Genomic DNA, 57671 nt, shown 5'->3' with positions numbered 1-57671 from the left:
GCGCCAAAAGCCCTTTTTCATCCATTTCTTTTTCCAGCAGATCGACAACCTGAATTAAGGTTTTCTTTCCATCCATCGCCCGCTCTGCAGCCTCTAAAAGGAGCGCCGCCAGTCCGGAGAGCTGCTCGGAATCCGTGAGTTGTTCCACGGCCCGCAGGTCAGTCAGGGATTTATTAACCAGAATGGATTCCTGTCCCATCACTTTGACTTTTGTGCGGTCGCTGCCGGTTAAGACTTTATCCGGCAGTGGATGACGCTGGAAAGACGGGAGTGCAAACGGACGCACAGAAGCCGTAAACGGCGGGAATTCCGCGGCAATGGCTTTGGCACGTTCTGTGATGTCATACGGAACATATTCTTTCATCTGAATGACCGTATCGGCAACATGAAAATAGGAGCCGGAACTTCCTGCGACGAGAATGGAAGAAATCTCAAGCTTTTCATACAGGTCACGCACGCGGCTGATAAACGGAGTGATTGGCTCTTCGCTGTCGGCCACCACGCGCTGCATCAGTTCATCGCGTACCATGAAATTCGTGGCGGAAGTATCCTCGTCAATCAGGAAAAGTCCGGTGCCGGATTCCATTCCTTCGATTACATTGGCGGCCTGTGAGGTGCTTCCGCTGGCATCCGCGGTTGAGAAAGCGGTCGTATCACTCTTTCCCGGGAGATCGTGGATGAAAAGGGAGATATCGACATTGCTGATGCTGCGGGAGTCCTCGGAGCGGAGCTTTACAGCGCTTGCATCGGTGATAACATATTCCCTTCCGTCTCCGGCGATGTGGTTGTATACACCCATTTCCAGCGCCTGCAGCAGGGTGGACTTTCCATGAAAGCCGCCACCGACAATCAGAGTAACGCCAAGGGGAATGCCCATGCCGGAAATCGGTCCGTGATTGGGAAGATCCAGCGTAACACGTAAGGTGTCGGGAGAAGAAAATGGAACCGCATGCCTCATCGGAAGATCAGAAACACCCGTTTCGCGCGGGAGAATGGCGCCATCGGCAACAAAAGCCGTCAGGTGCTTTTCTTTTAACTGCTGCCGAATGGCCTGCTGATCCTCAGAAAGAGCAGCAACCGCGGCACAGGCTTTCGGATTCAGAAAACGGTACAAAAGCGATTTTTCCACGCAGCCCGGCAGAAAGTCGAAGAGAATGCGGATCAGCTCCTGGGCGGCGATGGTGCGGCCGTTGGCGGGAAAACCGATTTCCATGTTGAGAACCAGACTGCCGTTTGCTGCATTGAAAACACAGGCGGTGCGCTCGAGAATCTCCTGACCGCAGCGGCTTACGCCAAGCAGTCCGCTTTTGCCGGATCCCTTTGCACGGAAGGAATACGGTGCGATTGCGCGTGCAAACTGGCGCAGCAGGTAATCCTGAAGAGCGATGCGCTTCTCGTACGTGTCGTACAGGGACGGCGGAAATGCGGCAGTTTTTCCGGTGACATGGATGCTGACGCGCGATGGTGCGGCAAAGGGATCGCCCTGGACGTGGTCGATGGAGAGGATATAGTTTGGAAACTGGTAAGCACCGCGGGCAGACTTATAGGCGGGATAACTTTTGTGGTTGATATTAAATAAAAGCTGTTTCAGGTCATTTGCAGACTGCATAAAAAAAACTCCTTTCAAAATGAAGATTCTTTGTATAGATCATTTGTGATAACTATAGCATAGCAGAACGGAAAAATCCAAAGCAAAATGGTGCAGAGCAAAAAAGAGCGAAAAGCCTCTCCACAGAGGGAGGACTTTTCGCTCTTTTTTGCTGTGGCAATGCAGGGAAGGAGACAGCATGGAATATCAGGATGCCTGCTTTGCACGCCGTGTGCGTTCGAAGTGAATCAGATAAATAAGAAATACAGGAAATTTCGCGAAATGTCAACGTTTGGAAACGCTCTGGCGTTTTACCAGTTTGGTTGCCATGCACATTTTCAGACACTCGCGTTTCGGGTCAGATACGCGGTCAAGAAGGCGCTGGACAGCGGTTGCGCCGAGTTCCCGTTTTCTGACTTTCATGGTGGAAAGCGGCGGAACCATCATATCGCACATCGGAACATCGTCGAAACCGATGATGGAGACATCCTCCGGGATGCGGTAGCCGTTTTCGCGCAGCGCGCGCATGGCAGCAGCAGCGATGATGTCATTGTCGGCGAAATAAGCATCGGCGATCGGCGCTTTCGACTCAAGGAGACGCAGCATGTCGCGGTAGCCATCGTCAGAGGTCGGGGAAACGGCGTGTACATAGGGATGGGAGGTGCTTATGCCGTTTGCGCGGAGTGCCTTGTAATAGCCGTCGGCGCGCTCGGAGAAGTTGCTGATGTCGAGGCTCGAATGAAGGTAGCCCACGTTTTTGTGACCGCACTGGATCAGATAACTGGTGGCGTTGAAAGCGCCCTGGATGTTGTTAATCAGAACGCAGTCGTAATCCAGCTCGTCGTAATAGCAGTCCACCACAACAATCGGGACAGAAAAATCGCGGAACTTGCGGAAATCGGACGGCGCCATCTCGGTTGCGAGAAGGAGAATCCCCTCACAGTCCACAGCACGGAGCGCGTCAAGCTGGCTGTCGATGTCCATCGTCTCATAAAAATAGGAGATATGGAGTGCACAGCCCTGACGGGTGCATTCGGTGGAAATTCCCTCGGTCAGCTGGGAGAAGAACGGTGTGTCGGCAGCGACTTTTCCATGCTTTTTATAATTGACCAGCTGGATAATGCGGGAAGATGCGCCGGAAGATTCGTTCTTTTTGGGCTCATAGCCATACTCGGCTGCAGTCTTTAAAACCAGTTCCCTGGTGGCATCGCTGATGCCGGGTTTATTATTGAAAACCATCGAAACGGTGGCAGGCGATACGTTAATCAACTTTGCCAGTTCTTTTGCAGAAATATTCATAAGATTTTACTCCTGTTCCATAAATTCGGGATGCCAGAAATCTGTAAAACAGCGGCCAGATTTCTGAAAAAGTATTAAACTCATGGTCTGATTTTAATATGAATTAAAAAGGAAGTCAACTTCTGAGCGGAAAAATTTAAAAATATGAAGGAATGCATAAAAAACGGGTGCTGTTTTTGTGTAAATTACTAAAAGATATTTAATATAACTAAAACAAGATTGACAAATTCAATTATATTTAGTAATATAATGGCTATAGAAAAGAAGATGATTCAATCGTGAATTTAACAAAATTCAACGAAAAATTAAATGGAGGAAATGAATATGAAATCAGTCAAAATCGGATTTGCCCCTACGAGAAGAAGCATTTTCAGTGCGCCGGATGCCGTAAAATACGCCAACTTGACGAGAGAGCGTTTGAAAGAGCTTGGCGTTGAATTTGTGGACATCACCGATATCAACGAGGAAGGCCTGTTTTACGATGAAGCGGACCGTGAAAAGATCCAGGAAAAATTCAAAAGAGAAAATGTAAAAGGAATTTTCTTCCCGCACGGCAACTTCGGTACCGAGTATGTCTGTGCAAGACTGGCAAAAGAGATGGGACTGCCGGTACTCCTTTGGGGACCGCGCGATGAGCGCCCGGATGAAAATGGTGTTCGTCTCCGCGACAGCCAGTGTGGACTTTTCGCAACCGGAAAAGTGCTCAGAAGATTCCAGGTCCCCTTTACCTATATGACGAACTGCCGCCTGACCGATCCGGAATTTGAACGCGGCATCAAAGATTTCCTTGCCGTCTGCAACGTCGTCGATACGTTCCGCCATACCAGAATCCTGCAGATCGGACCGCGTCCGTTCGATTTCTGGTCCACGATGTGCAACGAAGGCGAACTGCTGGAGAAGTTTAATATTCAGCTTTCTCCGATTCCGTTGCCGGAACTGACCGAAGAGATGAAAAAAGTAAAAGCAGAAGGAACCGAGGTAGCAAACGTCGTTTCTTACTGCAATACCAATATGTGCGTAAAGATTAAACCGGAAGAACTGGAAAATGTAGCAGCTCTGAAGGTTGCGATGAAAAATCTGGCTGCAAAATATTCCTGCAATGCCATCGCGATCCAGTGCTGGAACGCGCTGCAGGGTGAGATCGGCATCATGCCGTGTGCGGCAAACTCCCTGCTGAACGAAGAGGGAATTCCGGTTGTCTGTGAGACCGATATCCATGGCGCCATCACCGCTCTGATGGTAGAGGCTGCCGGCAGAAACGATAAGAGAAGCTTCTTTGCCGACTGGACGGTACGCCACCCGGACAACGAGAACGGCGAGCTGCTGCAGCACTGCGGACCGTGGCCAATCTCGGTAGCACAGGAAAAACCGACCATCGGTTATCCTCTGGCATTCAGTCATCCGGGAGCTGTAGAGGCACAGGCAAAATTAGGCGAAATGACACTGGCGCGTTTCGACGGAGACAACGGAGAGTACTCCCTGCTGCTTGGAAATGCAAAAGGTGTCGAGGGACCTTACACGAAGGGAACCTACGTATGGGTTGAGGTACAGAACCTGAAACGCCTCGAGGCAAAAATCGTGGAAGGACCGTACATCCACCACTGTGTCGGTATCCACGAGAACGTTGTGCCGGTTCTGTATGAAGCATGCAAATACATCGGCATTGCCCCGGATTTATATGATCCGATCGAGGAAGATGTCAAAGCATATTTAAGAGGAGAATGAAAATCATGAGTGAATACAAGGAATTGAGTTGTCTGGCGTATGATCTGCGGAAGAAAGTAGTGGAAATGGTAGTTTCCGGCAAGGGCGGCCACATCGGCGGTGACATGAGTGTCATTGATGTGCTTGTAGCGCTGTATTTTAAAGAGATGAACATCAGCCCTAAGAACATGGACGACCCGGACCGCGACCGTTTTGTAATGAGTAAAGGTCATTCCGTTGAGGCATATTATGCAGTACTTGCAGCAAAGGGATTCTTCCCGATGGAAGAGGTCATCGAAAAATTCTCCAAATTCGGCAGCCCGTACATCGGCCATCCGAACAATAAACTGCCGGGCATCGAGATGAATTCCGGTTCTCTCGGCCACGGACTTCCGGTCTGCGTGGGAATGGCGCTGGCAGGAAAAATGGATAAAAAAGATTACCGTGTCTACACCGTTATGGGTGACGGCGAGCTGGCAGAAGGCTCTGTCTGGGAGGGCGCAATGTCCGCAGGAAACTACAAGCTGGACAACCTCTGTGCGATCGTAGACCGCAACCGTCTGCAGATCTCCGGAAATACCGAGGATGTCATGAAACAGGACAGCCAGGAGGAGAGATGGGCAGCGTTCGGATGGAATGTTCTTTCCGTACCGGGCAACGATATGGACGCGCTCGTTCATGCGTTTGAGCTGGCGAAACACTGCAAGGGAAAACCGACGGTTATTATTGCAAACACAACGAAGGGCTGTGGTTCTTCCGTGATGGAAAATAAGGCGGAGTGGCATCATAAAGTGCCGACACCGGAGGAAGTAGAACAGATTATGAAGGATCTGGATGAGAGAAAGGAGGCACTGTCATGAATAAGATTCCAAACAGACAGGCCATTTGCGAGGTTTTAATGAAACATGCCGAAACGGATAAAGATATCGTGGTGCTCTGCAGCGATTCCAGGGGAAGTGCTTCCCTGACACCGTTTGCAAATGCGTATCCGGAGCAGTTTGTGGAGATGGGTATTGCGGAGCAGGATCTGGTCAGCGTTTCTGCCGGTCTTGCAAAATGCGGCAAGAAAGCATTTGCGGCATCTCCGGCGTGCTTCCTCTCCACCAGAAGCTATGAGCAGGCGAAAATTGACTGTGCATACTCCAACACCAATGTAAAGCTGATCGGTATCAGCGGCGGTGTGAGCTACGGTGCGCTTGGCATGAGCCATCATTCTGCACAGGATATCGCAGCAATGGCAGCCATTCCGAATATGCGTGTGTATCTGCCAAGCGACCGTTTCCAGACAGCAAAACTGGTTGAGGCGCTCCTTACCGATGAAAAACCGGCTTATATCCGAGTGGGAAGAAATGCCGTTGCGGATATTTACAGCGAAGAAAATACCCCGTTTGAGATGGATAAGGCAACGGCTCTCTCGGAAGGCACCGATGTTTTACTGGTAGCCTGCGGTGAGATGGTCCGCCCGGCGCTCGATGCAGCTGCTATGCTGAAAGAAGAGGGAATCAGCGTAGGACTGCTCGATATGTACTGTGTGAAGCCGTTGGACAAAGAGGGTCTGGTAGAGGCTGCAAAGAAGGCAAAAGTTGTCATTTCGATCGAAGAGCACGCTCCATTCGGCGGTCTTGGATCGATGGTGAGCCAGGTGGTCGGTGCGGAGTGCCCGCGCAAAGTCGTTCCTATGTCTCTGCCGGATGCGCCGGTGATCACGGGAACTTCCAAAGAAGTATTTGACTATTATGGACTGAATGCCGAGGGCATTGCAAAAAAAGCGAAAGAATTACTGGCTTAACCAGAAATGGAATCAGCGGTGAATGTGATAGCCCGCAGGGAACTGTAAACTGCCGCAGGTCTGCGTATGCCATGTTCCTGCGTGCCCGGGCGGAAGAAAATCCGGGAACGCAGGAACTTTTTCTATATAATCAGGAATAAATCGTTCTGCGGAAGATGTTGGAATGTGTGGTAATCGCCAAAGATCTTGCCTATAGGGGCAGGGTGAATGCTGCGACAATAGAAAATGACGCATGGTGTGTTGAAAAACAGGGTGTATTCAGCGTTATTCGAGATGGGGATCTGGATATTTATAAAATTTTAGGAATGGAGCTGGAAAAATGGAGAAAAGGTATATTATCGGAATTGATCAGAGCACGCAGGGAACGAAAGCGCTGCTCTTTGATGGGGAGGGACATTTACTCCGCCGTACCGACTTGCCGCACCGGCAGATTGTCAATGAAAAGGGATGGGTGTCCCATGATCTGAATGAGATTTACCGGAATACAGTACAGACGGTAAAAACGCTGGTGGCAGAGTCCGGTGTTGCACCGGAAGAAATCGCCGGAATCGGCATCAGCAATCAGCGTGAGACGACAGCGATCTGGGACAAGGCGACCGGGGAACCGCTGGAAGAGGCAATTGTATGGCAGTGCGGCCGCGCAAGCGGCATTGCGCAGGAGATTGCGGAGCAGGGGCACGCAGAGGAGATCCGCGAGGCGACGGGTCTGCAGCTTTCGGCTTATTTTCCTGCTGCAAAGATGGCGTGGCTGCTTCGAAACGGCGGAGAAGAAAGACAGAAACGTGCTGCAGACGGGAAACTCTGCCTGGGTACGATTGACAGCTGGCTGGTTTACAAGCTGACGGGGGATCATGCATTTAAAACAGATTTTTCAAATGCGTCGAGAACGCAGTTGTTTAATTTGAAAACACTGGCATGGGATGAGAAGATCTGTGAGATGTTCAGGATTCCGGTCTGTGCGCTGGCCAGGGTGTGCGATTCCGATGCGGTGTATGGAACCACGACGATGGAAGGATTGTTTTCCGAGCCGGTTCCGATCTGTGGTGTATTAGGCGACTCTCATGCGGCTCTGTTCGGACAGGGCTGCTAAAACCGGGTATGATCAAGGCAACGTACGGAACGGGTTCTTCGCTGATGATGAACATTGGGGACAAGCCGATTCAGAGCAGCCACGGCGTTGTGACTTCGCTTGCGTGGGGAAGAGGCGGCAAGGTGGACTATGTGCTGGAAGGCAACCTGAACTACACCGGAGCTGTGATTACCTGGCTGAAGGATGATCTGAAGCTGATTTCTTCGGCAAAAGAGACGGAAGGACTGGCAAGGGAGGCAAATCCGGCAGACCGCACGTATCTGGTTCCGGCATTTACCGGGCTTGGCGCGCCGTACTGGGATGAGAAAGCAACGGCATCGATCAGCGGAATTACCCGCACCACAGGAAAAGCTGAGGTGGTAAAAGCGGCACTCGATTGCATTGCCTACCAGATCACGGATCTTGTCCGTGCGATGGAGCAGGATACCGGCATGCGGATTGAAGAGCTCCGCGTGGACGGCGGCCCGACACGAAACGGATATCTGATGCAGTTCCAGAGTGATATTACGAATAAACGCGTAAATATTCCGGACGCGGAGGAGCTTTCCGGCATCGGGGCGGCTTATATGGCCGGTATTTCAGCCGGGGTCTACGATCTGGAAAAACTCGCGGGAAATATGAAACGAAGTGTGTATGAACCGAAGATGGACGATGAAATCCGGGAGAAAAAATATGCCGGATGGAAAAAGGCTGTCGACGGGGTATTAAGTAAATAGGGGACGGACGGTGTAAAAGGCCTCCCGCCCCACAGAGCACAAATCCCCGGACAGGCACTGTTTCGGAAGGCAAGAGGCTCTAAGAAACTTGAATTTTGCTAAAAGCGTCGCAGAAAAAGGCAAACTCGCTGTCGCTCAAACAGTGCCTTTTTCTGTGACAACGCAAAATCCAACTTTCTAAGATCTTTAGCCCTCCTGCAAATGTGTCTGCCCGGGGACTTGTGCTCTGTGCGGCGGGAGGGTTTTTGCGCCTGATGATGAGGAATCTCTTAGAGAGAACCATTAAGAACCATTGCCAAAGCAAATAAAACCCGTTAAAATAGAGAGCAGATTATAAGCACAGCCGCTGGTGCCAAAAGCCGCAAATGTTGGAAAGGATGGCTTCAAGATGAGAAAATCAAAACTCCCGACAGGTACTTGGGAAAAAATAGAATCTAAACTGTGATTGAAAAGAATACAAAAGCGAACGGAAGATAGGGCTGTATGAAAGATACAAACAACAGAAATGAGAGAGGAGACTGCGGAATATGAAGGTTCTGAACTTTGAGGACAGTGTTTATAAGGCAAATGCAATTCGAAAAATATTAGGTAACCGCTGTAGTGTGGCATCGGTTGAGCAGGTGTCTAATGTAGAAGATGGTCTGAAGATGTTGAAAGATGCAGAAAACGCAGGAGAGCCGTTCAATCTGATCATAACAGATATGCATTTTCCAATGAGGTCAGGAGCTATCAGCGATACAGAAGCGGGAGAAAAGTTAGTTCAGATTCTGCAGGAGCAGGGAAATCAAACCAAGATTATCGTATGTTCCTCAAGAAATATGAAACTTCCAGGTGTGTATGGATGCATCTGGTATTCGGAAATCAGTGACTGGGAAGAAGAACTTTGTGATCTTGTAAGAGAGATGGAAAAAAGTAAATGATTTACGCGGTGCATGATCCGTACGAACCCTGCTACACTGAAGTTGCAAAGGATTCCGGCTTTCGTTGTGAGTGTCTTTGATTTTATACAGAAACGGTGCTGGGTAATGTAAGAGGAAACATGCGGATATTTTGTTTAGAAAAGAGGACACTATGGCATCAAGCATGATTCACTTGGCAATTGTACAGGAGATGAGAAAAAAAGTCTCGTTTCGAGATATCAACGCCTGTTTCTTGGGGTGATTCTGCCGGATGGGGCGGTGGCGGGAAATAGCCATTTAAAGAAGAAAATCTGCGAAAATACCAGATACACATACGATCTCGAATTTTTCCGCGACAGATACGGGAAATACATGGAGAAGGATGATTTATATCTCGGCTATTATCTTCATCTGATCCAGGATATGCTATATCGGAGATTTATGTATGGGGAGCATGGCTGGAATTCGAGCGCTCCTGGAAATGTAGAAAAACTGCATCGGGACTACGAGATATTAAATGAATATGTTTCGAAAAAATATGGCCTTTCCCAGAAAATGCTCCAGGAGCTGGATCTTACAGAAGAGCCATTGGCACAGCTTGCTGAATTCGATGTGAAAGGTCTTATAAAAGAAGTCCGCGGGGAATTCGTCCAGAGAAAAGAAGAGAAATTGTCCATCCTTACCAGACAAATGGCCAACGAGTACATCGTACGCGCGACGGAATTCTGCGTGGAAGAGCTAAAGGCACTGTCCAAAGGGAAATCAGGTCTGGACAGTACTGTGTGGAGCTGGGAAAAACCAGAAAACATATCACATGAAAAATTAAACCAGAAGTTAAATGCAAAAATCGAAAATATGTAATATAGTATATACAGAACAAAGCACGGACATTCACAAAAAGAACAGAGACGTGCAGAAAGCAGGAATGCAGCAGACACATTTATGAGTGCAGACCGCAGGCATACAATGTGGGATGTATGAAGCCATGGATGAATTATGAACCAAGGTCTCTGAAGGAAATCCTGAGCTTTAGAGAGAAGGCTGAGGCAGGAAAATAGCATCTCCACCGATGATATAAAGCAAGTCAGAGTGGAACAGCATTTGATACACATCAGTATCCACAAAAAATGTGGCTGAAAATAAGGCGGTAGTTTAACCGAATCAAGTAAGTCCCCTGTTTCCAGTGCGAAAAGCAATAAGCAGTGGGTGGGGACTTGCTTGTATCAGGAGGAGTGTAAGCTCCTTCTGATAAACTGCGGAGCAGTTATTCGGTTATGAGCAAGTAGCGAAGCGGATTGCGAATATCCGCTTGACCGGGCAAAACCTGTGCAGAAAAATGTTTCATGTTTGTGGAACGTACAGCAAATTTTTCGTAGAGGATAAGGCACAGAATGCAGGTTCAAGTCCTGCCCGCCTTATGCGATTGAGATAGCTCAAAAGAAAGGAGCGGCAGCGATGGAACAGATCATCGAAAGCGAGCGGTATGCGTGTGTCAGAACAGGGATGTGGAAGAAAAGATGTAAAGTTGTGATTGGAAAACAGGATGTAGGAGAATAAAAGAAAAACGGACGCTGTGTTTCAAAGATGAAGCAGTGTCCGTTTTTTACTATATGTAAGATACCGGGGTCAAAGGGGTCAAAAAGCCTTTTGACCCAACATCTATTTAAGAAAAGTTGACAGTTGAAAAATTATCCAAAATACTCTCCCGCCAGTTCCTTAAACGCCGGCAGTGCCCGCTCAATTTGTGCAGTGGTAACGCAGTACGCGATCCGTACGAATCCCGGTGCACCGAAGTCATCGCCGGGTACAAGAAGAAGTTCGTGTTTTTTCGCTTTCTCACAGAATGCATACGCGTCCGGTTCCGGAGTTTTCATGAAGAGATAGAAAGCGCCGTCCGGGTGAACGCAGGTGAAGCCGTAGGCGGTTAATGAATCATACAGCAGATCGCGGTTTTTCTTGTAGACCGAAAGATCCGAAACCTGTCCTGCGCATTTGGCGATGACGTGTTGGATCAGGCTTGGTGCGCAGACGAAGCCGAGGGCGCGTCCGGCACCGCAGACGGCTGCGTAGATGGTTCTTGCATCATCGACCTCATCCGGAACGAGAACGTAGCCGATACGCTCGCCCGGCAGGGAGAGGGATTTGCTGTAGGAGTAGCAGACCAGCGTGTTTTTGTAATATTTTGTCAGATACGGAACTTCCACGTCTCCGTAGACAAGCTCGCGGTACGGTTCATCAACGATCAGATAAATCGGATGGCCGTATTCGGCAGATTTTGCTTCCAGAAAAGCAGCGAGCTTCTGAATGCTTTCTTCTGTGTAGACAACGCCGGACGGATTGTTCGGGGAATTGACGAAAACACCTTTGGTGTGCGCTGTGACAGTGGCCGAGAGGCGGTCAAAGTCGATCTGGAACGTGGAAGAATCAGCCGGCGTTTCGATCATGGCTGCGCCTGCAGATTCGATGAAAACACGGTATTCCGGAAAGTACGGGGTAAATACGATATACTCGTCGCCCGGAACGGTTAAAGCGCCAAGGACGATGCGGAGCGAAGCGGCTGCACCGCAGGTCATATAGAAGTTGTCAGCGTGGAACGTGGTACCAAAGCGTTTGTTCAGGTCGGCTGCAACGGCGGCGCGGGTATCGGCATCGCCCTGCGCGGAGGTGTAGCCGAAGAGATAGTAATCGTCTTTGGAATCGAGCAGCTCCTTGATGGTCTCATGAACGGAGGCCGGAGCCGGCACGTTTGGGTTTCCGATACTGAAATCAAAGACGTTTTCTGTGCCGATCTCGGCAGCGCGTTTTTTACTGTATTCGAAAATCTCGCGGATTACCGATTTTTTTGTGCCGAGAGTTACCATTTTTTCTGAAATCATGTGTCAATCCTCCTGAAGTAAATTGTTTGCCGCTGTTTTAAATGAACTGTAAATATTATTCTTTTTTCTGCTTTTTCCTTATTTTAGCAGACAAAGACTGAATTGTAAATGCAGCATTTTCGGTCTCATGCTCCCGCAGGCTGAAAAGATGGCGGAAGCAGACCACGAGCGATACCAGCAGACTGCCGAGCCGCACGGACGGAAGAAATCGGGAAATTTGTGCGGCGACGGCAAACCCGGAGAACGAAACGATCGAGCGCAGATTGTGTGGCTGGATAATGAGAATCAACGAAAACGTCAGATAAAACGCCGCCAGAAGAAGCGCCGGCCGCAGATCCGGCAGGAGGCCGAGCAGCACGCCGAACGAGACAGAGATCGCCTTTCCGCCTTTCGCAGGCTGCAGAAACGGCCATGCGTGTCCGGCCACCGGGGCGAGCAGAATCAGGGCGAAAATCCAGGAACCCATCGAAACAGCGGAACTGTGCGCCGCCAGAAATACCGGCAGAAATCCCTTCCCGATATCGCACAGGACGCAGAGCAGTCCAATCCGCGGTCCGGCCACTGAAAAGGCGTTGAAGGCACCGGGATTCTGATCTTCATTCACAGTTCGGACATCCACGTGGCAGAAGTATTTTGGAATCAGGTACGAATACAGTACGCTGCCCGAGAGGTACCCGAAGAAACTATAAAACAAATAAGCAGTAAGCATCATAAGCAGTTACTCCGAAACTAATTTTTCCAAAAGGTGTGTAATTGACGTTCCCGCCTGCGGATGGCTGTTTTTTCGCTGGGCATCGCGCATCGCAATCTGACGTGCATCATCGCAGGCAAGCGAAATACCGGCCTCTGCCAGCTCTTTCTGATGTGCGCCGGTCACGGACATTCCGCGTGAGACAAAAAAAGCACGGTTTTTTGTTTCGCAACCCGGAATCGGATCAGTGTGGACGAGCGGAACGCGCCGCACAGCGGCCTCGGTACTGCTTAAGCCACCGGGCTTTGTAAACAGCACATCGGCAGCGGCCATATATTCCGCAACGTGGCGTGTAAAACCGATGATATGTACATTTGGGTTCTTATGGAACTGCAGCCGGAGCGAACGCATCCGTTTTTTATTATTTCCGCAGATGATCACAGCCTGTTCGCCGTTTTCCAGCCGGGAAACAAGTTCATGTGCGAGCAGATGCACTTTGCCGAATCCCATACTGCCGCTCATGACGAGAAACAGCGGAGCATTCTCGGGAAGACCGAGATGGCGGCGCACATCCTCTTTGGATGCAGGGCGCGCAAATGCGGGCCGCACCGGAATACCGAGAGGAAGCAGTTTTTCTTCCGGGATACCGCAGGATGCAAACTCCGGGATCAGATCCTTGTGCGGAACCACATAGTAATCGCAGTTCGTCTCTTCCCAGAACGGAATGCACGCGTAATCGGTGGCAACGGCAACGCAGGGAATCGTCAGCCGCCCTTTCTGTTTCATCCAGGTCAGTGTTTCCGCCGGATAAAGATGTGTGGTGACAACGGCATTAAAATGGTTTTGATCAATATAATCTGCAAGCACATTTCCAAGCCGCGCATTTGCATAGTAAACGGGGGATTTCCAGGGAAATTTCCGTACCAGCTCACCAAGCTGATAGAGTGCGCCGAAGCCGGCCGGAAAAACGGAGACGAGCTTCACATAAGCTCCGCCGACCAGTGCGGAGGTATGCTTTCGCCCGAGGCTCATCAGATCCAGAACCTCGGCTTCGTGGTGATAAAAATTCAGACTTTCTTTTAATGCAGAGGCCGCAGCATTGTGGCCACCGCCGGTATTGCAGGATAAAATCAGTACCTTCATAAGAAAAACTCCATTCTTTTGTTGTATCTCCGAAAGAAACAGGATCACGAGATTTTTCAGACACGCTCTAGTATAGAACTCTGTTATATTTCGGGCAATCCACAAAAGGAGAAAAGTGTCTGATATAACAGGAAGGCGACAGGCAGCAGAAATATCGGGGAGACGCAGACGGAGCATTCACCTGCGGATCAAGATTTTGAGAGAAAGGAAAACGACTGGTGCCTGAAAAAAATTGGTAAAATAGAATAAAACTGAAAGAAAAAGAAACAAAAAACAGGATAAAATGCTGAAAAATCAATTGACATCCCATCCAAAACTTCGTATCATAGAGACAGAATGGGGCGCGTTCGGAAAGCGATCTGCGAACCAGAAAATACAGGAGGTAAGCTTAAAATGGGTAAATGGCAGAGAAGTCTTTACCAGCCGGTTCTGCCGCTGGGAAAAGACGGAAAAAGGGTAACAGGAAGCGCGGAACATATCGCACTTTCCAGAAAAGCAGCAGGCGAGGGTATGGTTCTGGTGAAAAACGAGAACGAGACATTGCCGCTCGCAAAAGGCACAAAAGTAGCTTTATTTGGAAAAGGAACGATTGATTACGTAAAAGGCGGCGGCGGAAGCGGTGACGTTACCGTTGCGTATATCCGCAACTTCTACGAAGGCATGAAGATCAAAGAGGCCGAGGGGGAGGTTTCTCTGTTCCATGAACTTCCGGAATTCTATGAGAAAAATGTAAAAGAACAGTATGCTGCAGGCGCTGTACCGGGCATGACAAGAGAGCCGGAAGTACCGGACGAGCTGGTACAGAAAGCAAAAGCATATACCGATACCGCAATCATTACCATCTGCCGCTTCTCCGGCGAGGGCTGGGACCGCAAATGCCAGATCACCGAGGAAGGCTATGAGCTGTTTGAGGATGAGAAAAAACAGATCGAGCTGAGCGCCAGCATCTTCGAAAACGGCGACTTCTGCCTGACAAACGGCGAAGCAGCCATGGTAGAAAAAGTAAAAGCAAACTTTAAAAATGTCATCGTTGTCATGAACGTCGGCGGTATGGTTGATACCAGCTGGTTCAAAGACTGCAAAGAGATTCCGGCGGTGCTGATGGCATGGCAGGGCGGCATGGAAGGCGGCCTCGCGGCAGCGGACGTTGTAACAGGCGACGTCAACCCATCCGGTAAACTGGTTGATACCTACGCAGCAACCCTCGAGGATTATCCATCCACCGAGAACTTCCATAAATCCGTTTATTACGTGGATTACAACGAGGATATCTACGTTGGCTACCGTTATTTCGAGACGATTCCTGGCGCAGCGGAGAAGGTCAATTATCCGTTCGGCTTCGGCCTTTCCTACACCAGCTTTGAGACAGAAGTTCTGGGTGCAGAAGAGAAGGATGGAAAGATTGTTGTAAAAGCATCTGTTACCAACACTGGAAAACGTGCCGGAAAAGAAGTTGTACAGCTCTACTACGGCGCACCGCAGGGCAAGCTTGGCAAACCGGCCAAAGAGCTCGGCGCTTACCGGAAAACAAGACTGCTGCAGCCAGGCGAGACACAGAGAGTCGTTCTTTCCTTTACAGTGGAAGATATGGCATCTTTTGATGACCTTGGAAAGGTTGCAAAATCTGCCTATGTTCTTGAGGCAGGAAGCTACGTCTTCTACGTTGGAAACAATGTAAGAGATGCGAAGAAACTGGACTTCACCTACGATCTGGCAGAGGCAAAAGTGACTGCACAGTACACCAGCCTTGCCGCTCCGCATAAGCTGGAAAAACGTCTCCTTGCGGATGGAACCTACGAAGCGCTTCCGACCGATAACGGCCCTGTCGAGGAAGAAGGACTGGAGCGTCAGGATAAGCTGACTCTGGAAGGCTTCCTCCCGGCAGTCAAAGCACAGGAGAGAAAGAGCTTTGGCGAGCTTATGGAAGCAGCAAAGACGAATCCGAACCTGATGAATGTGGTCGAAGGAAAAGAAACGCTCGACGAGTTTGTAGATAAGCTTCCGACAGAAGCACTTATTCATCTGCTCGGCGGTCAGCCGAACACAGGAGTTGCCAACACGTTTGGCATGGGAAATCTGCCTGAGTACGGCATCCCGAATATCATGACCGCAGACGGACCGGCAGGCCTTCGCATTCAGCCGCAGTGTGGCGTCAACACGACCGCATGGCCGTGTGCAACATTGCTTGCCTGCACCTGGGATCCGGAGCTGATCGAAGAGATCGGTAAAGCCGGCGGAGAGGAAGTCAAAGAAAACAATATCGGCATCTGGCTGACCCCGGCTGTCAACATTCACAGAAGCCCGCTCTGCGGAAGAAACTTCGAGTATTATTCCGAGGATCCGCTTGTGGCCGGAAAATCCGGTGCGGCAATGGTACGCGGTATGCAGTCCGAGCATATCGGGGCAAGTGTGAAACACTTCTGCTGCAACAACAAAGAAACAAACCGAAAAGACAGCGATTCCCGCGTTTCCGAGCGTGCGCTGCGTGAGATTTACCTGAAAGCCTTCGAGATCATTGTAAAAGAGGCAGATCCATACACAATCATGTCGTCCTACAACCTGATCAACGGCGTTCAGGCATCTGAGAACAAGGATCTTTTGACCGGTATTCTGCGCGGTGAGTGGGACTTTAAGGGAATGGTAACGACCGACTGGTGGACCCACGGCGAGCATTACCGCGAGACAAAAGCCGGAAATGATATCAAGATGGCAAACGGATACGAGGAGCGCGTACAGGAGGCATTTGAGAAGGGATACATCACCCGCGACGAAATCGCTCTTTGTGCAAAACGAATCCTGACCATGATTCTTCGCATGGACTGATGTGGATGCATGTGAATAAATAAAGAAAAGTGTGGATAACACATAAAAAAATCGTATGCTGTTGTGGAAAAAGCAACAGCATACGATTTTTTACTTTCCGGACAGGATTCTTTCCTGTTTACACGGCAATGATCTGTAGCAAGACTCTGGCGACCGCAGCTCACGAAAAGTCTTTTGCAGAAACGCTCCGGGAAAGAAACCTGTTTTCAGGCAGTAGCCTTCTGTAGCTCTGCCATGATCTTAAATTCCCGCACGACCATAACGATGCTGACTGATGCGGCTGCAAGGTCTGCAATCGGTGCAGTGTACATCACGCCGTCAATGCCGAAGAGATACGGAAAAATCAGCAGCAGCGGAAGCAGGAAAATAATCTGTCTCGTCAGCGAAAGAAAAATACCCTTCTTCGGTGCTCCGATTGAGGTAAAGAAGTTTGAGCTGACCGGCTGGATACCGTTCAGGAATGTGAAAAACAGGAAAATGCGGAAGTACCGCTCTGCAAAATGCAGGTACTCTTCTGAACCGGAACCAAAAATGCCGATAATCTGGCGCGGAAAGAGCTGGAAGCAGAGGAAGGCGACGATGGAAATGGCAGTCGCCGCAAAAACTGCTTTTTTATAAGCGTCCTTCACGCGGTCATATTTCTGTGCACCGAAGTTGAAGCTGACAATCGGCTGAAGTCCCTGGGAAATGCCGATGACAAAGGAGAAGAACAGCATATTCACCTTTGAAATAATACCGGCGCATGCAAGCGGAATGTCGCTTCCATAGACGGAATTGGAGCCGTAGTAGGTCAGTGTGTTGTTCATAACGATCTGAACAACCATCATTGCCACCTGATTGAATGCCGGAGTTGCACCAAGCGCAGCGATCCGTGCCCAGCAGGCTATTTTTGGCTTCAGATCGGAAAGAGAAAGCGGCAGCGTTTTAAAACCGCGCAGATAGAAGACAACGAGCGCGAATGATAAAATCTGTCCGGTGATCGTGGCGAGCGCTGCACCTGCCATGCCCATGTGGAAAACGAAGATGAACAGCGGGTCGAGAATCGTGTTGACGATCGCGCCGACCAGGTTGCACAGCATGGAAAATTTCGGGCTGCCATCGCGCGGATCAGGTTGGAGCCGCCGATTGTGACGATCAGAAACGGGAAGCCGATGGAGGTAATTCTGGTGTAAGTACAGGCGTAATCAATGACATCCGGCGTCGCACCAAAGAGAAGCATCATCGGACGCAGAAAAAGCTGAACGGCAACGCAGAGGATCACACCGAGGATTGCCAGCATGGAGATGGCATTTCCAACATAGGATTTCGCGTGCTCCGGATCCTTTCTGCCCATGCAGAGATTGAAGTTTGCAGCACCGCCGATGCCGCAGAGCAGACCGATGGATGTGCAGACCATGCTGAGTGGGAACGCTACGTTGGTCGCTGCGTTTCCGAGCACGCCGATGCTGTGACCGATAAAGAGCTGGTCTACCATGTTATAGAGGGCGCTGACGAGCATCGCGATGACGCTCGGAATCGCAAAACGCCGCAAAAGAGAGCTGACCGGTTCCGAGCCGAGAGGATTTTCGGAAGGTTTCATAGAGGGTATCTCCTTTCAAATGGAATAAAAATTCATCGTTTGTATCGGGTGAACATTCCCGGAAAAACTCCGAGACTATATAGTATACCATAGAAAGAAAACAGAAAACAAGAGGGTGACCGCTATTTTCAGGAAGTGTAACAGAATCGTAGCAGAACTCTCTGCATTTTTAAAAAAGGGATTGACAAAAATGAAATATTAACCTATATTGAAACAAGGTTAACAATTCGAAAGCAGAAAGAATTGGATACAAGAACCTGCGAGGAGGACTTACATTCATGAAAAAATCAAAACTTACCACAAAACAGATTGTACTGACCGGCATGATGACGGCAGTGCTTGCGGTACTGTCCATTGTGACGATTCCGCTTCCGACCGGCGTTCCGGTGACGCTGCAGACCTTTGCAATGGCATTTTGCGGCTACGTGCTTGGCTGGAAATTGGGAGGTGCATCGTCCGCTCTTTATCTGATCCTCGGCGCGATCGGCGTTCCGGTTTATGCCGGCATGAGCGGTGGATTCGGCGCTCTTCTCGGACCGGCCGGCGGCTTTATTTTCGGATTTATTCCGATGGCAATGCTCTGCGGTGCCGGAATTAAAAAAGGCTTCCCGGGCAAACCATTCGTTCTTGGAATCGCAGGTCTTGCGGTATGTCACGCATTCGGTGTGGTACAGTTTTCCATTGTAACAGGAAACACGATCCCGGCTTCGTTCCTTGCAGTTTCCGTTCCGTACATCGTAAAAGATGTGATTTCCGTTGTAGTAGCTGAAATTCTCGGTGTAGCCGTTCGAAAAGCACTGTCAGCAGCTCATGTAATGAACTACGGAACCGCAGCATAATCACAGAGCGTTTCTGAAAAACCAAAAGATAAAAACAAGAGACAGGCATCCTGACAATCTGCCAGGTGTCTGTCTTTTTCTGTTTTGTCAAGCGGATATTCGCAATCCGCTTCGCTACTTGCCTGATTCGGTTAAAGTATTCCGCAGCAGCAGCGGTTATTTGAAAACGTGCAAAATGCATTTCATACAGTTTCAAAATTTTAATGAATTCCTAAGAAAGAGGCAAGAAGGCGTTAAGGGAGATATGGTAGGATAGAAAGCAGGAAAGAACAACAAAGGGGTTTGAAACTATGAGAAAAAGAACACGAAAACACCGGGGAACAGCGGGAAAAATGGTTGGAGGTTTTCTGGCATTTTTCTGCCTGATCCTGCTGACGGCCGGAATGTTCTGGGCAATCCAGGGATATGTTTCCTATCAGAAGGCAGTGAAGGAAAAGCCGCTCGCGCAGGCAGTAGAGGAAGCCAGAAGCGGAGCACAGTGGGCTTCTCTTGAACAGGTGCCGGATCTGTACAAAAAAGCGGTGCTTGCTGTTGAGGATCACCGGTATTACACACATCACGGGATAGACTGGATCAGCATGGCGCGGGCCGTTGTACATGATATCCGCGTGATGAAACCGGAGCAGGGAGGCAGTACCATCACACAGCAGCTGGTAAAAAACATGTATTACGATCAGAATAAGACATTTGCCAGGAAAGCGGCAGAGGCGTGGACGGCACTCTATGTGGAACGGCAGCTCTCGAAAGAAGAAATTCTGGAATTGTACATCAATACCATCTATTTCGGGGATGGCTACTATGGACTGAAAGAAGCATCGCTTGGCTACTTCGGGAAAGAACCGCAGGAGCTGACCGACAGCGAAGCCATTCTCCTCGCCGGAATCCCGAATGCACCGTCCGCCTACGCACCGTCGCGCCACGCGGATCTGGCGCTGCAGCGGGAAAAGCAGGTGCTGGCGGCAATGGTAAAATATGGATACCTGGAACAAAGTGAGACGGACAGCCTGCTGTGGGATGCGGCAGCCGATCCGGTTCTGGCACGATAGAAAGAAAAGTGAGGAAAAAAGAATGGGAAAACTGATCAGACTGGGGGCAACAGCGCTGTCCATGATTGGAATTTTGGTGATGATTCTCTGTGTGCAGGCGGCGATTTTATTTGTGAGGCTGTGCATCCGAAGAAAGCAGAAAAAAATTGAGCTGAAATAAGAGAAGGAAAAATGTGAGCAGAATTGCCGGAAGAAAAACGGTGATTCTGCTCGCGTTTTTTTTCTGTGAGCAATCCGATTGCGTTTCCGCCGGGAAAAAGGTATAATGAAAAACAGGCAAAAAAATGGTAAAACAGACAGCTTTTGAGGAAAAATAAATGGAACAGAAAGACAGCGCAGAACGGATTTTAAAACAGATTCCCTATGAGATCGTGTATTCCGCCCGTAAAACGCTCGCCGTCCAGGTCAAAGCGGATGGAAGCGTGGTGGTGCGCGCACCGAAACGGATGGCAAAATACAAAATCGAAGCATTCTTAAAAGAAAAACAGGATTGGATTCACACACACCGGGAAAAAGCGTTGGCGGCCGCAGAGCAGAAAGAAGCGAACCGTCTGACGGAAGCAGAACGAAAAGCGGCGGTTAAACGTGCGGCGCAGATGCTGGCGGAAAAGACGGCACATTTTGCAAAAGAGATGGGCGTAACGTATGGCAGAATCACAATTCGTGAGCAGAAAACCCGCTGGGGCAGCTGCAGCAGCGCCGGAAACCTGAACTACAACTGGAAGCTGGTGCTGATGCCGGAGCACGTGATGGATTACGTCGTTATCCACGAGCTGGCGCACCGGAAAGAGATGAACCATTCCGCGCGGTTTTACGCGGTGGTGGCACAGCAGATGCCCGATTACAAAGTGTGGCAGAGCTGGCTGAAGGAGCATGGAAGAGAGTACTGAAAAAGAGAGGCAAAACAAATGATACTGACCGAAGAAAAAACATATATCATCAATGTGACGGAAGTCGATACCGACGCAGAGCTCGGTTTAAATAAGAAAGATATTATGATCAAATACACGAATCTGGAGCTGCTGCACGCGGTTCTTGCAAGCACGATGCCGTACGGCCGTCTGTCGGCGCGCTACCGCGGAAAACGGAAGGCGGAGCTGCAGTCACGGATTGCGATGGTGGAGAGTGTGCTCGAAACACGCGGCGACCAGCTGGTAAAAGCGGAGCAGATTATGTATCTCGACACGGCGGAGCGCAGTGCAATCTGTCATTATCTCGGCATCATCTACACGCGGCTGATTGCGCAGAAGCTGTACGGAATTGACTGTATGGTACCGCTGAACCTGATCCAGCAGCCGGGGGAGAAAAAATTTGTAAAATACAACGGTGCATACCGCCAGGATCTGATCGGATACGGAAAGCAGAACGCATGGAGCGTCTGGGAGCCGGTCGGCAGGAGCGAGAACAGCCAGGCGGCCTTTGGAAACGGATGCCGGGCGGCGTCGGAGATCGAGAAGATCAATGAAAATCCGCTGGCGAAGAGCGCGGCGTGCATGACGTATTACGAGAGAGGCTATCTGAATGCCGTTGTAAAAGAGCCGGAGCGGACCGGGGACGGGACACTTTGGTTTCCAGAGGAGAATTATTTCAAAGCATATTATCAGCCGCTTTTCGAGCTGTTTGCGGACGAACAGCCGGGTGAGCTGTACGGAAGCAGCGGCGGCTTTGAACTGGAGCTGACTCTGCCGTGGACGGAGGAAGGAAAACGCGGCTTCCGCCATCTGCAGATCGGAACGGATCAGGTGACGATTGCATTGATGCGGGAAGGGAAGTACGATCAGATCTTAAAGAGGATGGGAAACGTTTTGGATTTATCAAAAGAGCGCAGATTCTGCGGGAAAGACGGCATCTGGGTAGGCGCAGAGTAAATGTCATCGGAAGTGACGAAGCTGCCGGGGATGATGGTACACAGATTCTGTGTGGGAAAAGCGAAAAAGAAAGGACAAGAGCAATGGCAAAAGAAATGGAAACTCCAAAGGACGAAGGGCTGCAGGGGAATGAAACGATAGAGGAAGCAATTCTGGGACTGCAAAAGGAGCCGACGCCGGAACTGCTGGCGCATGTGCTGACGGTGATCCGACGCAGAATGAAAGAGGGCGGACAGGCGATTCTTTCCGTGGAACCGCCATCCGGCGACGATCAGATCCGGATCGGAACGGTAAAGAGCGCAGACGGAAAAGTCTGGTGGGCCGCGTTTACGAGCTTTGATGAGGAATTAAAGGGGAGCAGCAGCGTGAAATCTACGTTTCTCGTGAGTCTGGAACAGCTGATCCACATGGCATCCGAAACAAAGGAGATCAGCGGTGTGATTTTCAATCCGTGGAACCGCACGATCATGCTGGATCATACGCTGCTTTCGATTATCATCGGGGAAGAGAATGCGGGGCACTGAATTGCCGAAAGGAAAAAAGCAAGCACAGAAAGACTCCGAGGGTACATTATTATTTTAAGGAGGTTTTACATCATGGAGGGTTTTCAGGTAACAGAAATCGGGGAAAAAATTTACTGTATTTTGGACGCAGGAAATTCATCGTTCTATGTAGTAGAAGGTGAAGAAAAAGCGGCTGTCATTGATACCGGCATTACGGCAGGCACAAAGATTCTGCCGGTGATCCGTGAGCTGACGGACAAGCCGCTTCTGCTGGTCATCACGCATGCGCATCCGGATCACATGTATCACATGGATGAGTTTGATGAGGTGTACATGTGCCACGATGAAAAGAAGATGGATCCAGAGACGCTTGTGATGCTGACAGCGGGAAAATTAAAACCGTGGGAGGAGATTCATGACATCCGTACCGATTCCGTGATTCCGCTCGGCGGCACAGAGCTGGCCGTCTGTCAGACACCGGGCCATACGCCGGGCAGCGTCGTTGTGCTTGAGACGAAACAGAATTACCTGTTCACCGGAGATGCGATCGGAAGCGGCTGCGGTGTCTGGATGCAGGTGCCGGGCGGAACGAGCCTGGAAGAGTATTACGACGGGCTGGTCGGACTGATGGTGTGGCTTGTGAAGAGGGGCGGCCGCATGAAATTCTTCGGCGGTCATCACACGCAGGTGTTTGAATCGACGGCGCATCCGGTTTACAATCCGCTCAGCCTCGGCGTTCTCGCAGATCTCATCGACCTTGTGGATCAGGTGATCCACGGCGAAAACCTGGGACGGCCAAGCAATGCGAAGCCGTTTTCGAAAGAACAGGTCCGCTACGCGTCGTACGGCCGCGCAGAAATGCAGTACTGTGCATCGCGGATTCACCGAAAATAAGCGCGTGAAATCTTAAAACTTCCATAAGAAGAAAGGTTTTTGCCCGCGGCGGCTTGACAAAATAAAAAAACGCGATTATGATAAATGCAGTTTCTATTCCAACAGAAAAAGAAAAGGTTATGAGGAAGAGGAGTACATGGCAGGCCCCAAAAGAGAGGACGGTTCACCGGCTGAAAGGCTGTCCGGGAAGGTGGTCATGGAAGGTAGCTTCTGAACCGGAGAGCTGAAAAGCACAGAAGATGTGATGATTAGGTTCTCACGCATGAGTCACGTTACAGACTCCGAAACGAGATACAAATTAAGGTGGTACCGCGGAATTTTCGCCCTTTGCATGCATGTTATGTGTATGTGAAGGGCGTTTTTGATTTAAGACAAGCCTCTGCGGGAATAAATACCACAATACACCAAACATAAAAGGAGGATCTCATGAGCAAAGAACTCGCAAAGACCTACGATCCGAAAGGACTCGAGGACAGACTGTATCAGAAATGGCTGGATAAAGGATATTTCCACGCCACTGTAAACCCGAACAAAAAACCGTTTACCATTATGATGCCGCCTCCGAACGTAACCGGACAGCTTCACATGGGCCATGCACTCGACAACACCATGCAGGATATTCTCTGCCGTTTCAAACGGATGGAGGGATATGAAGTCCTCTGGCAGCCGGGAACCGACCATGCGGCGATTGCAACCGAGGTAAAGGTTACCAATATGCTCAAAGAGCAGGGCATCGACAAAGATGAAATCGGACGCGAAAAATTCCTGGAGCACTGCTGGGAGTGGAAGAAAGAGTACGGCGGACGCATCAACAGCCAGTTAAGAAAGATCGGCTCCTCCGCAGACTGGGAGAGAGAACGCTTCACCATGGACGAGGGATGCTCCAAAGCCGTAGAAGAAGTATTCTGCCGTCTGTATGAAAAAGGATGGATCTACAAAGGAAGCCGCATCATCAACTGGTGTCCGGTATGCCAGACTTCCATCTCCGATGCAGAGGTTGAATATCAGGAGCAGGCAGGCCACTTCTGGCACATCAACTACCCGGTAGTTGGAGAAGAAGGCCGCTTCGTAGAAATCGCAACGACCCGTCCGGAGACTCTGCTCGGCGATACTGCCGTAGCTGTCAATCCGGAGGATGAAAGATATACAGATATTGTAGGAAAAATGCTGAAGCTTCCGCTGACCGACCGTGAGATCCCGGTTATCGCAGATGCTTACGTAGACAAAGAGTTCGGAACCGGATGCGTAAAAATCACACCGGCACACGACCCGAACGATTTTGAGGTAGGAAAACGCCACAACCTCGAAGAGATCAACATCTTAAACGATGACGGAACCATGAACAACAAGTGCGGCAAATACGCCGGCATGGACCGCTACGAGGCAAGAAAAGCATGGTAGAGGATCTCGAGAAGCTTGGCCTTCTTGTAAAAGTAGTGGATCACGTTCACAACGTAGGAACCCACGACAGATGTAAGACAACCGTAGAGCCGATGATCAAACCACAGTGGTTTGTAAAAATGGCGGATATGGCTGCCGCTGCCAGCGAAGCAGAGAAGAACGGGGAAGTAAACTTCATCCCGGATCGTTTCAGCAAGATTTATCAGAACTGGCTGAACAATATCCACGACTGGTGTATTTCCCGTCAGCTCTGGTGGGGTCATCGTATCCCGGCCTATACCTGTGATGACTGTGGCGAGATCACGGTTGTAAGAGGCGGAATGCCGGAAAAATGCCCGAAATGCGGCAGCACCCATCTCACTCAGGACCCGGATACCCTGGACACCTGGTTCAGTTCTGCTCTGTGGCCGTTCTCCACGTTAGGATGGCCGGAGAAAACACCGGAATTTGATTACTTCTATCCGACGGATGTTCTCGTAACCGGATATGACATCATTTTCTTCTGGGTTATCCGTATGGTATTCTCCGCACTGGAGCAGACCAAACAGGTTCCGTTCCACCACGTACTGATTCACGGACTCGTTCGTGACTCCCAGGGACGCAAGATGAGTAAATCCCTCGGAAACGGTATCGATCCGCTCGAAGTCATTGACAAATACGGTGCAGATGCTCTCCGTCTGACTTTGATGACCGGTAATGCACCTGGAAACGATATGCGTTTCTACTGGGAGCGTGTAGAAGCCAGCCGTAACTTCGCAAACAAAGTATGGAACGCTTCCCGTTTCATCATGATGAACCTGGAAAAAGCAGAAGTTCCGTCTGAAATGCCAAAAGACAAACTGACACTGGCAGATAAATGGATTCTTTCTAAGGTAAACACGCTGGCAACGGAAGTAACGGACAACATGGACCGCTACGAGCTCGGCATCGCCGTACAGAAAGTTTACGACTTCATATGGGAGGAGTTCTGCGACTGGTACATCGAGATGGTAAAACCGCGTCTGTACAGCGAGACCGACGAGACGAAGGGCGCTGCACTGTGGACCTTAAAAACCGTTCTCGGCAATGCACTGAAACTGCTGCATCCGTTCATGCCGTTCATCACAGAGGAAATCTACTGCACGCTGAATCCGGAAGAGGATTCCATCATGATCGCTGCATGGCCGAAAGAGACCGAAGACTTTGCATACGCAGAGGATGAGGCAGCTGTTGAGATGATGAAAGAGGCCGTAAGAAGCATCCGTGGTGTACGCACCAGCATGAATGTACCGCCGTCAAAGAAAGCAAGCGTATTCGTTGTAACCGAAGATGCTGCTGTACAGGAAACCTTCAAAAATGGTGCTGTATTCTTCGGAACTCTGGCAGGAGCAAGCGAAGTTCACGTACAGGCAGATAAAGCCGGCATTGCAGACGATGCGGTATCTGCAGTGATCCCGCAGGCAACGATTTATATTCCGTTTGCCGAGCTGGTTGACCTCGAAAAAGAGATCGCCCGTCTCGAAAAAGAGGAGGAGCGTCTGACAAAAGAAATCGCACGTTCCAACGGCATGCTTGGAAACCCGAACTTTATTAACAAAGCTCCGGAGGCAAAGGTTCAGGCAGAGAAAGAAAAACTGGCGAACTATCAGCAGATGATGGAGCAGGTTCAGACAAGATTGGAGCAGCTGAAAAAATAAATGAAAAAAGGAAAAAAACTGCATGGAAACAAGGAAACCGTAGTGAAAGTCTGCAACTGGCTCTCTTTACCACTGCAGGCCCTGGGATGCTGTATTCTGTATCTGGTGATTGAAGCATTTTCCCGCCATTCGCTGGCATCTGCATGGAGCTACATGGTGGAAAGCCCATGGGTCTTTTTGTACAATGCATTTTTGATCTTCACTACCTTTATGGTAGTTTATCTGTTCCGCAGACGTGTGCTGGTGCGGCTCATCATGAGCAGCTTCTGGCTGCTGCTCGGCATCATTAACGGTGTGATTCTGGCAAACCGCGTCACGCCGTTTACCGGACCGGACTTGCGGAATTTAAGCGACGGCGCAAAGGTCGTGACGAAGTATCTGTCGAAAGGTACCATGATCCTCGTCGTAGCAGCCCTTGTGGCATTATTGGCATTTTTTGTATGGGTCTGGATCAAAGGACCGAAATTTCAGGGGAAAATCCGCTGGTATCTGAATGTGCCGTTGATTGCTCTGGTAATTGTACTCTTTACGGGAGCAACAAATCTGGCGCTTGCAAAGCGTGTGCTTTCCAGCTATTTCGTCAACATCGCATTTGCCTACCAGGATTACGGCTATCCGTACTGTCTGGCAGTCACCCTGTTTGATACGGGAATTTCAGAGCCGAACGGCTATTCCGAACAGCTCGTGAAACAGATTGAGACGAGTGAAGGCGAACAAAAAGAGGATGATACGGTAAAACCGAATATTATCTTTTTGCAGCTGGAGTCCTTTTTCGATCCGGAGCTGGTTAATTTCCTCAACATTTCCGAGGATCCGATCCCGTATTACCGGCAGCTGATGAAGGATTATTCTTCCGGTTATCTCCGCGTGCCGGTGGTGGGAGCCGGAACAGCAAACACAGAGTTTGAAACTATTTCCGGCATGAGCCTCCGGTATTTCGGAGCGGGTGAGTATCCGTACAAATCGGTGCTTTCAGAGGAGACGTGTGAGAGTGCGCCGTATGTTTTAAAGAATCTTGGCTATGCGACCCATGCGATCCACAACAATGAAGCAAACTTCTATTCCAGAAGAAGTGTGTTCTCACGTCTTGGTTTTGATACCTTTACCTCGGAGGAATATATGCCGGATATCTCGGATGTGACGGCGACAGGATGGGTAAAAGACCATATTCTGACAAAAGAGATCATAAAAACGCTCGATGCGACAGACGAACCGGATTATATCTATACGATTTCGGTACAGGGCCACGGTGATTATCCGACAGAGCCGGTGCTTGACGATCCGGAGATTACAGTGACAGGCGCGGAAGACCGGGAAAAAAATAATTACTCCTGGGAATATTATGTAAATCAGATTCATGAGATGGACATATTTGTCAAAGAGCTGACGACAAAGCTTGCGGATTATCCGGAGCCGGTGGTACTTGTGATGTACGGGGACCATCTGCCAACGATGGGACTGAAAGTAGAAGATCTGGAGAACCGCTATCTGTATCAGACCGAATACGTAATCTGGGATAATATGGGACTGAAAAGAAAACAGGAAAACATTGCTTCCTACCAGATTGCAGCAGAGGTTATGAACCGTGTGGGAATTCATGACGGAACCATTTTCCGGTATCATCAGACGAGACGGAATACGAAGAATTATCAGGTGGATCTCGAGGTGCTGCAGTATGATATGCTGTATGGAAAACGGTACGTTTACGGAGAAGACGGAGAGACACCGTATGAGCGTGTGAAGCTGCAGATGGGTGCTTTGCCGGTAACACTGGAACGAATCGAAAAATCCGGAGAAGATACCTGGTATTTTTACGGAGAAAACTTTACGGCATCGAGCCGTGTGGAAGTCAACGAGGAGATACAGGATACCGTCTATGTCAGCCCGTCGATTCTGATGGTGCATAGTCTGACCCTGGAAGACGGTGATCAGATTACAATCGCGCAGCAGAGCAACAGCTCGACGAAGAAGGTGCTGACAAGGACAGAGCCGATGATGTATGAAGAGCCAAAAACGGTATCTACACCGACGTCGACGCCGAACCCGGACAGCACGAAAACAGATGTGACGCAGGAAAATGCCAATACGAGCACTGCGCCGCAGGATGAACTGACGGCAGCGCCGTCCGGTGCGCCGGAGGGCGAAGGCGACAAGATTGAGCCGTCAAAAACAGAAAACAGCGATAAACCGGCCGAAGACGGCGGTCTGCAGAATTAAAAAGAGTGTCCGAAAGATCATACAGTGGGGCGGATTTTGACGTCCCACTGTATCTTTTTACGGGGAAAGTCGAAAAGTCGGGACAAAATTTTGAAAATTGCTATGGACATATCCGGTCACTCGATTATAATGATACTAGGGTTTGAAAGCAGCCCTAAAATACTGAAGAATGGTGAAATAAAGTGAATTATACAGAAGCAGTTGATTATATCGAAACAATACCGAAATTTACGGTGAAGCATCCGCCGGAACATACGAGGGAGCTTCTTTCGCGCCTTGGGAATCCGCAGGAAGGGATCAAAATTATCCATGTGGCGGGCACGAACGGAAAGGGAAGCGTCTGCGCGTACTTGAATGCGATGCTGCTTGCAGGCGGCAAAAAGACAGGACTTTTTACCTCCCCGCACCTTGTACGCATCAACGAGCGGTTTCAGATCAACGGGGAAGATGTGTCGGATGAGCAGTTTCTCGACGCATTTCTCAAAGTGGAAAAAGCAGCCAAAGAATACGAGGCGGAGGGCGAAGGCCATCCGAGCTATTTTGAGACGCTGTTCCTGATGGGAATGCTGATTTTCAAAGAAGCCGGCGTGGAATACCTGGTCATGGAGACCGGCCTTGGCGGACGGCTGGATGCGACAAATGTGGTCGAAAAGCCGCTGGCATGCATCATCACGTCCATCAGCCGCGACCACACCGAGTATCTCGGCGACACCCTCGAGGCGATTGCGGGAGAGAAAGCCGGCATCATCAAAGCCGGTGTCCCGGTAATCTACGACGCCAGCCAGCCAGGTCCGGCTTCTGTCATTGCCGCAAAGGCGAAAGAGATGGGAAGCCCGGCATGGCCGATGGAGCCGTCGTTCTATGAGATGAAAACACAGAGCCGCGAGGGTATCACCTTTACCTTTGCATATCCGGGCGGCGAAAAAGCAGAGCTTGCGATTCCGTACGTGGCAAAATACCAGATGATGAATGCAAGCCTTGCGTTCTACACGATGCATATTCTGCAGGACGTGCACGACATTCCTAAGAACGTGCTTGCGGAAGGCCTTTCGAAGATCAAATGGCCGTGCCGTATGGAAATGGCTGCGCCGGGCGTCATCATCGACGGCGCGCACAACGAGGACGGCATTGCACAGTTTGTCAGCACGGCAGGCTATTTTGCGAAAGAAAACGAGATCACGATTCTGTTCACGGCAGTTGCAGACAAGCACTATCATGAGATGATCGGTGAAATCTGCGAGGGCATCCATCCGTCCCATGTTGTTGCAACGCAGATCGACGGAAGCCGCGTCGTACCGGCGGAAGTGCTTGCAGAGGACTTCAGAAAAGCAGGATGCACGGATGTCTGCGCGGAACCGGAGATCGGGGCAGCGTATGAGAAGGCACTGGGCAAAAAGGGCAGCGGCATGCTGTTCTGCGTGGGTTCTCTGTATCTGGCGGGCGAACTGAAAGCATATCTTGCAAAGCGGAATGGTTAGCGAATACAGGAAGGAATTTTTTGTTTATGTTAAATTACGAAGAAGAACTGAAGAAGTTTAAACCATGTCTCGATGTGGACGAGGTGGAGGATGCGATTTACAGCCGTGATCTGACGGATGTGATCGACATTTTGAAAGAAATGATGAAAAACGACAAGCCGGAACAGGAAAACGAGACAGAAGCGGAAAAGGAAGAGTAAGGTGCCGGAATGAACTGTATGAATTGTAAATCGGTTGTGGATGTCGGAATGGAGATCTGTCCCAACTGTGGTTTTAACCTGAGAGTACAGAGAAAATGTTTTTCTCTTTCGAATATGTACTACAATCTGGGCCTCGACAAGGCAGAGATCCGGGATCTTTCCGGAGCGATCGATATGCTGCGGCGGAGTCTGAAGTTTAACAAATACAATATCCATGCGCGGAACTTGTTAGGCCTTGTCTATTTTGAGACGGGTGAAGCGGTTGCGGCGTTAAGTGAGTGGATCATCAGCAAGAATATTATGCCGGAGAATAATGTGGCGACGGAGTATATTGCGACGCTGCAGGCGGAGCAGGCGAAGCTGGATATGATCAATCAGACGATCAAGAAATACAACAGTGCGCTGAAATGCTGCCGCGAGAACAATGAGGATGTGGCTGCGATCCAGCTGCGCAAGATTCTGAACCAGAATCCGAAGCTGATCAAGGGATATCATCTGCTGGCGCTGATTTATATTCACAAGGGTGAGTATGAGAAAGCGCGGAAGATTCTGAAAAAGGCGGCGAAAATTGACAAGACGAACTCGACGACGCTTCGTTTCCTGAAGGAGGTTGATTTCCAGACGGGTACGCAGACGTCGCTGGAGCCGCGGCGGTTCGGCCGCAGGGAGCGTACGGAGGAGCAGCGCGAGGACGAGCGTGAGCGTGTGGTAAGCGGGGATACGGTGATTATTCCGCCGACGTTCCGCGAGACGTCTACAGCGGCAACGATGCTGAATATCGGTATTGGGCTGGTGCTTGGCGCACTGGTTGTGTGGTTCCTGATCGGGCCTGCGAATACGCAGCGAATTAACCGGCAGGCGGACGAGAAGGTTGTGGAATACAGCGGCAAGATGGCGAGCCAGGAGGCCCAGCTGAACCAGCTCCAGAGCCAGGTGGATTCTCTGAACGAAACGACGGCTTCTGCGCAGCAGCAGATCCAGACGGCACAGGATACGGCGGCTTCCTACGAGAACCTTTTAAAGGCTGTGGAAGCGCAGCAGCAGGGCAACACGAGCAACGCAACAAACGCACTGACCGAGGTCAACCCGGAGGTGCTTTCTGTGGACGCAAAGGCTGTGTATGACACTATTTACAAGAGCATGCAGTCGTCTATGTTCCAGGAGCTTTCGCAGTCGGGTGTGAATGCATTTGACGATGCGAATTACACTGAGGCGATTGATAAGCTTTCGAAGGCTAAGAATATCAACGACAGTGACTATACGGTGCTTAACTATCTGGCGCATGCGTATCGGCTGAGTGGGGATACCGATAATGCGATTTCGGTGTTCCAGGAGATCATCGATAAGTTCCCGGGAACCCAGAAGGCTACTAAGGCCGAGCAGCAGATTGAGGCGCTGGGGGGGACTGTGAAGACGGAGGAATAGTGAGGACGGATGCCCACGGGGCAGAATGCCGCAGGAGATGCGGCGCTGTTTCGTCGGGCTGATACCACTGACTACGCGGAGGTTGCGTGGGACGAAGGGCAAAAAAGTATAAAAGTGAGAAGATAAAACACAAAAGATGAAATTCGCTTTACGGCGAAAAATCTTTTGTGTTTTTTATTTTATGACAGGAAAGAGGGAGGATAGGAAATGGATAATCGTGTTTGGGTGAAGGATGCGGTGATGACGATTCGGCTTCCGGAAGAGGTGGATCATTTTGTGGCTGACCGGCTTCGGGAGGAGGCGGGGGAGATTTTGGTGGAGAGGAATGTGAGGGAGGTGGTGTTTGATTTTCGGAAGACGGTGTTTATGGACAGTTCGGGGATTGGACTGGTGATGGGGAGGTTTCGGGAGATGGAGCTGATTGGCGGGAAGGTGAGAGCGGTGCATGTGGGAGAGCGGATGCGGAGGATTCTGGTGATGTCGGGGGTGACGCGGGTGATTGAGGTGGAAGAGGAGAAGACGTGGAAGTAGGTTTTGGACGGGGAGTGGGCAGAAAGGGGAATGGGATGATGCGAGAAAGGATGAAAACAGAAGAGAAGATGCGGTGGAATACGATGACGCTGGAATTTGAGAGCCGTCCCTGCAATGAGAGTTTTGCGCGGGTGTCTGCGGCGGCGTTTCTGGCGCAGCTGAATCCGACGGTGGAGGAAGTGGCGGATGTCAAGACGGCGATTTCGGAGGCGGTTACGAATGCGATGATTCACGGATACCGGCAGGAAAAAGGGAAAATTCAGATGAAGTGTGTGCTGGATCTGGAGGAGAAGGTGTTTCAGGTGACGGTAAAAGATACCGGCGTCGGGATCGAAAATGTGGAGAAGGCGATGGAGCCGATGTTTACGACCTGCCCGGAGCTGGAGCGGTCGGGGATGGGGTTTTCGTTTATGGAGGCGTTTATGGATGAGCTGGAAGTAAGGTCGCATCCGGGATGGGGGACGGAAGTGGTGATGAAACGGAAAATCGGTGTGCATCCGGAAATGTAAGGGCCGGATCGGAAGTCATAGGAGTCAGAATGCATGGAACATACGCTTGCCCTGATCGAAAAGGCACACGAAGGGGATAAAGCGGCAAGGGATACACTGGCAGAGGAAAATATGGGACTGGTCTGGAGCATGGTGAGGCGGTTGCAAACCGCGGGGTGGAGATGGAGGATCTGTGCCAGATCGGGAGCATTGGGCTGTTGAAGGCGATTGATAAATTTGATCCTTCGTTTGAAGTCTGTTTTTCGACGTATGCGGTTCCGATGATTGCGGGGGAGATCCGGCGGTTTCTGCGGTCGGAGGGGATGGTGAAGGTGAGCCGCCCGATCCGGGAACTGGCGTGGAAAGCGTATGCGGTGCGTGAGCGGCTGGAGCGGGAGAACGGGCGCGATCCGACGCTGGCGGAGATAGCGGGGGAGCTTGATGTTACCGTGGAAGAAATCGTGGAGGCGATGGAGTCCGGCGCGGAGGTGGAATCGCTGCAGAAGACCATCTATCAGGGGGAAAACCACGATATTTCTCTGATGGACCGCATTCCGGAAAAAGAGAACGGGCAGGAAAAGCTGCTGAACCGGATTTTCTTGGAAGAGCTGTTGGGACGACTGCCCGCGAAGGAGCGGCAGCTCATCTACATGCGCTATTTTCAGGACATGACGCAGGCGCAGATCGCCGGAAAACTGGGGATTTCGCAGGTGCAGGTGTCGCGGATGGAAAAGAAGATTCTGCGGCAGATGCGGATGGAAAAGGTCTGACAAAAATACAAATCCGGCGGAAGGGCGCTTTTCCTGGGAAAGGCAGAGAAAAGCGCCTGAACCCGGGCGGATAAAGGAAGAAAAGAAAGGCGAAGCGGGGAAAGGCGGCAGAAAGTTTAAAAATATTCACTGGAATATCGGAGGAAGGTGTGCTACAATGAGCGAAATACGAAGAAAGGCAGGTGGAAGAACATGGATTATCTGACAGAAAATGTGGCGGTCAATCTGAAACGGATCCGGCAGTCGAAAGGGATGAGTCTCGACCAGGTCTCAGAGCAGACCGGGGTCAGCAAGAGTATGCTCTCGCAGATCGAAAAGGGAACGGCGAACCCGTCGCTTGGCGTGCTCGGGAAGATTACGAGCGGCCTGCGGATTGAATTTCAAGAGCTGATTGCAACGCCGCTGGTGGATAGTTATCTTGTGACACCGGAGGATCTGGTTCCGACGAAAGAGCTGGAGGGGCAGTACACTGTGTGGACGTGCTTTCCGTATGAGGACACGCGGCTTGTGGAAATCTACCGCATCGACATCGAACCGGGCGGAACGTATGTGAGCGGCGGCCACGGAGAGAAAACAAGAGAGTACCTGGTGGTGACAGATGGCGTGATGACCGTGGAGTGCAATGGAAAAGAGCATGAGATCCACCTGAAGCAGGCATTCCGTTTCGAGACAGACCAGACCCACATCTACCGCAACAGAGGGACGGAGAAGACGAGCTGCATGTGTTTCTTTCTCGACTATCACTAAAAGCCGCAGAATAACAGGCTTTCTTTTTTTGAATGAACTGTTCAATATAATGGACAGAAATCCGCTGGAACATCAGAATAAAAAACAACGGATATGAAAAAAATACGGCGGAAGACGAAAAAACATCAAAAAAATAGAAAAAGCGGGTGTTAAAAAAAAAACAAAAATAAAAAACTTTTTAAAAAAAAGTAATTGACAAATATAGGGAGTGGTGCTATTGTATGGTTGTACAAAATAATAAACGAAAAACAAAGCAAAGACGCTTACCAACGAGTAGTCTTTGCTTTTTTGTTTTTTATTTAAAAAATCTTTTCAACGCTATGGGAGGATAACACTATGAGATTAAAAGACACAGGATTAACGGTTCAAGACATCAAAGACAAAGTAAACAAGTACATGATCGAGACCTACGAGCGTTTCGATTTCCTTGCAGAAACCGCAGAGGGGATGTACATGTACGACGAAAACGGAACGCCGTATCTTGACTTTTACGCAGGAATCGCCGTAAACAACGCCGGAAACAGAAACCCGAAAGTTGTTGCAGCAGCAAAAGAGCAGCTCGACGATATCATGCATACCTTCAACTATCCATACACCATCCCGCAGGCACTGCTTGCTGAGAAAGTCTGCGAGACCATCGGCATGGACAAGATTTTCTATCAGAACTCCGGTACCGAGGCGAACGAGGCCATGATCAAAATGGCAAGAAAGTACGGCATCGAGAAATACGGCCCGAACCGTTACCACATCGTAACCGCAAAGATGGGCTTCCATGGAAGAACCTTCGGTGCCATGTCTGCAACCGGTCAGCCGGGCAACGGATGCCAGGTTGGATTCGGACCGATGACCTACGGATTCTCCTACGCACCGTACAATGATCTGCAGGCCTTCAAAGATGCATGTACCGAAAACACCATTGCCATCATGGTTGAGCCGGTACAGGGCGAAGGCGGTGTTCATCCGGCAACGAAAGAGTTCATGCAGGGACTCCGGAAGTTCTGTGATGAGAACGACATGCTGCTTCTGATTGATGAAGTACAGACCGGCTGGTGCAGAACCGGTGCGGTAATGTCTTACATGAATTACGGCATCAAACCGGATATCGTATCCATGGCAAAAGGTCTTGGCGGCGGAATGCCGATTGGCGCAATCTGCGCAACAGCTGAAGTAGCAAAAGCCTTTACCCCGGGATCTCACGGAACTACCTTCGGCGGCCATCCAGTCAGCTGTGCAGCAGCACTGGCAGAAGTCAACGAACTGATCGACCGCGACCTTGCCGGAAATGCAAAGAAAGTCGGTGATTACTTCGCAGAAAAATTAGCAAAACTGCCGCATGTCAAAGAAGTCAGACATCAGGGACTGCTGGTCGGCGTAGAGTTTGATGATACCATCAGCGGCGTAGAAGTCAAACATGGCTGCCTTGACCGCCATCTGCTGATCACCGCCATCGGAGCGCACATCATTCGTCTGATCCCTCCGCTTATCGTAACCGAGGAGGACTGCGACAAGGCAGTTGCTATCATCGAAGAAACCGTAAAAGCTCTGGAAAAATAAAGAATTCTTATAGAAACAAAGAAAATCTCATAGCGTGAAAAGAACAGGACAAGGACGTCAAAAAGCAAAGAACCATGCTTCGCCCCTGTCCTGTTTTTCTTTTCATTCTGTGAATCGGAAACAACAGGTAAAACAGAGAAATTAAATGTGAGAGGAAAACGGTATGGGACATCTGGTTATCACAATCGGCTGCGAGTACGGAGCCAAAGGAAATGCCATCGGCAGGAAAATTGCGGAGGATCTCGGAATTAAGTTCTACGACCGCGAACTGGTGGATCAGATTATTGAAGAAGTCGGAATTCCGAAAGACATCATGAACCGTGTAGAAGAGGGCGGTACGATTGCCGGAAAAGGAGCCGAGGGCGATGTCCGTGGATCCTTCTCCAAATATGCGGACCTGACCGAGCGTGCGATTCATGTACAGAAGCAGATCATCCGGAAACTGGCAGAAAAAGAGGCCTGCGTCATCATCGGACGATCCGCGGATTACATCTTAAAGGACAGCAAAGATATCAAGCTCCTCCGGGCTTTTATCTATGCACCGGATGAGATCCGCATTCAGAATATCATGAAGAGCCACAGCCTTTCCGAGAGCGATGCAAAAATTCTGCTGCTCGAGAAGGACAAACGGTATCACAAGCGTCATCTGGCGCTGACCGGCAGCAACCGCGGAGACCGGCACAACCGAGACATTCTGATCAACAGTGCATTCCTTGGTGTGGAGGGCACAGCGGAGTATCTCGAGGAACTGATTCAGAAGAAATACGGAAGCGGGGAGGAATAAGCCATGGAACAGAAAAAATCAGAATTTGACAAAGTATTAGGTGCATGGGATATTCTCGTCATCGCTTTCGGAGCCATGATCGGCTGGGGCTGGGTCGTATCCTCAGGAAGCTGGATTCAGAAGGGCGGCGTTGTCGGAGCTTCAATTGCGTTTGCGATCGGCGGTGTCATGATCTTCTTCATCGGACTGACTTACGCAGAACTGACTGCAGCGATGCCGCAGTGCGGCGGCGAGCACGTCTTCAGCTACAAGGCGATGGGCCCGAACGGTTCGTTCATCTGTACCTGGGCGATTATTTTAGGATACGTCAGTGTTACGTGTTTCGAGGCGTGCGCCTTCCCAACCATCATCACATATCTGTGGCCGGGATTCCTGAAAGGCTATATGTACAGCGTGGCAGGATTTGATATCTATGCTTCCTGGGTAGCCGTAGCCGTTATTGTAGCGTTCCTCATCACACTGATCAATGTGCTGGGCGCAAAAACAGCAGCCGTCCTGCAGACGGTCCTTACCTGTATCATCGGCGGCGCTGGTATCCTTCTGATTGTGGCATCCGTGATCAACGGAGATTCCAGCAATCTGCAGGGACAGATGTTCGTCGGCGAGAGCACCGGAACGATGTTCCAGAACATCATCAAAGTTGCTGTTGTTACCCCGTTCTTCTTCATCGGCTTTGACGTTATCCCGCAGGCAGCAGAGGAAATCAACGTTCCGTTAAAGAAAATCGGTAAAATGATGATTCTCTCCGTTGTACTCGCTGTTGTTTTCTATTCCTGTGTTATCCTGGCTGTCGGCTATGTGCTGAACCCGTCCGAAATCCTGAGCTCGGAAGCAGGAACCGGACTTGTCACAGCAGATGCGATGGCGAAAGCGTTCGGTACAGCGGTTATGGCAAAAGTCATCATCGTCGGCGGTATGTGCGGTATCATCACATCCTGGAACTCCTTTATGATCGGCGGTTCCCGTGCCCTGTACTCTATGGCTGAATCCTACATGATTCCGCCGATGTTCGCAAAGCTTCATCCGCAGCACAAAACTCCGATCAACGCCCTGTTCCTGATCGGCGCGCTGACTATGCTGGCTCCGTTTGCAGGACGAGGCATGATGGTGTGGATCTGTGATGCAGGTAACTTTGGATGCTGTCTTGCCTACTGTATGGTATCTCTTTCCTTCCTGATCCTGCGGAAGAAAGAACCGGATATGCCGCGTCCGTACCGTGTTCCGGCATACAAATTTGTTGGAACGATGGCGGTTCTGATGTCCGGATGCATGGTACTTGTTTACTGCATTCCTGGTTCCGGCGGAACACTGGTATGGCAGGAGTGGCTGATGGTAGGCGGCTGGAGCCTCCTCGGTGTTGTATTCTTTGCAGTCTGCAAGTTCAAATATAAAGAGAAGTTCGGCAGCCTGATCGAGCTGATCTCCGACGAGGACGCAGCGTCCCTGATGCCGGAGGCAGACGATGCGGAACTCGACGTTGTTATCGATGCAGCGATCGACCGTGTTCTTGCCAAAATGGCTGGCTGAAGCTGAGATAGGATAAAACAAAGCGTGTCGGAAAGAAAAATTTTCGGCACGCTTTCTGAAAGAAAGGGGAAAAATAAGATGAATCCATTCGAATTTTCGATTCCACAGAATATTATTGTCGGAGCAGGAACGCTTGCCAAACTGCCGGAGTGTGCCAAGAAGATGGGCGGAACCCATGCGATGATTCTTTCCGGTCCTACCCTGAAAAAAATGGGCGTTGTGGATAAAGCAGCGGACAGCCTGAAAGCGGCAGGCATCGCAGCCGATATTTTCACAGATATTGAGGTGAATCCGTCTGTGACGACAGTAGAAAAAGCAACCGAGAGCTATCTTGCTTCTGGCGCAGACTTTCTCGTAGCACTCGGCGGCGGTTCTCCGATGGATGTAGCAAAGGCCGTCGGTGTGACGGCAAAATACGGCGGAAGCATCACGGAATACGAAGGCGCACACAAAGTGCCGGGAAAAATTGTCCCGCTGATTGCCATTCCGACGACTGCGGGAACCGGCTCCGAGGTGACCGCATTTTCCGTGATCACCGACCACAGCAGAGATTACAAGCTGACCGTATTTAGCTATGAACTTCTTCCAGAGTACGCGATTCTCGATCCGGAACTTTTAACTTCCGCTCCGGCATCCGTTGCGGCAGCGTGCGGTATTGATGCCTTTATCCATGCGGAGGAGGCTTATATTTCCACAGCCGCATCTCCGTTCTCCGATGCCATGGCAGAAAAAGCGATGGAATTGATCGGTAAAAATATCCGCCGTTTCGTGGCGCGCAGAACCGATCTCGAAGCCGCAGAGGCGATGCTGACCGGTTCGCTGTTCGCGGGTATTGCATTTTCCTACGCAAGACTTGGAAATGTCCATGCAATGAGTCATCCTGTGAGCGCCTTCTTCGATGTGCCGCACGGCTTGGCAAATGCCGTTCTGCTTCCGGTCATCGCAGAGTACAATGCACTGGCAGACCATGGAAGATATTTGAAGATCTACAACTACATCAGCGAAATCCCGGCATACGCCGATGAATTTGAGCCGATGATGCTGGTCGGCGCGGTCCGCGAGCTGACCGCAGCCATCGGAATCCCGGCCAGCCTGACCGATGCGATCCGCCAGGCGGCAAAGGGAAAAGAAGTGACAGCAGAGGAGATCGAGAGCAAAATCGTGCCGATGGCGGTAGATGCGATGAAGAGCGGAAACATCGCCGTCAACCCGAGAGCGTCCCGTCAGCAGGACATCGAGGCGCTGTACCGGAAAGCACTGTAAGAGACAAGCTAATTTATAGAAGAAACCGTAAAGGGCGATGCTGTGAAAAGTATGTACAGCATCGTCCTTTTTCTGCTTGTCTTCCGAAAATATGTGCAGTAAAATAAATTTATCGTGCTGTTCTCATAAAACAGAACAGCGAGGGGTGGATTTTTTTATTAAATCTTACTATTGGAGGAAGCAAAACATGGAAAATAATGTATTGCAGCAATTAAAAGAAAATATCGCAAAGGTCATGATCGGAAACGAGCGCACGATCGAGCTTGTCCTGACCTGCCTTGTTGCCAAAGGTCATATCCTGCTCGAGGATGTCCCGGGAACAGGAAAAACGGTCATGGCGAAATCCCTTGCGAAATCCGTCGAGGCAGAGTTCGGCCGCATCCAGTTCACACCGGACTTACTGCCGTCCGATGTTACCGGTCTCAATTATTTTGATGCTAAAAGCGGAGAGTTCGTCTTTTCGAAAGGCCCTGCCTTCTGCAACATTCTGCTTGCCGATGAGATCAACCGTGCAACGCCGAAGACGCAGAGCAGCCTTCTCGAGTGCATGGCTGAGCGCCAGATCACCGTGGACGGTGTGACACGGCCGCTTGAGGAGCCGTTCCTCGTCATCGCCACGCAGAACCCGCTCGAGACGCTCGGAACCTTCCCGCTGCCGGAGGCGCAGATGGACCGTTTTTTAATGAAACTTTCGATGGAAGCATTAAGCCCGGCGGAAGAGACACAGATGATCGCCCGTTTTCTGACCGAGGAGCCGCTCGCCGAGCTGTCGTCCGTCTGCCAAAAAGAAGAAATCCGTGCCCTGCAGGAGGCGTGTAAAGAAGTCTACCTGCATCCGGAACTGGTACAGTATCTCGTCCACATCGTACAGGAGACGAGAGTCAACAGCAAATTTGCAAGCGGTGTGAGCCCGCGTGGAACACTCGCATTTTTACGTGCCGTACAGGGCCACGCGCTGGTGCAGGGACGAAACTACGTTGTGCCGGAGGACTTCAAGACCGTGGCTGTTCCGGTACTCGCACACCGTCTCACCATGCAGATCGGCGCAGACGACGGAAGAGCCGCAGAATCGGTGATCGAGGAAATTTTAAACCGCATCGGTCTGCCGACCGAAAACTGGTCAGGAAGGTAACGGACTATGCTTCTTTTATTACTATTTGGAATGGCGCTTGCCTGGTTTCTGCAGAAAAAGCTGTACCAGAAAAACTGGCAGAAAAATCTGAAAATCCAGGTCAGCTTCCAGGATTCTGCGATCTATGAGGGCGAGGAGAGTACGTTAAAAGAGGTCGTCGTAAACGACAAACTGCTGCCGATTCCGGCACTCGAGCTTGGCATTTCGATGAGCCGCAATCTGGAATTCGACCGCGAGGCAAAAGCAAACGCGAGCATCACCGACCAGAGCTACAAACGCGATGTCTTTTCGTTCCTGTTTCATCAGCAGGTCACGAGAACACTGCCGTTTCAGGCGAAAAAACGAGGATTCTACGAGATCACCGGTGCGCATGCCGTAGCGTACGATCTTTTTTTCCGGGAGGGTCTTTACAGCGATTACCCGCAGCAGACACAGATGTACGTTTACCCGCGCCAGGTCGATACTGCACGGATTCAGATGATCTGCCGTGCCGTGTCGGGCATGGTTCTGTCACGGAATCGCCTGTACGAGGACCCGTTTGAATTTTCCGGTATCCGCGATTACCGGAAAGAAGACCCGATGAACCGCATCAACTGGAAATCGTCGGCACGGATGGGAGATCTGATGGTCAATCAGTTTGACGCGACGACGAGCGTGGAAGTTACGGTGCTTCTCGATATCGAGGACGCCAACATTCTGCGCGAGGAAGCGCAGGTCGAGGAGAGCATCCGCATCACGTCTTCGCTTGCGGCGCGGATGGTGAAAAACAAGATGAATCTGTGGGTGAAGAGCAATGCGAAAGATGAGGAGACCGGCGAGGAGCTGCGTGTCCATCTGGCAGCGGGCGCCGGAAAAACAGCGGAGCTGAACCGGAAACTGGCGTGCGTGCAGCTTGGGGGCAATCTCACAGGCAGCGCGGAGTTTCTGCACAAAGAGGCGGAAAAAGAGCTCACCGGCCACACCTACGTTGTCGTATCCAAAAACAGAACCGATGAGGTCCGTGAGGCGCTTCATCTGCTCTCTGGTGCGCAGAACCAGGTTCTGTGGGTGATTCCGTATCTGCCGGGCGAAGAAGTTCCGTCGGAGCAGAACCGTGCGTACACCGCAATCGGCTGGGAGGTGAAACCATGGAAATAAAAAAGACACCGGTACAGATCCCGCTGACCTGGCTTCATGTCTGGCTTTTATTCGCCGGCATCTATGGCTTTGCCGCCGGTTTTCTGGAGCTGACGGGAAGGGAGGCGCTGTATTTCTGCGCCATATCCTTATTGCTGCTGATTCCGGCCGCTGCAAGCTGGATTCTGATCCGGAAAACGAAAGCACTCTGGCAGTTTCTGCTTGGCGGAATTGCGGTCTGCGCGGTGACGTATCTGGCAGCGAAATTTTTCTGTTCCCTGTTCAGTGTGCAGGCGGCAGCGGTAATTGAAGCGGCTGCGGCGGCAAACGATGGAAAAAACAAGTTTGAGAACGGTATTTCTCCTGCATTTCTGGAGAGCCTTTCCGGCGTGATGACGGGTCTTATGGCCGCTGTGATTTTCCTGATCCGCGGCTATGTCAGAATCCGCAAAGGCCAGTTAAAGAAAGCAGCGCAGGAACTGCCGGCCGGCTCAATGCCGCTGGCGGATATGGAAGCGTGGGAGATCCCGACGCTCCTCGATGAGCCAAAGCCCCTTCATTTTCTCTGGTTTATGATACAGTATGTGATCGGTGTGCTGATGAAAATGCCGTTCTACTGGCATCTGATCTACTGGTTTTTCTTTGCAGATGTATTCCTGTGCTTCTTCTGCCAGTACCTCGACGGCATGCACGGGTTCATCCGTGACCATCAGAAAATCGCCAATCTCCCGGTGGAGACGATGCAGCGGACGGGAAAACTGATCCTGAAAATTGCAGTACTCCTTCTGGTACTGTTCGTGCTCCCATCGGCGCTCTACGGAAAGGATCCGATTGCGGAGCGATCGCAGGTTATGAGCCGAAAGAGCTGGAAAGCGATCTTACGATCGAAACACCGGAGGCCGAGACGCCGCAGGGCATGGAGCAGGCCGATCTGTCCGATATGCTGGGGGACAAAGAGTACAAACCGATGCCGCAGTGGATCCAGAATCTTTTTACGGCGGTCATGTATCTTGTGATGGTTGCCGTCGGAATCGCGGTTCTGCGGGCGATTTACCAGAGCGTAAAAAATGCGGGAAAAGCCTTCTCAGAGGATGAGGAGGACGAAGTTCTCTTCCTGCATCAGGGAAACGACGAACGGGAAAATCTGCCGTGGCGGCGGGAAAAGAAAGAGGGCTATCTCTCCCCGAATATGCGTATCCGCCGGCAGTATAAAAAAACGATCAAAAAAGCCGGAAAATACCAGCCGACCGGAGCCGAAACCCCGGCGGAGCTGGAAGAGAGAAACGAGCTTTCCGGCGACGGTATGAGACGGCTGCACGACGGCTATGAAAAAGCCCGTTACAGCCGCGAGGGCTGCACAAAAGAAGAGGCGGAAGCGCTGCGGAACTGATTTAAAACCAGTTCCCGGCAGCGGTCCACAGCCAATAGAGAAAGCCGAGCAGCCAGCTTGCAAAGACACCGTACAGAATGACAGGTCCGGCGATGGTGAAAATTTTCGCACCGATGCCGAAGACCTGTCCTTCTTTTTTATATTCAATCGCAGGAGCTGCAACCGAGTTGGCAAAGCCGGTGATCGGGACGAGCGCACCGCAGCCGGCAAAGGTGACGATTTTCTGATAGATGTTGAGGCCGGTTAAAATCACACTGCTAAGGATCAGAATCAGCGAGCACCAGGAGCCGGCGTCATCTTTGCTGAGCGAGAACTGCGTTTTGCCGATATGGAGCAGAATCTGCCCCACGACACAGATCAGACCGCCGACGATAAAGGCTTTTGCCATATTGCAGAAGAGATTCTGCTTTGGCGTCACCTCTTTGACAAACTGTTCGTATTCTTTTTTTGCCCGTTCACTTTTTAAACTCTGCATCACATCTTACCTCCAGTTCTTATTGAAATCCACTTGCAAAATAATAGAGAGAGCCCGCGATTTTCCCTGCCGCCATGCAGAGAATTACAAACGGCAGTCCGCGCGTCAGTCCGATCCGGCGGCAGAGGATCGAAAACAGGTTGACGACTTCGCCGAGCGCGATGATCCAGCTTCCCAGATAAATGCCCGCAAAAAGCCAGAACACACCGGCCGTCCAGGAGGGCAGGGAAAACGAGAAGGTGCCAAGCGAGAAAAGATCGCCGAACAGCGCCCCGGCCATACAGCAGCATTCGTAAAAACGCAGGCTCCCTGCTGTCTTTGTGATGCCGGCGTACCGTGTCACGATGCCAAGGCCGATCACAAGCGCGACAAGGCCGCTCGCGATGAAAAAGCCAAGGCTAAGACCGGCTGTGATCAGCAGGATCTCTGGCAGGATTCGCATGAAAAGCCTCCTTTCCTTTACCGGAGCGGTCGTTCTGTTCGATAATGGTCGTATCGATATCATCCTCGTAGACCCGCATTTCCACCTCGAGCGGCGTCGGGTCCTGCGTGAATTTCCGCCGTCCGAAATGGTTGAAATAGAGCACGACGCCAAGGCCGATGCCGATGGAATATGAAATTTCCAGCACCGAAAATCCGGGCGTCATCTGCGGGAGAAAACGGGTGTAAACATCCAAAAACAGCTCGCGGACGCCGATGTCGGTGTGGAAGGTCATAATGGAAAACGCAGTTCCGATAAACGTAAGGATGCCGACCAGAATCGTTTTGCACCAGCTGATCCAGGTGTTTTTCTGACGCGGATCCTCGTACGTTAAAATAAAATTCGGCTCGCCGATGTGGGTGACATCGACGTGCTCCTCGGCCTCCGTGACGAGGCGGACGAGGGTGGAGGCGGAGCAGACGTAGCGCCCGTATCCGTCATCGGGAAGATGCGCCACGCGGCGGACCTGATTGCGGGCGAGGACAGCGCCGTCTGAACAGGAAAGCTGCGCCACATCGCCGAGCGTCACGACGGGACTGGTGATTTTGATATTCCGCTCCGTCTGAAGATACAGCATTTCACTCATGAAAAACATTCCTCTAAAAGTTTCTGAAACAGGATTTTTGTGCTACAGCGTACAGAGTTCCCTAAAACAGGAAAATCATGCGTAAGAATGGAAAAAACGGAAATACTGAAGGTCAGAAATGGTAAGACGCAAAATAAGAAAACGGAGGAATTTGCCGATGAGACAGATGACAGGAAAGCAGAGCATCTCGTTTGCCAAAGCCGTCTATATCGAGGGCAGCGCGGCGATTGTAGGAGAAAAGGAAAAGGATGGACCGCTGGGCGAATACTTTTCGCACACGCTTTCGGACCCGATGTGCGGGCAGGAGAGCTGGGAGGAGGGCGAGAGTGAACTGCAGCTTGCCACCGCGAAGCTGGCAATGCAGAAAGCCAATGTGAGGCCGGAGCAGATCCGCATGATTTTTGCGGGCGATCTTCTGGCACAGTCAATCGCATCATCGTTCGGTCTGGTGGATCTGAACTGCCCGCTCTACGGCCTGTTCGGTGCCTGCTCGACGATGGGAGAGGCGCTTTCGCTTGGCGCGATGGCAGTCGCGGGAGGATACGGTGACCGGGTGCTGGCGGTGACATCGAGCCACTTTGGAACGGCGGAGAAGGAGTTCCGTTTTCCGCTCGCCTACGGAAACCAGCGCCCGCCGTCCGCGAGCTGGACGGTGACGGGAAGCGGCGCGTGTGTGCTTGGAAAAACGAAGAGCAGAGTGAAAATCACGGGCGCTACGACGGGAAAAATCATTGATTACGGGCTGAAAGACAACCAGAACATGGGCGCCTGCATGGCCCCCGCTGCGTGCGATACGATTGCACAGAATCTCGTCGATTTCAACCGGGAACCGGCCGATTACGACCGCATTGTGACGGGAGATCTCGGCGTTGTGGGGCGGGAAATTCTGCTGGAGCTGCTGAAGAAAAAAGGATACGATATCTCGGAACAGCACAGTGACTGCGGCATGCTGATCTTCGATCCGGCAAAACAGGACACCGGCGCGGGCGGAAGCGGCTGCGGCTGTGCGGCATCGGTGCTGGCGGAGTATCTGCTGCCGAAGCTGGAAAACGGAGAGTGGAAGAGGATTCTGTTTGTACCGACTGGTGCGCTGATGTCGAAGGTCAGCTTTCAGGAGGGCAGCAGCGTGCCTGGTATTGCACAGGCGGTTGTAATCGAGCGGGAGGAGGATGTGTAAAATGGGAACGTTTATGGAATATTTCAATGCCTTCTGGGTCGGCGGCCTCATTTGTGCCCTGTGCCAGATTCTGCTCGACCGCACGAAAATGCTGCCGGGAAGAATTATGGTAACGCTTGTGTGCACGGGCGCGGTGTTGAGCTTTATGGGACTCTACGATCCATTTGCAGAATACGCCGGGGCAGGCGCGTCGGTGCCGCTGCTCGGATTCGGGCATCTTTTGTTTCAGGGAGTAAAAGATGCCGTAAAAGAAAGCGGATTTTTAGGATTGTTCCAGGGCGGATTAAAGGCGGGGGCTGTCGGAACATCAGCGGCGTTGATTTTCGCGTATCTTGCAAGCTGGATTTTCCAGCCGAAGATGAAAAAATAGCAGGTGAAAAATTGCGCAGAAGCAGGCGGACTGATATAATAAAGAAAAATGCCGCAGAAAAAAGCAGAATCGCAGCGGCAGGACGAATACAGAAAAAAGCGGGTGTTTTGCGGAAAAAACATCAAAACACCCGCGACAGGAAGAAAGGAAGTCTGCAATGAAGACAAGAGAAGAAGCGCTATCCTATGGCCTTTCCTTCCCGGACACATATCAGGAAGCACCGTTCCACGATGACAACTGGCAGCTCATCCGCGTGAAAGGAAGCAAAAAGGCATTTCTGTGGGTCTATGAAAAGGACGGAATCATTCAGCTGAATGTAAAAGCAAACCCGGAATGGCGGGACTACTGGCGCGATGCATTCGCGTCAGTTATCCCGGGATATCATCAGAACAAAGAACATTGGAACACGATTCTCCTCGACGGAACCGTACCCGATGACGCTGTGCGTACCATGATCGCCGAGAGCTACGACATCATCACGGACAGCCCGACCAAAAGAATCTATGAGGCGGTAAAGCAGATTCCGCGCGGAAAAGTGGCGACATACGGCCAGATAGCAGCGCTTGCAGGCGAGCCGAAGATGGCGCGTGCCGTGGGAAACGCCTTACATAAAAACACAGATCCGGAGCACATTCCATGCTACCGTGTGGTAAACTCCAAAGGCGAACTGGCCGCGGAATTTGTCTTCGGCGGCGCCGGGAAACAGGCGGATATGCTGGAGGCAGACGGCATTGTGCTGGAAAACGGCCGCGTCAATTTAAAGAAGTACGGCATCAACGTGGAAGAGATGCTGGCACAGCGGGAGCTGGAGCAAAACTGAAAAAACAGGATGCACAAAACAGCGAAAGACCGGAACGGCAGAGGAAAATGTCCGTTTCGGTCTTTCATTATGTTTGGCTTATAAAATTAGAAAATACAATTATTTCGCATTGAATACATACTTATCCATACGGTCAAATGCCTCTTTCACAAGCACATGCGGCAGTGCCAGATTCAGGCGGATCGCATACGGTCTGTGGAACGGCCGTCCGTCCTGCCAGATCACGCCGACAGCAACACCGGCTTTCAGCAGTGTATCCATATCGGTATCATGCTCCTTGCACCACTCCTCGCAGTCGAGGTACAGCATGTACGTTCCTTCTGGTTTGGAAAGCTTCACGCCCTTGAAATGCTCGAGAATGTAGTTGTACGCATAATCCGCATTCGATTTCAGCACTTCGCGCAGTTCATCCACCCACTGGTATCCCTCCGGACGGTAAGCGCCGATCAGCGCATGAACAGAGAGTACGTTCGGAGAATTGTAGTGAGAAAGGGACGAAGCCTTCTCCACACGGTCGCGCAGCATGCGGTTGTAGATGATGTGGTAGGAGCCTACAAGGCCAGCCAGGTTAAAGGTCTTGGACGGTGCATAAAGTGCGATGGTGCGCTCGCGTGCATCCTTCGAAACGGACTGCGTTGGGATATGTTTGAAGCCCGGCAGTGTCAGGTCAGACCAGATCTCATCGGAGATGACAACGCATTCATTTGCTTTGTAAATTTCCATCGCCTTTTCAATTTCCTCGCGCTCCCAGACACGGCCTGTCGGGTTGTGCGGAGAGCAGAAAATCGCGAAATGAATGTTGTGTTCTTTTAACTTGCGGTCCATATCGGCGTAGTCCATACGCCATACGCCGTTCTCATCCTGAACAAGATCGGAGAGAACGATATTGCGTCCGCAGTTCTCAAGAACACCGGTAAAACCGATGTATGTCGGGGAATGCAGAAGAATGGATTCGCCCGGGGATGTAAAAGCGGCAGCAGCCGAAGCAACACAGCCGAGCACGCCGTTCTCATAGCCGATCGCCTCACGCGGCAGATCTTCCACACCGTTGCGCTCTTTCTGCCAGCGGATGATGCTGTCAAAATATGCATCCGGCAGATTAAAGTAGCCAAAATGCGGTTCGTTGACTCTCGCGTGAATTGCTTCCTGAATGGTCGGAAGAGACGGGAAGTTCATGTCGGCCACCCACATCGGGATGCGGGAGAAGCCCTCTTTGACTTCCGCACCCGGAATCGGGATCTGATCGACAGCGATCGAATCGTGGCCGCTGCGGTTCATCAGAGATGTAAAATCGTATTTCATTGGTAAAAACCCTCCTTTGTGTTTGCTGTGCTCTCGAAGTAAAACCAAAAGCACATGGAAAACCGGATGCAGCTTCCTTTCCTCGCTGAAAGAAAAACCTGCAGCCGGCTGAATACAAATATTATAACACGGAGGGGAATTTTCGTAAACAAAAGAATGCTTTATTCGGCACCATTTATTCCGCGCCGATCCAGTTATCGCGGTTGATTGCTTCCGTGTGGCTGGTGCTTTCGTTCATGATTTTCTGCAGATCCGGCCGGTCATAGTTGACAATGCCCTTTCCGAGATATTCATGGCTGCCGCGCCGGAAGACGCTGACGACATCGCCTTTCTTAAAATCGCCTTCGACTGCCACGATGCCTTTGGGAAGCAGGCTCTTTGCCTGAACAGCAAGTGCTTCTGCGGCACCCTCATCGACGTAGAGGTTGCCCGCACTCGGCGCATAGAATGCCATCCACTGCAGACGCGTTTTCATGTTGTGGCCGCTGGCGGTAAAGTACGTTCCTTTTGCGGTTCCTTTCACCGCACGCACAATGTTGTTTTCCTCCGCCGAGGAGCAGATCAGAACCGGCACACCGGCTCTTGTGGCAAGCGAAGCGGCGGAGAGCTTCGTTGTCATGCCTCCCGTTCCGTTGCCCGATCCCGCACCGCCTGCCGCAGCAGTGAGCTCCGGCGTGATCTCATTTACCACGTCGATATGGCGCGCATTCGGGTCACTCTTTGGATTGGCAGTGTAGAGCCCGTCGATATCGGTCAGCAGAATCAGAAGCGATGCATGCAGCATCGCAGCCACCTGGGCGGAGAGCGTGTCGTTGTCGCCGACCTTCAGCTCCTCAATCGCGATCGTATCGTTCTCATTGATGATCGGAATCGCACCGCGCCCGAGCAGGACGGAGAGGGAGCCGAAGATATTTTTATAGCGGCGGCGGTCCTCAAAGTCACTGCGGTTCAAAAGAATCTGCGCACACGGAATCTGGTACGCCATCAGATTTTTCGTGTATTCCTCCATCAGAAGGCCCTGGCCGACAGCAGCGGCAGCCTGTTTATCGGCAATTTTCGTCGGCCGTTTTTTAAAGCCGAGACGGGAAAAGCCTGCGGCGATCGCACCGGAGGAAACGAGAATCACATGGTGGCCTGCCGTCTGCAGCGCGGCAAGCTGGGTCGTAATGTTCCGTATTTTTTCAGCATCCATGGTTCCGTCTGAGAGTGTCAGGGAGCTGGTGCCGACTTTCACAACTATCGTCTGTTTTTCCATCATGAAAACCTCAAATGTAAGAAATGATAAGAAACGTTGTTTACGGGTGACAAAACATCAATTACAGACACTTTAACACAGTACTGTGTGAGAGTCAAGAAGATGCGGAATGGTCGTTACATTTTTCGTGAAAGATCTGCAAAAAGATAGAAATTTGTTGCTGGAATTCTGAAAAAGTATGGTAGAATAGAAAACGAGAAAAAGGTGTGTGCAGAAATACATTTTTCCTGAAAAACAAAAGAAGCGGAAAGAAGTCCGGCACACGACGGAGGGAGTCAAAGATGGAGGAAAAAACAGAAGAAAGAGGCAGAGGCTGCATGACAACGCTGTGCTACATCGAAAAGGATGACAGCTATCTGATGATGCACCGCACGGTGAAAAAGAACGATGTCAACAAGGACAAGTGGATCGGCGTCGGCGGCCATGCGGAACTTGGCGAAAGCCCGGAGGAATGCCTGCTGCGTGAAGTAAAAGAGGAAACCGGCTACACGCTGACGAGCTGGCGTTTCCGCGGTCTCGTTACCTTTGTGACAGAGGCAGAAAACAGCAAAACGGTGGAGTACATGGAGTATATGTGTCTCTACACGGCAGACGGATTCACGGGAGAACCGACTGCATGTGATGAGGGCGAACTCGCCTGGGTGAAAAAAGAGGACGTCCTGCACCTGAATCTGTGGGAGGGAGACAAAATCTTTTTCCGCCTTCTGAATGAAGACGAGCCGTTTTTCTCCCTGAAGCTGCGGTATGTGGGCGACACGCTCGCAGAAGCGGTGCTGAACGGAAAACAGATGGAACTTTTTGAGGAGCGCTCAGGCGACGGCACGCCGACCGGAACCATCGTAGAACGCGGCGTGGCGCACAGTGAGGGACGGTGTCACGGAACGGCACATATCTGGATTGCACGGGCGAATGAGAAGAGCGGCTGTGAGGTACTGCTGCAGAAAAGGAGTGCCTGGAAAGATTCGAATCCGGGCTGCTACGATATTTCAAGCGCCGGCCATCTTTCGGCGGGCGATACATATTTGGAAGGGGCTCTGCGGGAAATCGGCGAGGAGCTCGGCATCCACGCAGAGGCAGAGGAGCTGAGGGATCTTGGCCTGCTGGAAAAAGTATCACACGGTGTTTTTTACGGAAAACCGTTCCACGATCATGAGGTCAGCGCCGTGTATCTTTACACGAAGCCGGTCGAGGCGGAAAAACTGCATCTACAGGAGTCGGAAGTAGAAGCAGTCCGCTGGATGGATCTCAAAGAGTGCCAGAAGGCGGTAAGAGAAGGAAGCATTCCCAACTGTATTGATATCCGGGAACTGGAAATGATTGAAAAAGCGTGGTTCGCCGGAGAAAAAACAAAAGATGAGGAGTAAGAGAAGATGAAAGAAAATGGATTCATCAACGAGAAGCTGACCCCGAAGCACGAGGAAGAAGAGGCAGCAGCCACCGCTGAAAAATAAAAAGAAATGCATGAAAAAAGTCACCGGTTCGAAATAGAACATGGTGACTTTTTTGGATATCGCGTAAATGAAATTTATTTTTTTATTTCGCTGCTGCCTTTACCTGGCTAAACAGTCCGGATTTCTGAAGAGCCGGACGCAGTGCCATGTAGATGACAACGGAAGCGATGGTGGAAAGTACGGCGTTGATGGAAGTTGCCGCTACGTTCCAGCTTAAGGTAACCTCTGCTGCCGGTTTTCCAAGAAGAACCAGTTTGTAGAAGTAACCGATGAGCGGATCGAAGATCACATTGAACAGAAGTCCGCCGATGGCTGCAAGCAGTGCCCATTTGAAGATCTGTTTCTGATCGGTCTGCTCGTTGATTTTACCGATTTTGTGTGCGATCAGTCCTGCGATGAGGCCGATGCAGAATTTTAAGATGAAGGTCTTTGGTGCGTATACCACATAGACCGGATCGAGAAGATCTCCGATGGTCATGCCGATCGCACCGCCGATTCCGCCGTAAACACCGCCGAGAATTAGCGCACCGAGCACACAGACAGCGTTTCCGAAATGGATTGAGGTGGCATCTCCGCCTGGCAGCCAGATTTTGAACTGCAGGAAGGTGAAGACAACGTAGGAAAGGGCTGCAAAGACACCTGTCATTGCGATTTTCCAGACTTTTTCATTTTTCATAACAACGCACTCCTTTGGTATCTGGAACTTTCGTTCCTTGATTGCACCCTATTATAGGGAGTGGTGGCATGAAGAAAAAGTTCCAATTCCGGATTTTTTGACCAGACCAGTTATTTCCGGTACGATTTCATTTTTTCGTGTTCTTCTTTTAATTCTCTGTAGAGCTGCAGCGAATTCCACGCCTGGTTCTGCGTTGTGACGATGGCTTTGAGGGCGATCGGCGGCACTTTTTTCCGGCGCATTTCGGTGAGAAAAAGATCAAGTTTCCGCTCGGAAAAGCCGGCCATGACCATCATTGGTTCATCAAATCCGGCGCCGTCATAGGCTTCGGGGGATTCTGCAAATGCTTTATTTCCGGCAAGAAATCCGATCGACTGGAGATACTGTTCCGGTTCCACAATGCGCACGCGGATACCGAGCTTTAAGAGAACCGGCTTTAAAAGCACAGCTGTTTTCGTTCCTTTGATCTGATATAAGAGTACGGTTTCCATGAGAAAAATCCTTTCCACGGGCAGATTTCCGGATCAAATGCGCGGATGCCCAGAACTATGATATAAGAAATGTTTTGGAAAAACAATACTTTTATGGTATCATAGGAACGTACAATTCAGAACACGATAAATTTTGAGATAAAAGAGAAAGGAAACCAATAAAATGTGGATAGCAGATGGATGGAAAGATTATGAAGTGCTGGATACGTCCGGCGGAGAAAAACTGGAGCGGTGGGGAGATTACCTTCTGGTAAGACCAGACCCGCAGGTCATCTGGAACACGAAAAAAGAAAATCCGGGCTGGAAAAAGAAAAACGGTCATTATCACAGAAGCAGCAAGGGCGGCGGAGAATGGGAGTTTTTCCATCTGCCGGAGCAGTGGGAGATCAACTATAAAGACCTGACCTTCCGCCTGAAACCGTTCAGCTTCAAACACACCGGCCTTTTCCCGGAGCAGGCAACGAACTGGGACTGGTTCGGCGATCTGATCCGCCGTGCCAACCGCCCGATTAAAGTGCTGAACCTGTTCGCCTACACGGGAGGCGCAACGCTCGCAGCGGCCGCAGCAGGCGCAAGCGTCACACATGTCGATGCATCCAAAGGCATGGTCAACTGGGCAAAAGAGAACGCTGCCGTGTCCGGCCTTTCGGACAAGCCGATCCGCTGGCTTGTGGATGACTGCACCAAATTTGTCGAGCGCGAGATCCGCAGAGGCAACCACTACGACGCGATCATCATGGACCCGCCGTCCTACGGAAGAGGACCAAAGGGCGAGATCTGGAAAATCGAGGAGTCGATTCATCCGTTCATCAAGCTCTGCACGCAGCTCTTAAGCGATGACCCGCTGTTCTTCCTTGTGAATTCTTACACGACAGGACTTGCACCGGCTGTCCTGACGTACATGATTTCCCTGGAATTAAAACAGTACAAAGGCCACGTAGAAGCACAGGAAATCGGCCTTCCGGTCAAGTCGACCGGCCTTGTTCTGCCGTGCGGTGCATCGGGAAGATGGCAGTCTGACAACGTTTAAAACATCTTTTGGCAGCGGACGTATGTCCGTCATACGAAAAACATTTGGCTGAAATTGCAGGAAATGAAGTATAAAACTGCAAAAAGTGGGATAAAATGCTGAAAAGTGTATAAAACATGCAAGTTCTCCTTGACAGAAACTCATGATCTGGTAAAATGGTCTTTAGTTGAGCAAGAAACCTGAAAAACGGGTAAGGAAAGTACAAGGGAGGACGTTTCATGAAACCGTATATCGAATGGACCAAAGAAGAATTAGTTGCCGAGAAAGCCAGACTGGAGCAGGAATTTGCAGAGGTAAAAGCAAAAGGCCTCAATCTGAATATTTCCAGAGGAAAACCTGCAGCAGCCCAGTTAGATCTCACGGAAGGAATGCTTACCGTTCTCTCGAAAAATGAAGACACCTTCGCAGAAGATGGAACCGACTGCCGGAACTACGGCGTGCTGACCGGTATTCCGGAAGCAAGAAAACTGATCGGAGATATCTGTGAGGTTCCGGCGGAAAACGTCATCGTTTACGGAAACGCCAGCCTTACCATTATGTTTGATACCGTAGCACGTTCGTTCCTGAAGGGCGTTGCAGGCTGCACTCCGTGGAACAAGCTGGACAAAGTAAAATTCCTCTGTCCGGTACCGGGCTATGACCGTCACTTCGGTGTAACCGAGTACTTCGGCGTTGAGATGATCAATGTTCAGATGACGCCGGAAGGACCGGACATGGACATGGTAGAAAAACTCGTTGCAGAAGATGACGCCATCAAGGGAATCTGGTGTGTACCGAAATACTCCAACCCGCAGGGCTACACCTACTCCGATGAGACCGTCAGAAGATTTGCAAACCTGAAACCGGCAGCCAAAGACTTCCGTATTTCTGGGATAATGCATACATTATCCATCACCTGTATGATGACAGACAGGATCACCTGCTGAACATCATCGAGGAGTGCGAGAAAGCCGGAAATCCGGATATGGTCTATGAGTTCGTATCCACTTCGAAAGTAAGCTATCCGGGAGCCGGAATTGCAGCTCTCATTTCTTCTGAGGCAAACCTCAAAGAGGCACAGGAGTACATGAACTTCCAGATCATCGGTCATGATAAACTGAATCAGCTGCGCCATGTAAAATTCTTCCAGAACCTGGACGGCGTGATGAATCAGATGAAAAAGCATGCTGAGATCTTAAGACCGAAATTCGAGGCAATTCTGCAGGTAATGGATCAGGAGCTGAGCGGCCTTGGCATCGCTTCCTGGACAAAACCGAACGGTGGATACTTCATCTCCTTCGATGCGATGGAGGGATGCGCAAAGAAGATCGTTGCAAAGGCAAAAGAGGCCGGTCTTACCATGACAGGCGCGGGCGCAACGTATCCATATCACAACGATCCGCAGGATTCCAACATCCGTATTGCACCGTCCTTCCCGACACCGGAAGAGCTGGAAATCGCAGGTCAGGTATTCGTGCTGAGTGTCAAACTGGTCAGCGTGGATAAGATTCTGGAAAGCAAATAACAGATAAGTAAAAATACAAAAGCCGGATTCTCCCGGGGGACACAGTTTTTGTGAACTCTGGTGTGGGAGTTCCGGCTTTTTTCTATCAGAAAGTTAAAAAGAAATTTTCTATGGGACAGAAAGGAAAAACATGAAAAAGAAAGTAATAGGAATTGCCGCAGGAATCATACTCCTTGCGGCCGCAGGCGGTTACGCGGGCGTGGGGCATTACTATGCATCCCACTTTTTCCCGAAAACTGCGATCAACGGACTGAACTGCGCAGGGCTGACCGCAGAGCAGGTCAAAGAGGAAATTCAGAAGCACATTGTGGATTATACACTCAGCATTACCGAGCGCGGTGGAAAAACAGAGACATTAAGCGGCACGGAGATCGGCCTCACGTATGTGGACGACCACGCGGTGGAAAAACTGCTGGAGTCCCAGAATACTCTTGCATGGCCTGCATTCTATTGGAAAGAGAAAGAAAACCAGGTGGCGGCGGACTCTGTCTATGACAAAGAAATGGTGCAGGAAAAACTGCAGACGATGGAAGGGTTTCAGGAAGAACAGCAGGAAGCGCCGACGGATGCGTATCTGACGGATGACGGAACCTCGTACGTCATTGTGCCGGAAACAGAGGGCGAGCAGGTGGACTATGAGAAGGCGGAGCAGGCTGTCATCGAGGCGCTGGATGCCGGAGCGGCGAGCGTGGATCTGGAAGAAAAAGATGTTTACCGGAAACCGGACATTACGCAGGATGATGAAGCACTGAATGGGAAAATGGCGGAACTGAACCACCTGACAGCGGCGCGGATCACGTATGCAATCGGTGAAAACAGCTATGCCATAGACCGGGCGACCTTACAGAGCTGGCTCGTACAGGGGGAGGATGGAACCTACACGATTTCGCAGGACGAAGCGGCAGCTTTTGTGCGCCATATGGCGTATGAGACGGACACCTTCGGGCTGGCGCATACCTTCAAAACGAGTCTTGGCGCGACCATTAACCTGAATGCGGGCGGCGATTACGGCTGGTGCATCGACAAGGAGGAGACGACGCAGGCACTTCTGCAGGCGATCGAGGACGAAACACAGGGAAATCTCGACCCGGTTTACCTCTATACGGCCAATGACCGCTCGGCCAATGATATCGGAAATACATACGTCGAGGTGTGCATTTCCCAGCAGAAAATGTGGTGCTACAAGGATGGCGTTCTGGTGACGGAAACACCGGTCACAACGGGCAATCATGCGACGGGCTATGACACTCCGGCAGGCAGTGTCTGGGCGGTGGATGCGAAAAAAAGTGACTGTGATTTCAAGCTCTATCCGAGCCATGTCATGTTCTGGCTTCCGTTTAACGGCGACGTCGGAATCCACGATGCGAGCTGGCGTACCGAGTACGGCGGGGACATCTATCTGACGAACGGATCCCACGGATGTGTGAATACCCCATACACAGAAGCAGAAAAAGTGTTCAATGCTATTGAAATTGGTGACCCGGTTATCGTATACTATAGCCTGGATGATGTAACCGGGCCGCAGCCTACACAGAAAAACAGCCTGTAGGAAAAACGCTTAAGCATCACAGCAGAAGCACATCAAATAAAGGAGATTTTGATAGATGAAAATAGTAGTATTAGCTGGAGGAACCAGCACGGAACGTTCGGTATCCATTACATCGGGAACTATGGTCTGCAAGGCACTCCGCGAGAAAAACCATCAGGCAGTTCTGGTAGACGTTTTCTGCGGTATCGATGTGAAGGGGAACCTGGAAGATGTATTTGCAGAGGAGGCGTACGATATAGACAAAGCAGCAGAATATATGCACAGCTTTGATGCAGGATTAAACGAAATGATCGAATCCCGCCGCAGATTTTTCGGACCGAACGTACTGGAACTCTGCGAGGCAGCGGATGTTGTTTTCCTTGCCCTGCATGGCGCAAACGGAGAGGACGGAAAGGTACAGGCTACGTTCGATCTGCTCGGCATTCCGTATACCGGAACGGGCTATTTAAGCAGCGCCCTCGCAATGGACAAATCCATCACAAAACAGTTCTTCCGTGCACACCATGTGCCGACCCCGAACGGCGTGACCCTGAAAAAAGGCCAGGAGAGCGAGCCTTTGTCCGGCTTTGGCCTGGAGCTTCCGGTTGTCGTAAAACCGTGCTGCGGCGGTTCCAGTGTCGGTGTCTATATTGCACACACGAACGAAGAATACTGGCAGGCTATGAAGGATGCTTTCTCCTACGAACCGGAGGTTGTCGTTGAGGAGTATATCGAGGGAAGAGAGTTCTCCGTTGGCGTGGTAGACGGAAAGGCTTACCCGATCATCGAGATTGCACCGATCGAAGGCTTCTATGATTACACGAACAAATACAAAGCCGGAGCTACTGTTGATACCTGCCCGGCCGTACTGACGGAGGAGCAGACGAAAGAAATGCAGAAGCACGCAGAGGACGGCGCTGCCGCTCTCGGTATCGAAAACTACTGCCGTCTCGACTTTATGATGCGCAAGGACGGAAGAATGTACTGCCTCGAGGCAAACACCCTTCCGGGCATGACCCCGACCAGCCTTCTGCCGCAGGAGGCACAGGTACTCGGCATTTCCTATCCGGAACTCTGCGAGCTGCTGATCCAGCTTTCTCTCAGAAAAAGAGGTAACAACGCATGAAAAATATGACACTTGCGCACATCACAGAGGTGTGCGGCGGAATCTACTTCGGATCGGAAGAAAAGAAAACAGCGGAAGTCACGGATATCGTGACGGACAGCCGGAAAGCGGGAGAGGGAAGCCTCTTCGTTGCAATTCCGGGTGAGCGTGTGGACGGCCATAAATTTATCCCGAACGTGGCTTCCCAGGGCGCACTTGCTGTCATTTCCGAGCAGAAACTTGAAACACCGCCATGCCCGTATATCCTCGTGAAGGATTCCATGGAGGCCATTAAAGCAATGGCAGAATACTATATGCAGCAGCTCAATATTCCGGTTGTCGGCATTACGGGAAGTGTTGGAAAGACCAGTACA

At 50.8% G+C, this 57671-nt stretch carries 48 protein-coding genes, 5 pseudogenes and 1 other annotated feature (2 of these 54 cut by a window edge); of the genes and pseudogenes, 40 read left to right on the top strand and 13 right to left on the bottom strand.

Translation table 11 applies throughout. The annotated features are described in order from the left end of the window. A protein-coding gene (locus tag DW965_RS08945; protein WP_055266223.1) for an ABC-ATPase domain-containing protein crosses the window boundary here: on the bottom strand, nt 1-1609 show its 5' portion. 95 nt of this gene lie to the left of the window's left edge; 1609 of the gene's 1704 nt are visible here — the first part of the coding sequence; its start codon is at nt 1607-1609; the stop codon falls past the left edge of the window. Between the two features lie 264 nt (nt 1610-1873). Further along, the gene (locus DW965_RS08940) at nt 1874-2887 is read right to left on the bottom strand and encodes a LacI family DNA-binding transcriptional regulator (RefSeq protein ID WP_055266225.1); all 1014 of its coding nucleotides are present in this window, start codon (nt 2885-2887) and stop codon (nt 1874-1876) included. A 324-nt stretch (nt 2888-3211) separates the two neighbouring features. Here DW965_RS08940 and DW965_RS08935 point away from each other — a divergent pair, with 324 nt between their 5' ends. From DW965_RS08935 to DW965_RS08910, 6 genes and pseudogenes are all read left to right on the top strand, one after another. Further along, nucleotides 3212-4612, top strand: a complete 1401-nt coding sequence (locus tag DW965_RS08935; protein ID WP_117761602.1) for an L-fucose/L-arabinose isomerase family protein — start codon at nt 3212-3214, stop codon at nt 4610-4612. A 5-nt stretch (nt 4613-4617) separates the two neighbouring features. Further along, entirely contained in the window at nt 4618-5451 is an 834-nt protein-coding gene (locus DW965_RS08930) for a transketolase (RefSeq protein ID WP_117509781.1), read from the top strand. Further along, entirely contained in the window at nt 5448-6380 is a 933-nt protein-coding gene (locus DW965_RS08925) for a transketolase family protein (protein WP_117509782.1), read from the top strand. The genes DW965_RS08930 and DW965_RS08925 overlap by 4 nt, the downstream gene beginning before the upstream one ends. Before the next feature lie 319 nt (nt 6381-6699). After that, nucleotides 6700-8186 (top strand): annotated as a pseudogene (locus DW965_RS22115) (FGGY-family carbohydrate kinase). Nucleotides 8187-8713: 527 nt separating this feature from the next. Continuing rightward, nucleotides 8714-9106 (top strand): response regulator, encoded by a 393-nt coding sequence (locus DW965_RS08915; protein WP_119198289.1) that lies wholly within the window; start codon nt 8714-8716, stop codon nt 9104-9106. A gap of 258 nt (nt 9107-9364) precedes the next feature. Continuing rightward, nucleotides 9365-9946: a hypothetical protein gene (locus DW965_RS08910; RefSeq protein WP_147398782.1), complete on the top strand. Its 582-nt coding sequence runs from the start codon at nt 9365-9367 to the stop codon at nt 9944-9946. A gap of 827 nt (nt 9947-10773) precedes the next feature. On the opposite strand, the gene DW965_RS08905 is transcribed toward DW965_RS08910, so the two are convergent. From DW965_RS08905 to DW965_RS08895, 3 genes are read right to left on the bottom strand one after another with little or no spacing between them, the layout of a single operon-like run. After that, complete coding sequence (locus tag DW965_RS08905; protein ID WP_117761608.1) at nt 10774-11961, bottom strand: pyridoxal phosphate-dependent aminotransferase; 1188 nt, start codon at nt 11959-11961, stop codon at nt 10774-10776. A 55-nt stretch (nt 11962-12016) separates the two neighbouring features. Continuing rightward, nucleotides 12017-12670 carry a glycerol-3-phosphate acyltransferase gene (locus DW965_RS08900; protein ID WP_117761649.1) on the bottom strand — a complete coding sequence of 218 codons (654 nt, stop codon included), beginning with the start codon at nt 12668-12670 and terminating at the stop codon, nt 12017-12019. 9 nt (nt 12671-12679) lie between these two features. Beyond that, on the bottom strand, nt 12680-13795 hold the full coding sequence (locus tag DW965_RS08895; protein WP_117761609.1) for an MGDG synthase family glycosyltransferase: 1116 nt from the start codon (nt 13793-13795) through the stop codon (nt 12680-12682). A 393-nt stretch (nt 13796-14188) separates the two neighbouring features. Here DW965_RS08895 and DW965_RS08890 point away from each other — a divergent pair, with 393 nt between their 5' ends. Beyond that, the gene (locus DW965_RS08890) at nt 14189-16618 is read left to right on the top strand and encodes a glycoside hydrolase family 3 protein (protein ID WP_117761610.1); all 2430 of its coding nucleotides are present in this window, start codon (nt 14189-14191) and stop codon (nt 16616-16618) included. 206 nt (nt 16619-16824) lie between these two features. Here DW965_RS08890 and DW965_RS22110 read toward each other — a convergent pair. After that, a pseudogene (locus tag DW965_RS22110) lies at nt 16825-18197 on the bottom strand (MATE family efflux transporter). A gap of 278 nt (nt 18198-18475) precedes the next feature. On the opposite strand from DW965_RS22110, the gene DW965_RS08880 reads away from it, so the two are divergent. From DW965_RS08880 to DW965_RS08775, 24 genes and pseudogenes are all read left to right on the top strand, one after another. Continuing rightward, nucleotides 18476-19036, top strand: coding sequence for a biotin transporter BioY (locus DW965_RS08880; protein ID WP_022461328.1), 561 nt, complete (start codon nt 18476-18478; stop codon nt 19034-19036). Nucleotides 19037-19326: 290 nt separating this feature from the next. Further along, complete coding sequence (locus DW965_RS08875; RefSeq protein ID WP_227093886.1) at nt 19327-20082, top strand: transglycosylase domain-containing protein; 756 nt, start codon at nt 19327-19329, stop codon at nt 20080-20082. Nucleotides 20083-20104: 22 nt separating this feature from the next. After that, nucleotides 20105-20242, top strand: coding sequence for a hypothetical protein (locus tag DW965_RS19115; RefSeq protein ID WP_156327580.1), 138 nt, complete (start codon nt 20105-20107; stop codon nt 20240-20242). Nucleotides 20243-20399: 157 nt separating this feature from the next. Further along, nucleotides 20400-20972: a M48 family metallopeptidase gene (locus DW965_RS08870; protein WP_117509826.1), complete on the top strand. Its 573-nt coding sequence runs from the start codon at nt 20400-20402 to the stop codon at nt 20970-20972. Between the two features lie 18 nt (nt 20973-20990). After that, on the top strand, nt 20991-21950 hold the full coding sequence (locus DW965_RS08865) for a hypothetical protein (RefSeq protein WP_119198287.1): 960 nt from the start codon (nt 20991-20993) through the stop codon (nt 21948-21950). Between the two features lie 83 nt (nt 21951-22033). Continuing rightward, nucleotides 22034-22474 (top strand): SseB family protein, encoded by a 441-nt coding sequence (locus DW965_RS08860; RefSeq protein WP_242991156.1) that lies wholly within the window; start codon nt 22034-22036, stop codon nt 22472-22474. A gap of 72 nt (nt 22475-22546) precedes the next feature. Continuing rightward, on the top strand, nt 22547-23347 hold the full coding sequence (locus DW965_RS08855) for an MBL fold metallo-hydrolase (protein WP_055220012.1): 801 nt from the start codon (nt 22547-22549) through the stop codon (nt 23345-23347). Nucleotides 23348-23457: 110 nt separating this feature from the next. Further along, nucleotides 23458-23678, top strand: a binding site (T-box leader). Between the two features lie 95 nt (nt 23679-23773). Beyond that, a pseudogene (locus DW965_RS22105) lies at nt 23774-26424 on the top strand (valine--tRNA ligase). Further along, on the top strand, nt 26425-28641 hold the full coding sequence (locus DW965_RS08845) for an LTA synthase family protein (protein WP_117761616.1): 2217 nt from the start codon (nt 26425-26427) through the stop codon (nt 28639-28641). It abuts the pseudogene before it with no gap. A gap of 182 nt (nt 28642-28823) precedes the next feature. Beyond that, nucleotides 28824-30119, top strand: a complete 1296-nt coding sequence (locus tag DW965_RS08840) for a bifunctional folylpolyglutamate synthase/dihydrofolate synthase (RefSeq protein WP_055228045.1) — start codon at nt 28824-28826, stop codon at nt 30117-30119. A 26-nt stretch (nt 30120-30145) separates the two neighbouring features. Continuing rightward, a complete protein-coding gene (locus DW965_RS19330) occupies nt 30146-30319 on the top strand; it encodes a hypothetical protein (RefSeq protein ID WP_022461761.1) in 174 nt (57 codons plus the stop codon). A gap of 9 nt (nt 30320-30328) precedes the next feature. Then, entirely contained in the window at nt 30329-31744 is a 1416-nt protein-coding gene (locus tag DW965_RS08835) for a tetratricopeptide repeat protein (RefSeq protein ID WP_022461762.1), read from the top strand. A gap of 207 nt (nt 31745-31951) precedes the next feature. Beyond that, on the top strand, nt 31952-32275 hold the full coding sequence (locus tag DW965_RS08830; protein ID WP_022461763.1) for an anti-sigma factor antagonist: 324 nt from the start codon (nt 31952-31954) through the stop codon (nt 32273-32275). Nucleotides 32276-32313: 38 nt separating this feature from the next. Next, entirely contained in the window at nt 32314-32784 is a 471-nt protein-coding gene (spoIIAB, locus tag DW965_RS08825) for an anti-sigma F factor (protein ID WP_270423031.1), read from the top strand. 33 nt (nt 32785-32817) lie between these two features. Next, a pseudogene (locus DW965_RS08820) lies at nt 32818-33533 on the top strand (SigB/SigF/SigG family RNA polymerase sigma factor). A 192-nt stretch (nt 33534-33725) separates the two neighbouring features. Continuing rightward, nucleotides 33726-34280 (top strand): helix-turn-helix domain-containing protein, encoded by a 555-nt coding sequence (locus tag DW965_RS08815; protein ID WP_055220001.1) that lies wholly within the window; start codon nt 33726-33728, stop codon nt 34278-34280. A gap of 336 nt (nt 34281-34616) precedes the next feature. Next, nucleotides 34617-35834, top strand: coding sequence for an aspartate aminotransferase family protein (locus tag DW965_RS08810; RefSeq protein ID WP_117509834.1), 1218 nt, complete (start codon nt 34617-34619; stop codon nt 35832-35834). A 163-nt stretch (nt 35835-35997) separates the two neighbouring features. Continuing rightward, a complete protein-coding gene (locus DW965_RS08805; RefSeq protein ID WP_055219997.1) occupies nt 35998-36618 on the top strand; it encodes a cytidylate kinase-like family protein in 621 nt (206 codons plus the stop codon). 3 nt (nt 36619-36621) lie between these two features. After that, complete coding sequence (locus DW965_RS08800; RefSeq protein WP_055219995.1) at nt 36622-38145, top strand: APC family permease; 1524 nt, start codon at nt 36622-36624, stop codon at nt 38143-38145. Nucleotides 38146-38223: 78 nt separating this feature from the next. After that, nucleotides 38224-39408, top strand: coding sequence for an iron-containing alcohol dehydrogenase family protein (locus DW965_RS08795; RefSeq protein ID WP_117804949.1), 1185 nt, complete (start codon nt 38224-38226; stop codon nt 39406-39408). 187 nt (nt 39409-39595) lie between these two features. Further along, nucleotides 39596-40540, top strand: a complete 945-nt coding sequence (locus DW965_RS08790; RefSeq protein ID WP_117761619.1) for an AAA family ATPase — start codon at nt 39596-39598, stop codon at nt 40538-40540. Between the two features lie 6 nt (nt 40541-40546). Beyond that, a complete protein-coding gene (locus DW965_RS08785) occupies nt 40547-41677 on the top strand; it encodes a DUF58 domain-containing protein (protein WP_022461768.1) in 1131 nt (376 codons plus the stop codon). Then, a complete protein-coding gene (locus DW965_RS08780; RefSeq protein ID WP_119198286.1) occupies nt 41668-42672 on the top strand; it encodes a hypothetical protein in 1005 nt (334 codons plus the stop codon). The genes DW965_RS08785 and DW965_RS08780 overlap by 10 nt, the downstream gene beginning before the upstream one ends. Continuing rightward, nucleotides 42624-43046, top strand: coding sequence for a hypothetical protein (locus tag DW965_RS08775; protein ID WP_119198285.1), 423 nt, complete (start codon nt 42624-42626; stop codon nt 43044-43046). The genes DW965_RS08780 and DW965_RS08775 overlap by 49 nt, the downstream gene beginning before the upstream one ends. A 1-nt stretch (nt 43047) precedes the next feature. Here the strand turns inward: DW965_RS08775 and spoVAC are convergent, their stop codons facing one another. From spoVAC to DW965_RS08760, 3 genes are read right to left on the bottom strand one after another with little or no spacing between them, the layout of a single operon-like run. Beyond that, a complete protein-coding gene (spoVAC, locus tag DW965_RS08770; protein ID WP_022461770.1) occupies nt 43048-43521 on the bottom strand; it encodes a stage V sporulation protein AC in 474 nt (157 codons plus the stop codon). A 19-nt stretch (nt 43522-43540) separates the two neighbouring features. After that, complete coding sequence (locus DW965_RS08765) at nt 43541-43963, bottom strand: stage V sporulation protein AB (RefSeq protein WP_191901198.1); 423 nt, start codon at nt 43961-43963, stop codon at nt 43541-43543. Beyond that, nucleotides 43920-44588, bottom strand: coding sequence for a stage V sporulation protein AA (locus DW965_RS08760; RefSeq protein WP_055219984.1), 669 nt, complete (start codon nt 44586-44588; stop codon nt 43920-43922). The genes DW965_RS08765 and DW965_RS08760 overlap by 44 nt, the downstream gene beginning before the upstream one ends. Nucleotides 44589-44745: 157 nt before the next feature. Here DW965_RS08760 and spoVAD point away from each other — a divergent pair, with 157 nt between their 5' ends. The 3 genes from spoVAD (at nt 44746) to DW965_RS08745 (ending at nt 46955) form a co-directional block, all read left to right on the top strand. Further along, on the top strand, nt 44746-45765 hold the full coding sequence (gene spoVAD, locus DW965_RS08755) for a stage V sporulation protein AD (protein ID WP_055219982.1): 1020 nt from the start codon (nt 44746-44748) through the stop codon (nt 45763-45765). A gap of 13 nt (nt 45766-45778) precedes the next feature. Continuing rightward, on the top strand, nt 45779-46135 hold the full coding sequence (locus DW965_RS08750) for a SpoVA/SpoVAEb family sporulation membrane protein (RefSeq protein WP_117761653.1): 357 nt from the start codon (nt 45779-45781) through the stop codon (nt 46133-46135). Nucleotides 46136-46292: 157 nt separating this feature from the next. Continuing rightward, on the top strand, nt 46293-46955 hold the full coding sequence (locus tag DW965_RS08745; RefSeq protein ID WP_055220159.1) for a methylated-DNA--[protein]-cysteine S-methyltransferase: 663 nt from the start codon (nt 46293-46295) through the stop codon (nt 46953-46955). A gap of 99 nt (nt 46956-47054) precedes the next feature. On the opposite strand, the gene DW965_RS08740 is transcribed toward DW965_RS08745, so the two are convergent. Then, nucleotides 47055-48257 carry a MalY/PatB family protein gene (locus DW965_RS08740; protein ID WP_055219980.1) on the bottom strand — a complete coding sequence of 401 codons (1203 nt, stop codon included), beginning with the start codon at nt 48255-48257 and terminating at the stop codon, nt 47055-47057. Nucleotides 48258-48432: 175 nt separating this feature from the next. Further along, entirely contained in the window at nt 48433-49515 is a 1083-nt protein-coding gene (gene proB, locus DW965_RS08735; RefSeq protein WP_226906324.1) for a glutamate 5-kinase, read from the bottom strand. A gap of 278 nt (nt 49516-49793) precedes the next feature. Between proB and DW965_RS08730 the strand changes: the two genes are divergently transcribed. After that, nucleotides 49794-50876 carry an NUDIX domain-containing protein gene (locus tag DW965_RS08730; RefSeq protein ID WP_117802358.1) on the top strand — a complete coding sequence of 361 codons (1083 nt, stop codon included), beginning with the start codon at nt 49794-49796 and terminating at the stop codon, nt 50874-50876. Between the two features lie 169 nt (nt 50877-51045). On the opposite strand, the gene DW965_RS08725 is transcribed toward DW965_RS08730, so the two are convergent. Both DW965_RS08725 and DW965_RS08720 read right to left on the bottom strand, forming a co-directional pair. Beyond that, entirely contained in the window at nt 51046-51639 is a 594-nt protein-coding gene (locus tag DW965_RS08725) for an ECF transporter S component (protein ID WP_022461779.1), read from the bottom strand. A gap of 110 nt (nt 51640-51749) precedes the next feature. Continuing rightward, nucleotides 51750-52148, bottom strand: a complete 399-nt coding sequence (locus DW965_RS08720) for a DUF3783 domain-containing protein (protein ID WP_226911627.1) — start codon at nt 52146-52148, stop codon at nt 51750-51752. Between the two features lie 145 nt (nt 52149-52293). On the opposite strand from DW965_RS08720, the gene DW965_RS08715 reads away from it, so the two are divergent. The 5 genes and pseudogenes from DW965_RS08715 to DW965_RS08695 form a co-directional block, all read left to right on the top strand. Further along, the gene (locus DW965_RS08715) at nt 52294-53160 is read left to right on the top strand and encodes a class I SAM-dependent methyltransferase (protein ID WP_022461781.1); all 867 of its coding nucleotides are present in this window, start codon (nt 52294-52296) and stop codon (nt 53158-53160) included. 218 nt (nt 53161-53378) lie between these two features. After that, nucleotides 53379-54664 (top strand): annotated as a pseudogene (locus DW965_RS22100) (aminotransferase). A 130-nt stretch (nt 54665-54794) separates the two neighbouring features. Next, entirely contained in the window at nt 54795-56213 is a 1419-nt protein-coding gene (locus tag DW965_RS08705; protein WP_117802359.1) for a L,D-transpeptidase family protein, read from the top strand. 55 nt (nt 56214-56268) lie between these two features. Then, entirely contained in the window at nt 56269-57318 is a 1050-nt protein-coding gene (locus DW965_RS08700) for a D-alanine--D-alanine ligase family protein (RefSeq protein WP_055228033.1), read from the top strand. Further along, nucleotides 57315-57671, top strand: partial view of a UDP-N-acetylmuramoyl-tripeptide--D-alanyl-D-alanine ligase gene (locus DW965_RS08695; RefSeq protein WP_119198284.1) — the start only. It continues 1023 nt past the right edge of the window; only the first 357 of its 1380 coding nucleotides appear in the window; its start codon is at nt 57315-57317; its stop codon lies beyond the right edge, outside the window. The genes DW965_RS08700 and DW965_RS08695 overlap by 4 nt, the downstream gene beginning before the upstream one ends.

Origin of the sequence: Blautia sp. AM47-4 (genome assembly GCF_003479865.1) — a bacterium.
Classification (GTDB): Bacteria; Bacillota; Clostridia; order Lachnospirales; family Lachnospiraceae; genus Fusicatenibacter; species Fusicatenibacter saccharivorans.
Note: the sequence above shows the minus strand (reverse complement) of the source record. Positions and strands in the feature narration are given on the sequence as shown.

Bases quoted from the DNA above. Each gene is read 5' to 3' on its own strand.
- DW965_RS08865 (WP_119198287.1), top strand. From the start codon at position 20,991: ATGATACTGACCGAAGAAAAAACATATATCATCAATGTGACGGAAGTC.
- DW965_RS08730 (WP_117802358.1), top strand. From the start codon at position 49,794: ATGGAGGAAAAAACAGAAGAAAGAGGCAGAGGCTGCATGACAACGCTG.
- DW965_RS08940 (WP_055266225.1), bottom strand. From the start codon at position 2,887: ATGAATATTTCTGCAAAAGAACTGGCAAAGTTGATTAACGTATCGCCT.
- DW965_RS08935 (WP_117761602.1), top strand. From the start codon at position 3,212: ATGAAATCAGTCAAAATCGGATTTGCCCCTACGAGAAGAAGCATTTTC.
- DW965_RS08855 (WP_055220012.1), top strand. From the start codon at position 22,547: ATGGAGGGTTTTCAGGTAACAGAAATCGGGGAAAAAATTTACTGTATT.
- DW965_RS08900 (WP_117761649.1), bottom strand. From the start codon at position 12,670: ATGCTTACTGCTTATTTGTTTTATAGTTTCTTCGGGTACCTCTCGGGC.
- DW965_RS08845 (WP_117761616.1), top strand. From the start codon at position 26,425: ATGAAAAAAGGAAAAAAACTGCATGGAAACAAGGAAACCGTAGTGAAA.
- DW965_RS08930 (WP_117509781.1), top strand. From the start codon at position 4,618: ATGAGTGAATACAAGGAATTGAGTTGTCTGGCGTATGATCTGCGGAAG.
- DW965_RS08860 (WP_242991156.1), top strand. From the start codon at position 22,034: ATGGCAAAAGAAATGGAAACTCCAAAGGACGAAGGGCTGCAGGGGAAT.
- DW965_RS08905 (WP_117761608.1), bottom strand. From the start codon at position 11,961: ATGATTTCAGAAAAAATGGTAACTCTCGGCACAAAAAAATCGGTAATC.
- DW965_RS08780 (WP_119198286.1), top strand. From the start codon at position 41,668: ATGGAAATAAAAAAGACACCGGTACAGATCCCGCTGACCTGGCTTCAT.
- DW965_RS08775 (WP_119198285.1), top strand. From the start codon at position 42,624: ATGCCGCAGTGGATCCAGAATCTTTTTACGGCGGTCATGTATCTTGTG.
- DW965_RS08765 (WP_191901198.1), bottom strand. From the start codon at position 43,963: ATGCGAATCCTGCCAGAGATCCTGCTGATCACAGCCGGTCTTAGCCTT.
- proB (WP_226906324.1), bottom strand. From the start codon at position 49,515: ATGATGGAAAAACAGACGATAGTTGTGAAAGTCGGCACCAGCTCCCTG.
- DW965_RS08760 (WP_055219984.1), bottom strand. From the start codon at position 44,588: ATGAGTGAAATGCTGTATCTTCAGACGGAGCGGAATATCAAAATCACC.
- spoIIAB (WP_270423031.1), top strand. From the start codon at position 32,314: ATGCGAGAAAGGATGAAAACAGAAGAGAAGATGCGGTGGAATACGATG.
- DW965_RS08810 (WP_117509834.1), top strand. From the start codon at position 34,617: ATGAGATTAAAAGACACAGGATTAACGGTTCAAGACATCAAAGACAAA.
- DW965_RS08915 (WP_119198289.1), top strand. From the start codon at position 8,714: ATGAAGGTTCTGAACTTTGAGGACAGTGTTTATAAGGCAAATGCAATT.
- DW965_RS08830 (WP_022461763.1), top strand. From the start codon at position 31,952: ATGGATAATCGTGTTTGGGTGAAGGATGCGGTGATGACGATTCGGCTT.
- DW965_RS08870 (WP_117509826.1), top strand. From the start codon at position 20,400: ATGGAACAGAAAGACAGCGCAGAACGGATTTTAAAACAGATTCCCTAT.
- DW965_RS19330 (WP_022461761.1), top strand. From the start codon at position 30,146: ATGTTAAATTACGAAGAAGAACTGAAGAAGTTTAAACCATGTCTCGAT.
- DW965_RS08740 (WP_055219980.1), bottom strand. From the start codon at position 48,257: ATGAAATACGATTTTACATCTCTGATGAACCGCAGCGGCCACGATTCG.
- DW965_RS08875 (WP_227093886.1), top strand. From the start codon at position 19,327: ATGAGAAAAAGAACACGAAAACACCGGGGAACAGCGGGAAAAATGGTT.
- DW965_RS08785 (WP_022461768.1), top strand. From the start codon at position 40,547: ATGCTTCTTTTATTACTATTTGGAATGGCGCTTGCCTGGTTTCTGCAG.
- DW965_RS08800 (WP_055219995.1), top strand. From the start codon at position 36,622: ATGGAACAGAAAAAATCAGAATTTGACAAAGTATTAGGTGCATGGGAT.
- DW965_RS08805 (WP_055219997.1), top strand. From the start codon at position 35,998: ATGGGACATCTGGTTATCACAATCGGCTGCGAGTACGGAGCCAAAGGA.
- DW965_RS08815 (WP_055220001.1), top strand. From the start codon at position 33,726: ATGGATTATCTGACAGAAAATGTGGCGGTCAATCTGAAACGGATCCGG.
- DW965_RS08895 (WP_117761609.1), bottom strand. From the start codon at position 13,795: ATGAAGGTACTGATTTTATCCTGCAATACCGGCGGTGGCCACAATGCT.
- DW965_RS08700 (WP_055228033.1), top strand. From the start codon at position 56,269: ATGAAAATAGTAGTATTAGCTGGAGGAACCAGCACGGAACGTTCGGTA.
- DW965_RS08795 (WP_117804949.1), top strand. From the start codon at position 38,224: ATGAATCCATTCGAATTTTCGATTCCACAGAATATTATTGTCGGAGCA.
- DW965_RS08750 (WP_117761653.1), top strand. From the start codon at position 45,779: ATGGAATATTTCAATGCCTTCTGGGTCGGCGGCCTCATTTGTGCCCTG.
- DW965_RS08715 (WP_022461781.1), top strand. From the start codon at position 52,294: ATGTGGATAGCAGATGGATGGAAAGATTATGAAGTGCTGGATACGTCC.
- DW965_RS08790 (WP_117761619.1), top strand. From the start codon at position 39,596: ATGGAAAATAATGTATTGCAGCAATTAAAAGAAAATATCGCAAAGGTC.
- DW965_RS08890 (WP_117761610.1), top strand. From the start codon at position 14,189: ATGGGTAAATGGCAGAGAAGTCTTTACCAGCCGGTTCTGCCGCTGGGA.
- DW965_RS08835 (WP_022461762.1), top strand. From the start codon at position 30,329: ATGAACTGTATGAATTGTAAATCGGTTGTGGATGTCGGAATGGAGATC.
- spoVAC (WP_022461770.1), bottom strand. From the start codon at position 43,521: ATGCAGAGTTTAAAAAGTGAACGGGCAAAAAAAGAATACGAACAGTTT.
- DW965_RS08880 (WP_022461328.1), top strand. From the start codon at position 18,476: ATGAAAAAATCAAAACTTACCACAAAACAGATTGTACTGACCGGCATG.
- DW965_RS08705 (WP_117802359.1), top strand. From the start codon at position 54,795: ATGAAAAAGAAAGTAATAGGAATTGCCGCAGGAATCATACTCCTTGCG.
- DW965_RS19115 (WP_156327580.1), top strand. From the start codon at position 20,105: ATGGGAAAACTGATCAGACTGGGGGCAACAGCGCTGTCCATGATTGGA.
- DW965_RS08925 (WP_117509782.1), top strand. From the start codon at position 5,448: ATGAATAAGATTCCAAACAGACAGGCCATTTGCGAGGTTTTAATGAAA.
- DW965_RS08745 (WP_055220159.1), top strand. From the start codon at position 46,293: ATGAAGACAAGAGAAGAAGCGCTATCCTATGGCCTTTCCTTCCCGGAC.
- DW965_RS08725 (WP_022461779.1), bottom strand. From the start codon at position 51,639: ATGAAAAATGAAAAAGTCTGGAAAATCGCAATGACAGGTGTCTTTGCA.
- spoVAD (WP_055219982.1), top strand. From the start codon at position 44,746: ATGAGACAGATGACAGGAAAGCAGAGCATCTCGTTTGCCAAAGCCGTC.